General features: G+C 55.5%; 57 protein-coding genes and 1 riboswitch (2 of these 58 running past the window's edge). Of the genes, 31 read left to right on the top strand and 26 right to left on the bottom strand.

Going from position 1 to position 56,609, the window contains the following annotated elements; all coding sequences use genetic code 11:
- The 3 genes from Yoon_RS13360 to Yoon_RS13350 form a co-directional block, all read right to left on the bottom strand.
- Positions 1 to 54, bottom strand: the start of a protein-coding gene (locus tag Yoon_RS13360; protein ID WP_238112811.1) for a DUF6732 family protein. It extends 162 nt beyond the left edge of the window; 54 of the gene's 216 nt are visible here — the first part of the coding sequence; its start codon is at positions 52 to 54; its stop codon lies off the left edge, out of view.
- Positions 55 to 257: 203 nt separating this feature from the next.
- Positions 258 to 1,478, bottom strand: a complete 1,221-nt coding sequence (locus tag Yoon_RS13355) for a glycosyl transferase (RefSeq protein ID WP_238112810.1) — start codon at positions 1,476 to 1,478, stop codon at positions 258 to 260.
- 16 nt (positions 1,479 to 1,494) lie between these two features.
- Entirely contained in the window at positions 1,495 to 2,268 is a 774-nt protein-coding gene (locus tag Yoon_RS13350) for a mannosyl-3-phosphoglycerate phosphatase (protein WP_238112809.1), read from the bottom strand.
- A gap of 169 nt (positions 2,269 to 2,437) precedes the next feature.
- On the opposite strand from Yoon_RS13350, the gene Yoon_RS13345 reads away from it, so the two are divergent.
- Complete coding sequence (locus Yoon_RS13345) at positions 2,438 to 3,412, top strand: glutathione S-transferase family protein (RefSeq protein WP_238112807.1); 975 nt, start codon at positions 2,438 to 2,440, stop codon at positions 3,410 to 3,412.
- On the opposite strand, the gene Yoon_RS13340 is transcribed toward Yoon_RS13345, so the two are convergent.
- The gene (locus Yoon_RS13340) at positions 3,387 to 3,680 is read right to left on the bottom strand and encodes a hypothetical protein (protein ID WP_370642175.1); all 294 of its coding nucleotides are present in this window, start codon (positions 3,678 to 3,680) and stop codon (positions 3,387 to 3,389) included. The genes Yoon_RS13345 and Yoon_RS13340 overlap by 26 nt on opposite strands.
- Positions 3,681 to 3,972: 292 nt before the next feature.
- Between Yoon_RS13340 and Yoon_RS13335 the strand changes: the two genes are divergently transcribed.
- From Yoon_RS13335 to Yoon_RS13305, 7 genes are read left to right on the top strand one after another with little or no spacing between them, the layout of a single operon-like run.
- Positions 3,973 to 4,347 (top strand): DUF1636 domain-containing protein, encoded by a 375-nt coding sequence (locus Yoon_RS13335; RefSeq protein ID WP_238112803.1) that lies wholly within the window; start codon positions 3,973 to 3,975, stop codon positions 4,345 to 4,347.
- Positions 4,344 to 5,276, top strand: coding sequence for a threonine-phosphate decarboxylase (locus tag Yoon_RS13330; RefSeq protein ID WP_238112801.1), 933 nt, complete (start codon positions 4,344 to 4,346; stop codon positions 5,274 to 5,276). Before Yoon_RS13335 ends, Yoon_RS13330 begins: the two co-directional genes overlap by 4 nt.
- 14 nt (positions 5,277 to 5,290) lie before the next feature.
- Positions 5,291 to 6,169, top strand: a complete 879-nt coding sequence (gene cbiB / locus Yoon_RS13325; RefSeq protein ID WP_238112800.1) for an adenosylcobinamide-phosphate synthase CbiB — start codon at positions 5,291 to 5,293, stop codon at positions 6,167 to 6,169.
- Between the two features lie 48 nt (positions 6,170 to 6,217).
- Positions 6,218 to 6,583, top strand: a complete 366-nt coding sequence (locus Yoon_RS13320) for a hypothetical protein (protein WP_238112799.1) — start codon at positions 6,218 to 6,220, stop codon at positions 6,581 to 6,583.
- Positions 6,576 to 7,166, top strand: a complete 591-nt coding sequence (locus Yoon_RS13315; protein WP_238112798.1) for a DedA family protein — start codon at positions 6,576 to 6,578, stop codon at positions 7,164 to 7,166. Before Yoon_RS13320 ends, Yoon_RS13315 begins: the two co-directional genes overlap by 8 nt.
- 56 nt (positions 7,167 to 7,222) lie before the next feature.
- Positions 7,223 to 8,386, top strand: a complete 1,164-nt coding sequence (locus tag Yoon_RS13310; RefSeq protein ID WP_238112797.1) for a lytic murein transglycosylase — start codon at positions 7,223 to 7,225, stop codon at positions 8,384 to 8,386.
- Between the two features lie 8 nt (positions 8,387 to 8,394).
- Positions 8,395 to 9,558, top strand: coding sequence for a dipeptidase (locus Yoon_RS13305; RefSeq protein ID WP_238112796.1), 1,164 nt, complete (start codon positions 8,395 to 8,397; stop codon positions 9,556 to 9,558).
- A gap of 53 nt (positions 9,559 to 9,611) precedes the next feature.
- On the opposite strand, the gene smc is transcribed toward Yoon_RS13305, so the two are convergent.
- On the bottom strand, positions 9,612 to 13,067 hold the full coding sequence (gene smc, locus Yoon_RS13300; RefSeq protein ID WP_238112795.1) for a chromosome segregation protein SMC: 3,456 nt from the start codon (positions 13,065 to 13,067) through the stop codon (positions 9,612 to 9,614).
- A 197-nt stretch (positions 13,068 to 13,264) separates the two neighbouring features.
- A riboswitch (cobalamin riboswitch) is annotated at positions 13,265 to 13,482 on the top strand.
- A 35-nt stretch (positions 13,483 to 13,517) separates the two neighbouring features.
- Here smc and Yoon_RS13295 point away from each other — a divergent pair.
- The 3 genes from Yoon_RS13295 to Yoon_RS13285 all read left to right on the top strand — a co-directional run bounded on the left by Yoon_RS13295 (position 13,518) and on the right by Yoon_RS13285 (position 15,780).
- Positions 13,518 to 14,192: an energy-coupling factor ABC transporter permease gene (locus Yoon_RS13295; RefSeq protein ID WP_238112793.1), complete on the top strand. Its 675-nt coding sequence runs from the start codon at positions 13,518 to 13,520 to the stop codon at positions 14,190 to 14,192.
- A gap of 80 nt (positions 14,193 to 14,272) precedes the next feature.
- Positions 14,273 to 15,334 carry a cobalamin biosynthesis protein CobW gene (cobW, locus tag Yoon_RS13290; RefSeq protein WP_238112792.1) on the top strand — a complete coding sequence of 354 codons (1,062 nt, stop codon included), beginning with the start codon at positions 14,273 to 14,275 and terminating at the stop codon, positions 15,332 to 15,334.
- Positions 15,331 to 15,780: a GNAT family N-acetyltransferase gene (locus tag Yoon_RS13285; RefSeq protein ID WP_238112791.1), complete on the top strand. Its 450-nt coding sequence runs from the start codon at positions 15,331 to 15,333 to the stop codon at positions 15,778 to 15,780. Before cobW ends, Yoon_RS13285 begins: the two co-directional genes overlap by 4 nt.
- Before the next feature lie 2 nt (positions 15,781 to 15,782).
- Here the strand turns inward: Yoon_RS13285 and Yoon_RS13280 are convergent, their stop codons facing one another.
- Positions 15,783 to 15,938 carry a hypothetical protein gene (locus Yoon_RS13280; RefSeq protein WP_238112790.1) on the bottom strand — a complete coding sequence of 52 codons (156 nt, stop codon included), beginning with the start codon at positions 15,936 to 15,938 and terminating at the stop codon, positions 15,783 to 15,785.
- Between the two features lie 47 nt (positions 15,939 to 15,985).
- Here Yoon_RS13280 and cobN point away from each other — a divergent pair, with 47 nt between their 5' ends.
- From cobN to Yoon_RS13240, 8 genes are all read left to right on the top strand, one after another.
- Positions 15,986 to 19,696, top strand: a complete 3,711-nt coding sequence (gene cobN / locus Yoon_RS13275) for a cobaltochelatase subunit CobN (protein WP_238112789.1) — start codon at positions 15,986 to 15,988, stop codon at positions 19,694 to 19,696.
- An 83-nt stretch (positions 19,697 to 19,779) separates the two neighbouring features.
- Complete coding sequence (locus Yoon_RS13270) at positions 19,780 to 20,994, top strand: hypothetical protein (RefSeq protein WP_238112788.1); 1,215 nt, start codon at positions 19,780 to 19,782, stop codon at positions 20,992 to 20,994.
- Between the two features lie 74 nt (positions 20,995 to 21,068).
- Positions 21,069 to 21,677: a cob(I)yrinic acid a,c-diamide adenosyltransferase gene (gene cobO / locus Yoon_RS13265; RefSeq protein WP_238112787.1), complete on the top strand. Its 609-nt coding sequence runs from the start codon at positions 21,069 to 21,071 to the stop codon at positions 21,675 to 21,677.
- A gap of 76 nt (positions 21,678 to 21,753) precedes the next feature.
- Positions 21,754 to 22,422, top strand: a complete 669-nt coding sequence (locus tag Yoon_RS13260) for a YrbL family protein (protein ID WP_238112786.1) — start codon at positions 21,754 to 21,756, stop codon at positions 22,420 to 22,422.
- 49 nt (positions 22,423 to 22,471) lie between these two features.
- On the top strand, positions 22,472 to 22,816 hold the full coding sequence (locus Yoon_RS13255) for a Lin0512 family protein (protein WP_238112785.1): 345 nt from the start codon (positions 22,472 to 22,474) through the stop codon (positions 22,814 to 22,816).
- Complete coding sequence (locus Yoon_RS13250; RefSeq protein WP_238112784.1) at positions 22,813 to 23,175, top strand: Lin0512 family protein; 363 nt, start codon at positions 22,813 to 22,815, stop codon at positions 23,173 to 23,175. The genes Yoon_RS13255 and Yoon_RS13250 overlap by 4 nt, the downstream gene beginning before the upstream one ends.
- Positions 23,175 to 23,798 (top strand): 5,6-dimethylbenzimidazole synthase, encoded by a 624-nt coding sequence (gene bluB, locus Yoon_RS13245; RefSeq protein WP_238112782.1) that lies wholly within the window; start codon positions 23,175 to 23,177, stop codon positions 23,796 to 23,798. Before Yoon_RS13250 ends, bluB begins: the two co-directional genes overlap by 1 nt.
- Positions 23,799 to 23,871: 73 nt before the next feature.
- Entirely contained in the window at positions 23,872 to 24,267 is a 396-nt protein-coding gene (locus Yoon_RS13240) for a hypothetical protein (RefSeq protein WP_238112780.1), read from the top strand.
- Here Yoon_RS13240 and Yoon_RS13235 read toward each other — a convergent pair.
- Together Yoon_RS13235 and Yoon_RS13230 are read right to left on the bottom strand one after the other, a co-directional pair.
- Positions 24,264 to 25,163: a hypothetical protein gene (locus tag Yoon_RS13235; protein WP_238112778.1), complete on the bottom strand. Its 900-nt coding sequence runs from the start codon at positions 25,161 to 25,163 to the stop codon at positions 24,264 to 24,266. The genes Yoon_RS13240 and Yoon_RS13235 overlap by 4 nt on opposite strands.
- A gap of 110 nt (positions 25,164 to 25,273) precedes the next feature.
- A complete protein-coding gene (locus Yoon_RS13230) occupies positions 25,274 to 26,848 on the bottom strand; it encodes a gamma-glutamyltransferase family protein (protein ID WP_238112777.1) in 1,575 nt (524 codons plus the stop codon).
- 120 nt (positions 26,849 to 26,968) lie between these two features.
- Between Yoon_RS13230 and Yoon_RS13225 the strand changes: the two genes are divergently transcribed.
- The 3 genes from Yoon_RS13225 (at position 26,969) to Yoon_RS13215 (ending at position 30,580) form a co-directional block, all read left to right on the top strand.
- Positions 26,969 to 27,424, top strand: coding sequence for a GAF domain-containing protein (locus tag Yoon_RS13225; protein WP_238112775.1), 456 nt, complete (start codon positions 26,969 to 26,971; stop codon positions 27,422 to 27,424).
- A gap of 60 nt (positions 27,425 to 27,484) precedes the next feature.
- Complete coding sequence (locus Yoon_RS13220; protein WP_238112774.1) at positions 27,485 to 28,042, top strand: helix-turn-helix domain-containing protein; 558 nt, start codon at positions 27,485 to 27,487, stop codon at positions 28,040 to 28,042.
- 93 nt (positions 28,043 to 28,135) lie between these two features.
- Positions 28,136 to 30,580, top strand: coding sequence for an FAD-dependent oxidoreductase (locus Yoon_RS13215; protein ID WP_238112764.1), 2,445 nt, complete (start codon positions 28,136 to 28,138; stop codon positions 30,578 to 30,580).
- Here the strand turns inward: Yoon_RS13215 and Yoon_RS13210 are convergent.
- The 6 genes from Yoon_RS13210 to rsfS form a co-directional block, all read right to left on the bottom strand.
- The gene (locus Yoon_RS13210) at positions 30,577 to 31,779 is read right to left on the bottom strand and encodes a PLP-dependent aminotransferase family protein (protein WP_238112762.1); all 1,203 of its coding nucleotides are present in this window, start codon (positions 31,777 to 31,779) and stop codon (positions 30,577 to 30,579) included. The two genes, Yoon_RS13215 and Yoon_RS13210, sit on opposite strands and share 4 nt — an antisense overlap.
- Positions 31,780 to 31,882: 103 nt before the next feature.
- Positions 31,883 to 33,223, bottom strand: coding sequence for a S41 family peptidase (locus Yoon_RS13205; protein ID WP_238112760.1), 1,341 nt, complete (start codon positions 33,221 to 33,223; stop codon positions 31,883 to 31,885).
- Between the two features lie 14 nt (positions 33,224 to 33,237).
- The gene (locus Yoon_RS13200) at positions 33,238 to 34,314 is read right to left on the bottom strand and encodes a murein hydrolase activator EnvC (RefSeq protein ID WP_238112758.1); all 1,077 of its coding nucleotides are present in this window, start codon (positions 34,312 to 34,314) and stop codon (positions 33,238 to 33,240) included.
- Complete coding sequence (gene gpmI / locus Yoon_RS13195) at positions 34,311 to 35,825, bottom strand: 2,3-bisphosphoglycerate-independent phosphoglycerate mutase (protein ID WP_238112756.1); 1,515 nt, start codon at positions 35,823 to 35,825, stop codon at positions 34,311 to 34,313. The genes Yoon_RS13200 and gpmI overlap by 4 nt, the downstream gene beginning before the upstream one ends.
- A gap of 621 nt (positions 35,826 to 36,446) precedes the next feature.
- Positions 36,447 to 36,917 carry a 23S rRNA (pseudouridine(1915)-N(3))-methyltransferase RlmH gene (rlmH, locus tag Yoon_RS13190; RefSeq protein ID WP_238112754.1) on the bottom strand — a complete coding sequence of 157 codons (471 nt, stop codon included), beginning with the start codon at positions 36,915 to 36,917 and terminating at the stop codon, positions 36,447 to 36,449.
- A gap of 4 nt (positions 36,918 to 36,921) precedes the next feature.
- Positions 36,922 to 37,278, bottom strand: a complete 357-nt coding sequence (gene rsfS, locus Yoon_RS13185; protein ID WP_370642174.1) for a ribosome silencing factor — start codon at positions 37,276 to 37,278, stop codon at positions 36,922 to 36,924.
- A gap of 390 nt (positions 37,279 to 37,668) precedes the next feature.
- On the opposite strand from rsfS, the gene Yoon_RS13180 reads away from it, so the two are divergent.
- Both Yoon_RS13180 and Yoon_RS13175 read left to right on the top strand, forming a co-directional pair.
- On the top strand, positions 37,669 to 38,598 hold the full coding sequence (locus Yoon_RS13180; protein ID WP_238112750.1) for a type IV pili methyl-accepting chemotaxis transducer N-terminal domain-containing protein: 930 nt from the start codon (positions 37,669 to 37,671) through the stop codon (positions 38,596 to 38,598).
- Between the two features lie 60 nt (positions 38,599 to 38,658).
- Entirely contained in the window at positions 38,659 to 39,588 is a 930-nt protein-coding gene (locus Yoon_RS13175; RefSeq protein WP_238112749.1) for a type IV pili methyl-accepting chemotaxis transducer N-terminal domain-containing protein, read from the top strand.
- Between the two features lie 44 nt (positions 39,589 to 39,632).
- Here the strand turns inward: Yoon_RS13175 and Yoon_RS13170 are convergent, their stop codons facing one another.
- Positions 39,633 to 40,421 (bottom strand): exodeoxyribonuclease III, encoded by a 789-nt coding sequence (locus tag Yoon_RS13170; protein WP_238112748.1) that lies wholly within the window; start codon positions 40,419 to 40,421, stop codon positions 39,633 to 39,635.
- 72 nt (positions 40,422 to 40,493) lie between these two features.
- Positions 40,494 to 41,486 carry an asparaginase gene (locus tag Yoon_RS13165; RefSeq protein ID WP_238112747.1) on the bottom strand — a complete coding sequence of 331 codons (993 nt, stop codon included), beginning with the start codon at positions 41,484 to 41,486 and terminating at the stop codon, positions 40,494 to 40,496.
- A 197-nt stretch (positions 41,487 to 41,683) separates the two neighbouring features.
- Here Yoon_RS13165 and Yoon_RS13160 point away from each other — a divergent pair, with 197 nt between their 5' ends.
- The 3 genes from Yoon_RS13160 to Yoon_RS13150 all read left to right on the top strand — a co-directional run bounded on the left by Yoon_RS13160 (position 41,684) and on the right by Yoon_RS13150 (position 43,712).
- The gene (locus Yoon_RS13160) at positions 41,684 to 42,214 is read left to right on the top strand and encodes an invasion associated locus B family protein (protein ID WP_238112746.1); all 531 of its coding nucleotides are present in this window, start codon (positions 41,684 to 41,686) and stop codon (positions 42,212 to 42,214) included.
- 108 nt (positions 42,215 to 42,322) lie between these two features.
- The gene (gene rlmN / locus Yoon_RS13155) at positions 42,323 to 43,501 is read left to right on the top strand and encodes a 23S rRNA (adenine(2503)-C(2))-methyltransferase RlmN (protein ID WP_238112745.1); all 1,179 of its coding nucleotides are present in this window, start codon (positions 42,323 to 42,325) and stop codon (positions 43,499 to 43,501) included.
- Between the two features lie 34 nt (positions 43,502 to 43,535).
- Positions 43,536 to 43,712 (top strand): hypothetical protein, encoded by a 177-nt coding sequence (locus tag Yoon_RS13150; RefSeq protein WP_238112744.1) that lies wholly within the window; start codon positions 43,536 to 43,538, stop codon positions 43,710 to 43,712.
- 42 nt (positions 43,713 to 43,754) lie between these two features.
- On the opposite strand, the gene Yoon_RS13145 is transcribed toward Yoon_RS13150, so the two are convergent.
- The 7 genes from Yoon_RS13145 to Yoon_RS13115 form a co-directional block, all read right to left on the bottom strand.
- Positions 43,755 to 44,876, bottom strand: coding sequence for a Gfo/Idh/MocA family protein (locus Yoon_RS13145; RefSeq protein ID WP_238112743.1), 1,122 nt, complete (start codon positions 44,874 to 44,876; stop codon positions 43,755 to 43,757).
- 11 nt (positions 44,877 to 44,887) lie between these two features.
- Positions 44,888 to 45,634: a sugar phosphate isomerase/epimerase gene (locus Yoon_RS13140; protein WP_238112742.1), complete on the bottom strand. Its 747-nt coding sequence runs from the start codon at positions 45,632 to 45,634 to the stop codon at positions 44,888 to 44,890.
- A gap of 15 nt (positions 45,635 to 45,649) precedes the next feature.
- Positions 45,650 to 48,022: a glycoside hydrolase family 2 protein gene (locus Yoon_RS13135; protein ID WP_238112740.1), complete on the bottom strand. Its 2,373-nt coding sequence runs from the start codon at positions 48,020 to 48,022 to the stop codon at positions 45,650 to 45,652.
- Positions 48,019 to 49,098, bottom strand: a complete 1,080-nt coding sequence (locus Yoon_RS13130) for an ABC transporter ATP-binding protein (protein WP_238112738.1) — start codon at positions 49,096 to 49,098, stop codon at positions 48,019 to 48,021. Before Yoon_RS13130 ends, Yoon_RS13135 begins: the two co-directional genes overlap by 4 nt.
- A gap of 6 nt (positions 49,099 to 49,104) precedes the next feature.
- The gene (locus Yoon_RS13125; RefSeq protein ID WP_238112950.1) at positions 49,105 to 50,007 is read right to left on the bottom strand and encodes a carbohydrate ABC transporter permease; all 903 of its coding nucleotides are present in this window, start codon (positions 50,005 to 50,007) and stop codon (positions 49,105 to 49,107) included.
- A 10-nt stretch (positions 50,008 to 50,017) separates the two neighbouring features.
- Positions 50,018 to 50,944: a carbohydrate ABC transporter permease gene (locus Yoon_RS13120; RefSeq protein ID WP_238112737.1), complete on the bottom strand. Its 927-nt coding sequence runs from the start codon at positions 50,942 to 50,944 to the stop codon at positions 50,018 to 50,020.
- Positions 50,945 to 51,027: 83 nt separating this feature from the next.
- The gene (locus Yoon_RS13115) at positions 51,028 to 52,257 is read right to left on the bottom strand and encodes an ABC transporter substrate-binding protein (RefSeq protein WP_238112735.1); all 1,230 of its coding nucleotides are present in this window, start codon (positions 52,255 to 52,257) and stop codon (positions 51,028 to 51,030) included.
- A 208-nt stretch (positions 52,258 to 52,465) separates the two neighbouring features.
- On the opposite strand from Yoon_RS13115, the gene Yoon_RS13110 reads away from it, so the two are divergent.
- Entirely contained in the window at positions 52,466 to 53,509 is a 1,044-nt protein-coding gene (locus tag Yoon_RS13110) for a LacI family transcriptional regulator (RefSeq protein ID WP_238112733.1), read from the top strand.
- On the opposite strand, the gene Yoon_RS13105 is transcribed toward Yoon_RS13110, so the two are convergent.
- On the bottom strand, positions 53,492 to 53,977 hold the full coding sequence (locus Yoon_RS13105; RefSeq protein WP_238112731.1) for a gluconokinase: 486 nt from the start codon (positions 53,975 to 53,977) through the stop codon (positions 53,492 to 53,494). The genes Yoon_RS13110 and Yoon_RS13105 overlap by 18 nt on opposite strands.
- A gap of 3 nt (positions 53,978 to 53,980) precedes the next feature.
- A complete protein-coding gene (locus Yoon_RS13100; protein WP_238112729.1) occupies positions 53,981 to 54,826 on the bottom strand; it encodes a TIGR00730 family Rossman fold protein in 846 nt (281 codons plus the stop codon).
- An 84-nt stretch (positions 54,827 to 54,910) separates the two neighbouring features.
- Between Yoon_RS13100 and dapD the strand changes: the two genes are divergently transcribed.
- From dapD to Yoon_RS13085, 3 genes are read left to right on the top strand one after another with little or no spacing between them, the layout of a single operon-like run.
- Positions 54,911 to 55,738 (top strand): 2,3,4,5-tetrahydropyridine-2,6-dicarboxylate N-succinyltransferase, encoded by an 828-nt coding sequence (gene dapD, locus Yoon_RS13095; protein WP_238112727.1) that lies wholly within the window; start codon positions 54,911 to 54,913, stop codon positions 55,736 to 55,738.
- Entirely contained in the window at positions 55,739 to 56,020 is a 282-nt protein-coding gene (locus tag Yoon_RS13090) for a hypothetical protein (RefSeq protein ID WP_113777955.1), read from the top strand.
- Positions 56,017 to 56,346: a hypothetical protein gene (locus Yoon_RS13085; RefSeq protein ID WP_238112725.1), complete on the top strand. Its 330-nt coding sequence runs from the start codon at positions 56,017 to 56,019 to the stop codon at positions 56,344 to 56,346. Before Yoon_RS13090 ends, Yoon_RS13085 begins: the two co-directional genes overlap by 4 nt.
- 14 nt (positions 56,347 to 56,360) lie before the next feature.
- On the opposite strand, the gene Yoon_RS13080 is transcribed toward Yoon_RS13085, so the two are convergent.
- Positions 56,361 to 56,609, bottom strand: the 3' end of a protein-coding gene (locus tag Yoon_RS13080; RefSeq protein WP_238112723.1) for a hypothetical protein. The gene runs 354 nt beyond the window's last position; 249 of the gene's 603 nt are visible here — the last part of the coding sequence; the start codon falls outside the window, past its right edge; it ends in the stop codon at positions 56,361 to 56,363.

The raw sequence follows: 56,609 nt of genomic DNA, 5'->3' as shown, positions 1-56,609 counted from the left end.
AGCCGTCGCGGCAGAGCCGGTCATGACTAGGATTGAGGTTAGCAATAGGCGCATCTGATCTCTCCGTTGTGGGTTCATGACCAGAGGTCCCGCAAAAATGCAGGATGTGACGACGCGGTGCTTTGGTCCCCTTTTTGGGTCGACCGCCGCGCCTCCAACCGTTCTGGCCCTGAAAGGGCTTCGTCTAGCGAGTCGTATAAGGTGCGCGCGCGGTCTGAGCAATCAGATAAGCGGCGCTTAGACGCCTGTCCGCGGCGTCACGCAAACTCTGCCGTATCCGCGGCGACCGCATCTTGCATTTCCCGTAAAAAATCTGGATCGGCCGCGTGCACCCGGTTCCATGTCGGAATAAACGGCGTTTCATGCGGGTTTTCTAAGAAAAACTGCCCTGCACGCATGATATTTTCGGCGAATAGCTCAATTGACCGTTCTTCGGCATGGCGGTCAATCGTCAACCCGTTCATTTCAGCATCGTTATAATAGGCTTCAAGCAGATCAAGCGCGCTGCGATAGTATGTCGCTTTAAGCGTACGGAACACATTGGCGGTAAAGACTGTGCCATCTGCCGCCAGTTTGCGGAAAATGGCTTTGCAAATATCAATCGACATCCGGTTCAACCCGGCGGCGGCATCTTCGGGGCTAAGATCTTGGTGCTTGTGGTCATAAGCATCGGCGATTTCGACCTGACACACGGCTTTCGGCGCTAGGTTTCGCCACGCCTCTGACAAGACCCCGATTTCCAGCCCCCAATCAGACGGGATGCGCAAATCCGGTAAGATATTCGTGCGCATTGCAAATTCGCCCGACAGCGGATAGCGGAAGCTACGCAGGTAATCGATATAATCACGGTCCCCGATCACCCGCTTCAGCGCGATCAACAAAGGACTGACCAAAAGCCGAGTCACCCGACCGTTCAATTTGTCATTGCCGATCCGGGCGTAATATCCTTTGGCCACCTGATAAGGGAACGTGGGGTTCGCGACCGGGTACACCAACCGCGCAAGCATGTCGTTGGTATAGGTCAAAATATCGCAGTCGTGGATCGCCATTACTGCACTATCCTGACACCCAATCAAATAACCCAACGAGGCCCAAACGTTCTTGCCTTTGCCCTGTTCGGTCGGCGCAAGGCCCAAATCGGCGAGCCGCGTTTCAAGCGCTTTCATGCGCGGGCTGTCGTTCCAAATCACCACGTGATTTTGGTTCAGTCCTTCAAAGAATTTCTTTGCATGGCGAAACTGGTCTTCGGTCGCGCGGTCTAGACCGATGATGATGCGGTGCAGATAGGTGACCTTTGACAGTTCCTCTAAGATGTTTGGCATCGCGTCGGTTTCAAGCTCGGAATAGAGGCAGGGCAAAATCAAAGACATCTTGCGCGTCTGCGCAAATGTTTCGAGCGCATGGGTCATATCCGCATTGGAGCGTGTCCGCAGGTTGTGCAGCGTTGCGATGTTTCCGTTTTGATGAAAATCAACCATGCGGGAGTTCTCTTTCTTAGTCTAAGTTAAGCCGTTGAAGAAGGGTCAGCACAGCGGCGTTCCAACCTTCGGGGCCAGGCTGCGTTGTGCGGATGATGTGGGGTGATGGCTCGCCGGGCAATGGCGGCAACGGCGCGCGCGACGGGTTGGCGATCACAACGCCATATTCGGCGGCACCCAGCATTTCGATATCATTGGGTGCGTCGCCCAGTGCGATTGTATGCTGCGGTCTATAGGTGTCTATAATCTGCGCCATGCCGTCGGCCTTTGTCGCGCCGAATGACAGGGTTAAGAAACGGCCACCTTCGCGGGCGAAAACACCGTGATCTGCGAGCGCGGTGACAAATGCGGTGCGGCTTTCGCTATCACCAGACCAAAGGCCCGGTTCCGAATAGGCGCGCGATTTTGCGTCCGCGGCCCCGGCAGGGCTCAGCCCCGTGATCTGCGCAATACGCGCGGCATCCATATCGCCGAACCCTTCGAATGGGCTGCGCAATTGGGCGGGGAGCGTGTTCAGGATATCGCGCAGACGTGCGTAGTCATCGGCGGTGCGGTCCATTCCCAACAAGCCTGCGCCATTTTCAACAATTGCTGGCGTCCCAATAATATCCAAATCGGATTGAATTTTTGCAATCTCAACCGCCGTCTTACTGCTTGATAGAATTAGCGGCGCATTAACCCGGCAAAGCGCGGCCAATGCTGGTGTAGCCGCAGACCATGCATAGGTATCATGATCCAACAATGTCCCGTCGAGATCGGAAAAAACGACCAGTGAAGTAGCTGCCTTCATGCGTTTAGCTTCATCGTTGCAGCGCCGGGATGCAACCCCACGCAGGAAGATATTTTGCAGATGCAGCATTTGACCTGTGCAGCTACGCACGCATCCTGCGCCCAAAGCGGGATAGGTTTGCGCGCAGACTTCGGCTACCAACGCTGCACGTAAAGATAAGGACGGAACAATGGGCCAATTGGTTGACGGCGTTTGGCAAGACACTTGGTATGATACCAAAACATCGGGCGGCGCATTTGTGCGCTCAACCACGGCGTTTCGCAATTGGATCACACCCGACGGCAGCGCTGGCCCATCTGGGTCTGAAGGGTTCACTGCGCAAAGCGGGCGCTATCATCTGTATGTTTCTCATGCTTGCCCTTGGGCGCACCGCACAATGATCTTTCGCGCGATCAAAGGGTTGAGCGACCATATATCCGTGTCAGTCGTACATCCCGATATGCTGTCAGATGGTTGGACCTTCGCAAGCGATTTCGACGGGGCAACAGGCGACACCTTGTTCGATTTGCCCTTCGCCCGCGACATTTACCTGAAGGCGGACCCAACCATTTCAGGGCGCGTCACCGTTCCGATCTTGTGGGACAAGCAACGCGGTACAATCGTGTCGAACGAATCCGAAGAAATCATCCGCATGTTCAACAGTGCCTTTGACGGCATTACCGGCAACACGGATGATTATTGGCCTAGCGACCTGCGCGATGCCATCCAACAGGTGAATGCCCGAATCTATAACACTGTGAATAACGGAGTATATAAAGCCGGGTTTGCGACCACCCAGTCTGCCTATGATGCAGCGGTTGGGCCGCTTTTCGACAGTTTAGAGTGGTTGGAGCAACGCCTTTCAACGCAGCGCTATCTGATGGGGGATCGTCTCACAGAGGCCGATTGGCGGCTGTGGACGACACTTATTCGTTTTGACGCGGTTTACCATTTGCACTTCAAATGTAACCGCAAGCGTATCATCGACTACCCAAATCTGATGGGATTCACTCGCGAATTATTTCAATGGGACGGTGTCGCAGCGACCGTCAATATGGACCACATCGTACGGCATTATCATTATAGCCACGACACGATTAACCCTAGCCGCATTATCCCGATCAACCCTGTGATCGACTTTAATGCGCCGCATTTTCGGGGCTAGGCTGGCCATAATGTTCAACAATCGCGGCAAGGTCAGTGGGCGATGTCGTACTTTCGATAAACGCACGCGCGTTCGGGCTATGGTTAAAGATCGAGCCATCCGAAAAGAACGAGGTATTGGTCACGAAGACGACATTTGCCTTTGGCTGGCGGTAGCTCGCGACATCTGCAACGGCCAACGCGCCGCCCTCTTGCAACACGAGATCAAGCACGATCACATCGAACACTTGGTCTTCTAACGCGGAAATCGCAAGTTCTCCTGTTTGCACTAATGTTACCTGCGCGCGCAAACGCTCAAGATGCTGTTTCCACAGCCTCCCTAAATTGATATCACTTTGCGCTATGAGGACGTGCATGAAGTCTCCGGTCGTCAATTAATCTAATTTTTATAGCGCATTCAAATTAAGTTTGAATCTCGCTGGACGAGAAGTCGTCTGAATTCCCTAACGAATGGTTAACGGCCATTGAGAACCTATACCAAAAGACAGTCATTTTTACAAAACCTTGTGCTGCAAGCGAATTTCCGCTTGAAGTGCAGTCAGCAACAAACGGGCAATATGAATGACAACTTGGATCACAATCTGCGACACCTGTAAGCGCGAAGGCTGGGACGCCAGTGCACAAGAACATACCGACGGCGAACTGCTTGCGACATTGGTCGAAGCGACAGCAACAGGGCTAACTGACGTAAAAACCCGCCGGGTTTCGTGTTTGATGGGATGCAAGCGCGGGTGCAACATCGCGATCCAGGCAAACGGAAAGTTGAATTACACCCTTGGCGAATTCGAGCCTAACGCTGAAGCGGCCTCCGGGATTGTCGCCTACGCGCTATCGCATAGCGCAAGCGAAACCGGACAAGTACCTTACCGCGACTGGCCGCAATCCATCAAAGGGCATTTTGTGACCCGTCACCCACCGCTTCCGGATACAGAATGAACGAAAAACGCGACCACGGCGGGGGCATTGATGCAGCGATCGCGACCTATGGCGGGACGCGTGCCGAATGGCTTGACCTGTCAACCGGGATAAATCCCGTGCCCTATCCGCTACCGCAGCTTCCAGATGACGCTTGGACTGCATTGCCGGATCAGGCCGCGTTTGCGCGGCTGTATGCCCTTGCGCGCAGCTATTGGAACATCCCAAAGAATGCCGCGATGATCGGCGCGACAGGCGCATCGGCGATTATTGCAGCCCTGCCCCACGCGCTTAGCGGTCAGAACGTACATATCCCCGGCCCCACCTACAACGAACACGGCGCGGCATTTCAAGCCGCTGGTTGGACGATGGATCCGCCGCATGACGCGATGGTCGCGGTGCATCCGAACAATCCCGATGGCCACGAATGGCCCGAAACCGACTTGAACGCCCCCATCACAATCATCGACGAAAGCTTCGGTGATGTCGCGCCCGGCAAAACGCTCGTCCATCTGGCAACCCGCCCCGGCACTGTCGTGCTAAAAAGCTTTGGCAAGTTTTGGGGCCTAGCTGGATTGCGGCTAGGCTTTGCGATTGGGGACCCGGCGATTATTGCGAAACTGACCGATCTCTTGGGTCCTTGGCAAATATCTGGCCCTGCATTGGCCATTGGTGCCGAAGCACTGGCAGACCCTGCTTGGGCAGATGAAACGCGCACACGGCTTGCAGGGGATGCAGATCGGCTTGATCACTTACTGACCGGAAACGGCGCAGAGATTTTAGGTGGCACCACGCTGTTTCGGCTCTACAAAGTCAAAGACGCCAGCGCCGCGCAACATCAGCTTGCGCAGCATCATGTCTGGTCACGCACATTCCCCTATGCGCCCGATTGGCTGCGCCTTGGGTTACCTGCACCCAATCGCTGGGCGCAATTGGAAGCCGCGTTTTGATCCTTGTTGGCGGCATGATCCTGGACGTCATTTTGGGCGAACCACGCGTGATTTGGTCACGCGTCACGCACCCCGCAATCGTGATGGGCCAGATGATTGGTTGGTGTGACAAGACGTTTAATGCGGGCGACAACCGCCGCGCTAAAGGCGCCATCGTCATGGCCGTTCTTTGTATTGCCGCCTATCTTTTTGGAAAAGGGATCGCGGCGGTTCCAACCGCGATCCTTGACGTGCTGATCATCGCCGCGCTTTTGGCGCAAAAATCACTGGTCCAACATGTACGCGCAGTGGCCGACGCGCTTCGGCTTTCCGTCGGTGATGGGCGCATGGCTGTCGCAATGATTGTCGGGCGCGACACGGCGCAAATGGATCAAAGTGCCGTTGCGCGATCCGCGATTGAAAGCGCATCCGAAAACTTGTCAGACGGGGTCATCGCGCCCGCCTTTTGGTTCGCAGTTGGCGGGTTACCCGGCCTGTTGATCTACAAAATCACCAATACAGCGGATAGTATGATCGGCTACCGCACCCCGCGCCATGCTGACTTTGGCTGGGCTGCGGCCCGGTTTGACGATTTGTTAAACCTCATCCCCGCGCGGCTTACAGCCCTGATGATCTGGGCCGTCACCAGCCGACCGCGCGCGCACGCAATTGTTCAAGAAGCACCCCGGCACCGATCCCCCAACGCCGGTTGGCCAGAAGCCGCGATGGCGCATGGATTGGACATCGCGCTAAGCGGGCCGCGCAGCTATGAGGGGCAGATGCACAATTTCCCATATGTAAACCGCGACGGGGCACATGATCTAACACCCCGCGACATTGACCGCGCGATTACTGTACTGTGGAAAACATGGGGGCTTGCGCTCTTGTGCGCGACAATAACAACGATATTCTAACGCCGTAGGGTGGATCTTGATCCACCCCGTTTCTCGGGACCACCACAGATGCCAGACCGCAAACCCAAAATTTCCGATCGCCATAAACAGCTGTTACGGCGTGTGCTGCTTGGGCTCATCGTGATCGCGGTTGTTGGCATTTTGATCTTTGGTGTACGCGCTGCAAATTCGTCACGCGCTTGGCACAATGCGCCACCCGAAGACATCGCTGGCTGGATGACCCCGCGCTATGTCGTCATGTCACAACATGTGCCACGCCATGTGATCGAAGACGTCATCGCCTTGGACGGTGACGTGGCACGACACAAAATCACCCTTGAAGATATCGCGCTTAACCAAGGCTTAGATACCGCCCAGCTGATCGCCCTACTCGACGCTGCGATCCAAGATTTCAAGGACAGCCAAGGTGACTGATTTCTTCTTTGGGCTCGTGGCGACTTGGGGGCTCGTAGTCATTGGAGCATCGGCCTATTTTTCATGCCTCGCGGTTCCCGTACCAACCTTTGCAGTGATGTTGTCAGGCGGGGCCTTTGCGGCGGCGGGGGATTTGGTCTTATGGCAGGTTTTGGCGGTCGCCTATATCGCGGCTATCTGCGGCGATCAGACTGGTTTTCAACTGGGACGGCTCGGCGGTCGTTGGCTTGATGCGCGCCTGGCCTCACGACCAAACCGGGCTGCGCTTTTTGCGCGCGCGCAACAAATCGTTGACCGCTGGGGCAGTATCGGTGTTTTCTTCAGCACTTGGGCCGCAGCGCCACTTGGGCCGTGGGTCAATTTTGCCGCGGGGGCTGCACGGTTCAACCCATGGAAATTTCTCATCTGGGACACGCTCGGTGAGGCAATCTGGGTCACCGGATATGTCATGTTGGGCTACTACTTTGCGACAAACCTTGATGCATTGACCACTTTAGTTAACGATTGGGCATGGTTACTCACCGCGATAAGCCTTGTGCTCGCGGCAAGTTTCTTCCTATTGCGCCAATCCAAACAAGGATAGCGTTGCACCTCTTGCGCGCGCTGCTAACCTGCACGCAACACATAGGAGAACCAAGAATGCGCCTCGCAATTGCCCTGTCCCTCATGACCAGCACCGTCACCGCCCAAACCTGCGGCGGCCCTGTCGATGCCTTTATCGCCGACATAAAATCTGAAGCCATCGCCAACGGCGTCACCGCCGCCAATGCGGACAGCTTTTTCCAAGGGGCGCAGATCGAACAATCTGTTCTGAACGCGGATCGGTCTCAGGGTGTATTTCAAAAAGACTTCGTCAGTTTTTCACGTTCATTGATCTCACAAAACCGGATCGACAACGGCCGCGCCAATTCCGACCGATACGACGCCACATTCACCGAAATTGAATCGCGCTTTGGCGTCCCACGCGGCGTGCTTTTGGCGTTTTGGGCCTTTGAGACTGATTACGGTCAAGTTCAAGGGAACTTCAACACCCGCAACGCTTTGCTGACGCTCGCTCATGATTGCCGGCGCCCAGAACTGTTCCGCCCGCAACTGCTTGCCGCGCTTGAACTGTACCAACGTGGCGGGATGGATCCGGCCAACACCACCGGCGCATGGGCTGGTGAAATTGGGCAGGTGCAAATGCTGCCCCTCGATATCATTGAACGCGGCATGGACGGCGACGGTGACGGGGTGGTGACGCTCAAAACCTCGGCGCCTGATGCGCTCATGTCTGGCGCAAACGTGCTCTCGGCGCTTGGCTGGCGCGCAAATGAGCCGTGGCTGCAAGAAATCATCGTACCCGACGATCTTGATTGGTCGCTCACCGGTTTGAACCACAAATCACGGGTCAGCGACTGGGCTGCGGCCGGTATTACCGCGCGCGAGGGGACACTTGGTGCTTCAACGTTGCAAGCTTCGGTGCTTTTGCCGATGGGGCGCGACGGGCCCGCGTTCCTCGCCTATCCAAACTTTGATGTCTACTTTGAGTGGAACAAGAGCTTTGTCTATGTGACCACTGCAGCCTATTTCGCAACGCGGCTTTCAGGGGCTTCTGTTTATGACGTGGGCAACCCATCAAACCCATTGACGGGACCGCAAATGCAGCGCTTGCAAGAAAGACTATCCGCACGCGGCCACGATGTTGGCGGCATTGACGGAATCCTTGGCGCAATGACCCGCGCTGCGGTACAGTCAGAACAACAACGGCTTGGCCTCCCTGCGGACGCGTGGCCAACACTTGAGCTATTAAACCAACTCTAGGAAAACCCATGCGCCGATTTGTCAAATTCCTAACCCTGTTGATCATCATCGGGGTCGGGGCATTTTTGACCTTCGCGCCAGGGTACGTGGAAAAGGAGCGCAATGCGGTCACCGATCATGCGCCCTACCCGATTAGCGCGCGCGCCCAAGATCTTCACGACAGCCTGATCATCGGCGATTGGCATGCGGATAGCTTGCTGTGGAAACGCAGCTTGCTTGATCGTGCCGATCGCGGTCATGTCGATATCCCGCGTCTACTTGATGGGAATGTCACAATTCAAATGTTCACCGCTGTCACCAAAAGCCCGGCGGGCCAAAACATTCATTCCAATGAAACAGACGCGTTCGACAATATCACCCCGCTAGTCATCGGGCAGATGTGGCCGCCCCGTACATGGAACAGCCTGCTTGAACGGGCACTGTATCAGGCAGAACGTCTGCACCGCTATGCTGCGGCATCGGACGGACAACTCAGGGTCATCAAAACCCGCGCCGACCTTGATCAACTACTATTCGACCGCGCCAATGGACAACAGGTTGTCGGCGGTCTGTTGGGCATCGAAGGCGCGCATCCGCTGCTCGGCGATATCAACAACCTCGACAGGCTCGAGGCCGCCGGGCACCGCATGATCGCGTTGCAACACTTTTTTGATAACGCGCTTGGTGGGTCATTGCATGGGATTGGGAACCACGGGCTGACTGATTTTGGGCGACAGGTCGTCGCAGAAGTCGAAGCCGGCGATCTAATCCTAGACCTTGCGCATTCATCTCCGCAAGTTGTGCGCGACGTGATCGCAATGACCGATATGCCGCTGGTCGTCAGCCATACAGGTATCCATTCAGTCTGCGCAGTCAAACGCAACTATCCAGATGACCTCATGCAAGACATTGCCGCAACAGGTGGGGTGATCGCGATTGGATATTGGGCCAATGCCGTCTGCGACCCCAGCCCCGCAGGCATTGCCACAGCGATTACAGCGGCAATCGCCTTACTTGGCGAAGATCACGTATCCCTTGGATCTGATTTTGACGGCTCTGTTGCAACCGCGTTTGACGTCTCTGAGCTTGCTGTGCTGACCCAAGCTTTGATCGACGCTGGGCTTAGCGACGCACAAATTAGCAAAGTTATGGGCGGAAATATGGTGCGGATACTGCGTGAACGCTTACCCTAACGCAAATGGGATGGCGGGCGGGGCGCATTGCGCAGCAATAGCGCCGATTGTCATCAGGCAACCATCGCGGCGGCCTTCTTCAAATCAACGGACACCAGCTGCGACACACCCTGTTCGCCCATGGTGACGCCAAACAGCCGGTCCATCCGGCTCATGGTGACAGCGTGGTGCGTAATGATCAAAAACCGCGTATCCGTGCGGCGGCACATTTCATCCAGCAAATCACAAAACCGGGTCACGTTGGCATCGTCCAATGGGGCGTCAACCTCATCAAGCACACAAATCGGGGCCGGGTTCGCTAGAAACACCGCAAAAATCAACGCAAGCGCAGTCAGCGTTTGCTCGCCGCCGGACAACAGTGACAAAGTACTCAACTTCTTACCTGGCGGCTGGCACATGATCTCTAGCCCGGCTTCAAGCGGATCATCCGATTCCACCAGCACCAGCTTGGCCTCACCACCGCCGAACAAATGCGTAAACAGCAGCCCAAAGTTGTCGTTCACCTGTTCAAACGCCGTCAACAGCCTTTCGCGACCTTCTTTATTCAAACTCGCAATCCCAGACCGCAACGCCGCAATCGCCGCTTCAAGGTCCGCCTTTTCAGAGACCAATTCATCATGCTCAACTTGCACTTCTTTGGCGTCTTCTTCGGCACGTAAATTCACAGCCCCCAGACTATCGCGCTGGCGTTTCAACGCATTCACCTGCGCCTCGACCGCATCGGACGCGGGCATGTCTTCGACTGAAACTTCAAGGCTCTCAAGCAGCTTTTGGGGTGTGACGTCTTGCGCTTCCATGATCCGCTCGGCGGCATAAGCCACGGTTTCACGCGCCGCATCTGCCCGTGCCTCTGAGCGCGCGCGCGCTTCGCGGGCCTCAGACGCCAATCGCTCTGCATCGCGCTCAAGATGGCCCGCGTCTCGCAGGGCGGTATCCGCTGCCACCAGCTTATCCGCCGCCGCTTTGCGGCGCGTTTCAGCCTCGTCAATTGCATCGGCAAGTTCAGACCGCTTTGCGGCGATTTCTGCTGGTGCGGTTGTTGCTTCGGCAAGTTCGGCCTCGGATGTCGCCTTGCGTTCGGCCAATTCAGCGCTGCGTTTATTGGCGGTCTCCAGCCGATATTTCCAGCCGCTCACATCTTTGGTGATTTGCTGTGACCGTTTCAGACGTGCCTCGCCTTCGCGGCGCACCTCATCATGCGCCGAACGGTGCGACATCATCGTGATCCGCGCAGCTTCGACAGTCATTTTGACATCTTCGACCGCCCCGCGCGCATCATCCAAATTGCCCAGCGCCGCCGCCGCGGTTTCAGCTTCGGCCAGCGTTTTGCGCGCGTTCATCGCTTCTTCTTCATGCCGCGCAAGAGCAAGGCCAAGACTTTCCTGCTTGCCTTGGCTCAGGTTGCGGTCAGCCTCTGCACGGCTTGCAGCGCGGTTTGCATCGGCAACCAAACGGTCCGCATCGCGCCGCGCCGCGCGCGCGGTCTGATCAGCCTCGGTCTGTTTCTTCAACAGTGCGGTCAAGGTTTCATGCGCTTGCGCCGCGCCCATTGCCGTACCCGATGCTTCTTCCAGATCACGTTTCAAATCAGTGAGACGGTTCAATTGTTGCAACCGCAAAGCCGCCGCTGATGGCGCATCTTCGGCCCCTGCGCGGAACCCGTCCCAACGCCACAAGTCGCCTTCGACCGATACTAACCGCTGGCCGGGTTTGAGATCCGCCTGTAAACGCGGCCCATCTGCGGCATCAACCAGACCGACTTGCGCCATGCGACGTGCCAAGACTTCGGGAACACTGACATAGTTTGTCAGCGCACTGACCCCTTCGGGCAAAAGCTGCGGCACCGCATAGCTGGGCAAGAGCGCCCAACCAGATTTCGCCGCGGCGTCAATTTCTGGCGCGCGCAAATCATCCGCAAGCGCAGCACCAAGCGCCTTCTCGTAACCGCCCTGTACCTGCAAAAGATCCAGCACATGCCCGCCTTCGGCAGTGTCACGTTCTACCAGTTTTGCTAGCGCCCCAACCTCAGCACGCAGCGCGTTTGCTTCGCCTTCTGCCGCAGAGCGCATCGCGCGTGCTTCGCTTTCGCGGGTTTGGGTTGCAGCGCGGGCGGCTTCGGCCTCTGTTAGGGCGATGTCAGCCGCTTCAGCGGCGCGCACCGCGGTTTTTTCGGCGTCACCTGCCGCTGCGAAATCCGCCTCTGCCTTGATCAAAGCATCCGCCGCTTCTTGCATCGCAGCCTTTGCGCGCGCGGCTTCGGCTTCGTTCTTTTCCATCGTCGTGCGGTTATCTGCGACCAACCGTTGCGCCGACTGGTGCCGTGCCGCAAGCCGCGCGACATCTTCGGTCAATTGCGCCAAATCAGATTCGCGTTTTTCAAGTACATGTGCTGCATCGCTAGCCGCGGCTTGCGCCTCTTGCAGGCGCGCGTCATGGCCATCACCCGCCTTTGCGATTTCGCGCGCTTCCCATTCCAGCCGTTCAATGGTTTCGCCAGCGTCTTTGTTCAACCCGCCTTCGCGTTCCATGTCGCGGCCCAATTGATCAATCCGGGCGCGCAGTGTTTCGATCGTCTCAAGCGCGCGGTCTTCTTGCGCCTTAAGCGTGTCTCGTTGGACCTGTAAACGCTGCAACACAGCACCGGCGATGGCTTCTTCTTCGCGCAACGGCGGCAAGGCATCCTCGCAAGCGCCACGCGACTTGGCTGCTTCGCGGGCGGCTTTTTCAGCTTGGGCCGCCGCAGTTGTCCGTTCGCGCAATTGCGCGGATGCCGCCAGCATCGACTCATCCGCCTCTTTCCAACGGCGAAACAGCAGCATGCCTTCGGCGCGGCGCAAATTATCGCCAATTTCGCGGTACCGCGCAGCCTGTCGGGCCTGTCGGGCCAGTTGCCCCAATTGCGCCGCCAATTGTTCGATCACATCATCAACGCGGGTCAGGTTGGTTTCTGCCCCTTTCAACTTTAGCTCTGCCTCATGGCGGCGTTGATACAGGCCCGAAATTCCGGCAGCTTCCTCCAAAATCCGGCGGCGGGCCTTGGGCTTGGCGTTGATCAGTTCTGAAATCATACCCTGACGCACCAGCGCCGGGGAATGCGCCCCAGTGGAGGCGTCAGCAAAGAGCATCTGCACGTCGCGTGCCCGCACATCCTTTGCGCCCACCTTATAGGCAGAACCCGCGTCACGGGTGATCCGGCGGATAACTTCGAGCTGATCATTATCGTTAAACGACGCTGGCGCGAGCCGTTCGCCATTGTCGATGACCAAGGACACTTCGGCAAAATTACGGGCCGGTCGCGATGATGCCCCGGCAAAAATCACGTCTTCCATCCCTGCGCCGCGCATGGATTTCGCGCGGTTTTCGCCCATCACCCAGCGCAGCGCCTCAAGCAGGTTCGATTTGCCACAGCCGTTTGGCCCCACAACACCCGTCAAACCATCTGCGATGATCAAATCGGTGGGGTCTACAAAGCTTTTAAAGCCGTTCAGACGCAATTTACTAAAGCGCAAGGGGCAATCCCTGTGATTCCTTTATGTCAAAACCATGTGCGCCCAACACGCGACCTGTCAACGATGCAGACGCAGGATGTGCTAATAACTTGCGACTTATCCACAAGATATTGCGCCCACATAGGGGGCAACGCCGCCGAAGGCGCGCAACGACCGTGAAATGTCGCATTCCGCCTTGACGCAGCCGGTTCCCGCAGCGCACATACAAAAGGCACGGTTCCCCGCTGATGCCAAGCATCTGGGGATGAAATGGGAATGTGGAAAGGCCGATCCGAACCGGAGGCCCCATGCCACAGCCGCCCCCGCGACTGTATGCGGAGAGTGTCTTGTTACAACGCCACTGGGGAAACCCGGGAAGGCAGCAAGGCGCATCGACCCGCAAGCCAGGAGACCAGCCTTGCATCATATCGTAACGGCCGTCGGGGATGACGGCAAAACAAGGATAGAACTATGCATATCGAACCTGGAATTGTCACGGGCGCTAAACTCGCGCTTTCTTACGCCACTGCTGCGGGCGCCGCCGCTTATTCTGCCAAACTTGTGTGGGAAAGCCTGCGTGAACGCGGCGCGGTGTCCCTCATCGCGCGCGCAGCTATCGCAACCATTGCCGTCTTTATTTTCTTTGAACTCCTGCCACATATGGCCGTCGGCGTTTCCGAAGTACACCTGATTATGGGTTCAACATTACTCCTGATGCTCGGCACAGCCCCTGCGGCTGTCGGTCTCGCGGCGGGGTTGCTTATCCAAGGCCTGTTCTTTGCTCCGTTTGATCTGCCGCAATACGGCATGAACCTGACAACCTTGCTGGTGCCACTTCTTGGCCTGCATGCGCTGACCAAGCATGTGATCGCCAAAGGCACGGCATATGTTGACCTTACCTACAAACAAGCGCTTGCAATGTCCGCTACTTACCAAGGCGGGATCGTGGCTTGGGTCGCATTCTGGGCCTTTTACGGCCAAGGCTTCGGCGCAGATAATCTCGCCGCTGTCGGTACCTTTGGCGCCGCGTATATGACCGTTATCTTGCTGGAACCGCTTGTCGATCTGGCTGTTCTCGCCGGCGCAAAAGGCCTGCGCGGCTTTGAGAAAAGCGGCCTGGTCACGCCACGCCTTTACACAGCTTAGGCACGCCAATCAAAACATGTCATATGACGGTCCCTTGGGGCCGTCATTCCGTTTGGAAACACCCTAGCAGGAGCAACCCGATGCCCGCAAAAATCCCCGCCACAGTTGTCACCGGTTTTCTTGGCGCTGGTAAAACCACCCTGATCCGTCACATGCTGCAAAATGCCCAAGGTAAACGCATCGCGTTGATTATCAATGAATTTGGCGATTTGGGCGTCGATGGCGACATCCTCAAAGGATGCGGGATTGAGACCTGCACCGAAGATGACATCGTAGAACTCTCGAACGGCTGCATCTGCTGCACCGTCGCCGATGATTTCATCCCAACAATGGAAGCGCTGCTCGCGCGCGACGAAAAACCTGACCATATCGTAATTGAAACCTCTGGCCTCGCGCTGCCACAACCGCTGATCCGCGCCTTCAACTGGCCCGACATTTCCACCAAGGTCACCGTCGATGGGGTCGTCACCGTTGTCGATGGCCGCGCTGTCCATGATGGACAGTTTGCCCATAACGTCGCCGCCGTGGACGCGCTGCGTGCCCAAGATGAAAATCTGGACCACGAAACCCCATTGTCAGAGCTTTTTGAAGATCAAGTCGCCTGCGCGGATATGATCGTCGTCAACAAGGCTGACCTTTTGTCCGAAACAGAGGCCGAGACATTAACCAGCAAACTCAAATCCGAAAGCCGCGATGGCGTGCAGGTGATCAAAGCCTCCATGGGTGCTCTGCCCGTCGATGTTCTGTTGGGCCAAGGCATCGGCGCGGAATCTGATCTTTCTGCGCGTCATGAAATTCATCACCATGACGACGACCACCACGATGATCACCACCACGACCATGAACACAGCCACGGCCATGATGAATTCGAAAGCTTCATTGTCACGCGGGGCGAAATCGCAGATGCACCCGCATTCGCCGCCCAAGTTGCCGATGTCATCCGCGCCAATAACATCTTGCGTCTCAAAGGCTTTGTCGCAGTCACCGGCAAACCGATGCGCCAGACCTTGCAAGCGGTTGGCCCACGCGTCGACACCTATTTTGATCAACCTTTTGGGGATGCACCGCGCGAAACCCGGCTCGTTGTCATTGGCGAATCTGGTCTGGACCAAGTTGCCATCACGGCAGCCCTGCAAGCATGATCATCATCGCGCGAACAGATCCTCATCACCCACAGGCGACGGCTTTGCTCCGGCAAAGCCACGCCTTGATGGCATCCCTGTTTCCGCCCGAAGATAACTACTATCTCGAAATCGACGATCTGGTTGCGGATGATATTCACTTTTTCACCGCCCGGATCGGTGATCAGATTTTGGGCACAGGGGCGCTCAGGGCCTACCCGGATTATGGCGAGGTCAAATCCATGTTCGTGGCCCCAGACGCGCGCGGCAAAGGCATTGCTGACGCGTTGATGCGACAAATCGAAGACCAAGCGATTGAACTAAAACTACCCATGATTAAGCTTGAAACGGGCGACCTGCTGCACGCCGCACACAAGCTCTATGCGCGGCACGGCTTTGCCGTTTGCGGCTCGTTTGGAGACTATAAGACCGCTAACAGCTCAATCTTCATGGAAAAGCAGCTGTGACGCTACTTTTTCTCAGCGGCTTTTTTCATCCGGGCCAGCAAAGCGGCCTTATCATCGCGCGCGCCAAACGGCTTCTTACGCGATCCATGGGCGTTATGCTCTGTGTGTTTTGGGGCGTTTTTGCCCAGTTTTGGCGCGCCTGCGGCTTTGTAATCCATGGTTCTGACCTCTTGTTTGGGCAGGCACTAACACGAGGGTTTTGTAAATGCACCTGCTAGCTGCGACACCGGGCGCAATCTCTGACGGATCTGAACCTGTCGATCTTGGCCAAACCCCTGCTGATGTGGTGATCATCTCAGCCGCAGACACCGAACTGGCCGCACTATCCGAAGCGCGCGCACAGATGGACAATCCCCCGGGCTTGCGGTTGGCGAATATGATGCACCTGCAACACCCGATGTCTGTGGACCTGCATCTAGATGATTGCGCGACAAAATCACGGCTCGTGATCGCGCGCATCTTAGGTGGCGCGGGCTATTGGAAATACGGGCTGACACAATATGCAGCACGGTTGCACGCCGCTGGCATTCCCTTTGTCGCTCTCCCCGGCGATGATAAACCCGACCAAGAGCTACGCGAACTCTCGACGGTCTCAGGCAGCGATTACGACGCGCTGTGGTCGTATTTCGTCGAAGGTGGCCCAGAAAACGGCGGTAATTTGCTCGCCTATGCGCGTGCAATGTTAGATGGATCCGACAAGCCCGCCGCCGCCAGCCCATTGTTGCGTGCCGGCGTCTATTGGCCCGGTGCAGGGATAGCAGATAGCGCCGCTGCAACATCCGATTGGGCAGCACAGGCGCCCATTGTTCCCATCATCTTCTACCGTGCCTTGGTCCAAGGTGGTGGGCTGAACCCAATTAACAAATTGGTGCGGAGCCTCATGCGCGCGGGGCTTAATCCCTTGCCGGTCTTTGTCGCCTCGCTCAAAGATCCGATCAGCCGCGCAACACTAGAGCAGCTATTCAAGGCCCACCCGCCAGCGGTGATTTTGAACTGTACGGCCTTTGCAGTGGGTAGTCCTCATGATGGCGATGACAGCCCGACCAACCCGCTTTTGGCGAACAACGCGCCCATCTTTCAGGTGATCTTATCGGGTGCGGATGAAGCCTCATGGCGCGATGGGCTGCATGGGTTGACTGCGCGCGACATCGCAATGAATGTCGCGCTCCCCGAAGTCGATGGGCGCATCTTGTCGCGTGCTGTCAGCTTCAAAGGCGAAGCCTTTTTCGACACGGCAACCGAATGCCCTATCGCAACCTATCAAGCCGTTGGCGACCGTATTGATTTCACCTCCCAACTGGCCCGCAACTGGGCCAATCTGCGCCCCACCAAACCTGCAGACAAAAAAACGGCACTGATCCTCGCCAACTATCCCAACAAAGACGGGCGGTTGGCCAATGGTGTCGGACTCGACACGCCCGCAGCTACTGTGCATGTACTGAACCTACTCAAATCTGCCGGGCATCAAGTCACGCCACCGGCCGATAGCGCGGCAATGATGGAACAGCTGATGGCTGGACCGACCAATTGGCTAACCGACAGGGCCGATAAATCCGGCGGAGAGTTCCTCACTCTTGCGACTTACCAAGAGCATTTTGACGCGCTGCCGTGGGAAGTCAAAGAGCAAATCACATCGCGCTGGGGGCAACCTGCGGATGACCCATTCATCACATCGCGAAAAATACTCCCGCCGGAGGCGCAAAAGGGCTTTGCCCTTTCAATCCATCGCTATGGCAATGCCGTCGTTGGGCTACAACCGGCGCGGGGGTACAATATCGACCCAACCGAAACCTACCATTCTCCCGATCTGGTGCCGCCACATAACTACCTCGCCTTTTACTTCTGGCTACGCCACCATTGGGGTGCCGATGCCATCGTGCATATGGGTAAACACGGAAATCTCGAATGGCTTCCCGGCAAGGCGGTCGCACTGTCAGAAACCTGCTGGCCCGAAGCCGTCTTTGGCCCCACCCCACACATCTACCCGTTTATCGTCAACGATCCGGGCGAAGGCACACAGGCCAAGCGACGCAGCTCTGCCGTCATTATCGACCATCTGACCCCGCCACTGACACGCGCAGAAAGCTACGGGCCGATGCGCGACCTCGAAGCACTCGTCGATGAATACTACGAGGCTGCAGGCGTCGATCCGCGCCGCATCACCCATCTACGCAAAGAAATCCTGTCACTTTCCGAGGTCACAGGCCTGTCAAAAGATGCTGGGTTTACGGGTGACAGCGACGGTGATCTGGGCAAACTGGATGCCTACCTGTGCGAGCTCAAAGAAGCGCAAATCCGTGATGGGTTGCACATCTTTGGGCAATCCCCCGAGGGACAACAAGAACGCGATCTTGCGATTGCACTGGCACGGGTGCCACGCGACGATGGGGCGGGCAAAAACGCCTCACTCTTGCGCGCGCTTGCCGATGATCTTGGCCTCGGGATCGACCCACTTGATTGCGACTTAGGCGCTCCGGCGACGATCAAACCGACAGCGCTCGCCAATGATGACATCTGGCGGACACATGGCGACACGGTGGAACGGCTCGAAGCATTGTGCCAACGCGGACTGCGGGACGGCGGGTGGGGCAATGCGGGGTTCACCCCGCGAGCGGCACAGGCCGTTCTTGATGAAATCATCACTAAGATTTTGCCGACTATTCAGTCCTGTGGGCCCGCCGAAGGGGCGGGGCTCCTCAGCGCCCTCTCGGGGCACTTCGTCGCCCCGGGCCCGTCGGGTGCGCCAACCCGTGGCCGGTTGGATGTTCTGCCAACAGGGCGCAATTTCTACAGCGTCGATAGCCGGGCCGTGCCCACACCAACGGCCTGGGCACTGGGCTGGAAATCCGCAAGCCTGCTGATCGAAAAGCACCTCCAAGACCACGGCGATTGGCCACGCAGTCTATTGGTGACGGCATGGGGGACGGCCAATATGCGGACCGGCGGCGATGATATTGCGCAGGCCTTGGCGCTTATGGGGGTAAAACCCAAATGGGACAGTGCCAACCGCCGCGTTACAGGGTTTGAGATCCTGCCCCAATCCATCCTCGGGCGTCCCCGTGTCGATGTCACGTTGCGCATCTCTGGTTTTTTTCGCGACGCCTTCCCGCAATTGATCGCGCTTGTCGACAGCGCCGCGCGGGCCGTACAAAATCTTGATGAACCCGCCGACGTCAACCCCGCAGCTGCGCGCGCCAAAGCAGGCGACGCCCAAGCCCGCGTCTTTGGATCAAAGCCCGGTGCATATGGGGCCGGGCTACAGGCTTTGATTGACGAACGTATCTGGGCCGATAAATCCGACTTTGCCGAGGCCTATCTCGAATGGGGCAGCTATGCCTACGGCGCAGGCGAAGACGGGCGCAAAGACCGTGCCGCCTTTGAAACGCGGCTATCACAGGTCGAAGCCACCGTTCAAAACCAAGACAACCGCGAACATGATATCTTGGACAGCGACGATTATTATCAATTCGAAGGCGGGGCCGCCGCCGCGATCAGCACATTGCAAGGCCAAGACCGGCCTATCTACCACAACGACCATTCACGCCCCGAGCGCCCGATTATTCGCACCCTTGATGATGAAATCGGGCGGGTTGTGCGCAGCCGCGTGGTAAACCCCAAATGGATCGATGGGGTCAAACGCCACGGGTATAAAGGCGCGTTCGAGATCGCGGCCACCGTGGATTACCTATTTGCCTTTGCTGCGACCACAGGTGCGGTGCAAAACCACCATTTCGATCTGGTAGAGGACGCTTTCATCAAAGATGACGATACGCGTATGTTTATTGCAGATGCGAATGCCCCCGCCCTGCGTGAGATTGCGCAGCGGCTGCAAGAGGCAATCGACCGTGAACTTTGGCACCCCAAGTCCAATTCAGCGCGCGCGAGGATTGCTGCGGTTATTGATCAGCCCCTCTAATACATTTCATACTTGACATGTATTTCAACATGAGCCATTGCTAACACATTCCATATTTGAAATTTATGCTATGGAGACTCAAAATGGCACACCAAAATGCACGTCCGGCGGACAGCTATTCGCCACTTTACTTTCTAGCCTCGCTCGGCGCGGGAGGGCTAGCCGTCACGTTTTTTATGTACCTGATGTTCTGGGTGCCGCACCCGGGCCAACCAGTACCGGTCTTTGAAGACATCTTGCGCGCTTGGTCTGCTGGCGGCGCCGGCATGAAGGTCGCGATTGTCGTGGCCGTAACCGGGATCGCGGGTTTCGCATTCTTGAATATCAAATCGCTGATCTGGAACCTGTCCCAACTATCACAGTTCAAAAAGACCGAAAGCTACGCAAAGCTGCGCCAAACAAATGCCGAAACCCAGCTTCTCGCCATGCCGCTGGCCTTGGCGATGACCGTAAACGTTGGCTTCATTCTGGGCCTCGTCTTTGTTCCATCCCTTTGGGGTGCGGTTGAATATATGTTCCCTATGGCACTGCTGGCTTTTGCGGCTATCGGCGCCTTGGCGCTGGCGCAGATTGGTCGCTTCTTGGGACGTATCTTGTCCGAAGGCGGCATTTTTGACGTCACCGCGCATAACTCTTTTGCACAACTTTTGCCTGCCTTCGCGCTTGCGATGGTCGCCGTTGGCCTTTCTTCACCCGCCGCGATGAGCCAGGTTCCCCTGACCGTTGGGACAAGCCTTGTTCTTTCAACCGCCATGGGCACGATTGCCGCGCTTTATGCTGCAATCGCCGCAATCACCGCGTTCAATTCAATGCTGCACTTTGGCACAGCCAAAGAAAGCGGGCCAACATTGATGGTTGTCGTGCCGCTACTGACTGTGCTTGGCATTATGATGCTGCGCCAAAACCACGGGCTGCACACAACATTTGACGTGCATGTCACGAACGCCGAAACACTCGTACTGCTGACAAAAATCCTTGCCGTACAATTTGCCTTTGCTCTGATGGGTCTTATTGTCCTGCGCCGCCAAGGTTACGCTGATGCGTTCTTGCGTGGGGAAGGCAATTCACCCGGCTCTTACGCGCTTGTCTGCCCCGGCGTTGCGCTCTCTGTGATGATGCATTTTTGGATCAACAAAGGGCTTGTCGCTACTGGTTTGATAGTAAAATTTGGCGCTGCTTTCTGGGTACTGAGTGCGGCTGCACTGATGTTCCAATTCGCGATGGTCGGACTGGTGCTTTACCTGAACCGTCGCCACTTTGGACGGGTAGAAAACCAGCCAATGGTTCCGGCTGAATAAAAACAAAACCGGGCGGTACTCTCTGTACCGCCCGTCTTCATGCGGGTACTGTCTTTTCAAAAGAGGAGCCCGCAATGACCGAAGACACAGACCGCCACGCGATGAAAATGGCCAAGAAAAAAGTCGCGCGCGACAAGATTATGGCCACAAAAACCGACCAAAAAGGCTTGGTGATTGTGCACACGGGCAAGGGTAAAGGCAAATCCTCTGCCGCGTTTGGTATGATTTTCCGCTGCATTGCACATGAGTTGAAATGCGCGGTCGTGCAGTTCATCAAGGGCGGCATGTCCACCGGAGAACGCGATCTGATCTTAGCAAATTTTGCAGACACCTGCGCATTCCACACGATGGGCGAAGGGTTTACGTGGGAAACCCAAGACAAATCACGCGATACCGAAATGGCGCAGGCCGCTTGGGCCAAGGCCAAAGAGCTGATCTTGGACGAAACCAATCACATGGTGCTCTTGGATGAAATCAACATCGCAATCCGCTATGATTATGTCAGCGCCGAAGAGGTCGTGACATTCCTGCGCGACCACAAACCGCCAATGACCCATGTTGTCCTGACGGGCCGTAACGCCCACGAAGACCTGATCGCATTGGCGGATTTGGTCACCGAAATGGAACTGGTCAAACACCCGTTCCGGTCTGGCATCAAAGCGCAAATCGGGGTGGAGTTCTAAGCCAAACGACCATCAGCGGTGTGCAGCACATAAAATTGACTTGATCCAAAGGGTTTAGCGCTTATGTAACGATCATATGACAAGCGCACTTAACCTTTCACCAACGAACCTCGTCGCGAGCGGCGTGCAGCGTGCTGTCTATTTTCATCCCACGGATCGGACCAAACTGATCAAGGTGCTGAAGCCAAGCACGAAGATGCCGCGTCGCAACAATTTCAACGGAATCGTTGATCGTTGGTTTCCAAGCACGCGCTTGCGCCAGATTCGAAAAGAATACAGCGAATACCTGCGGATCATGCTGGGTCATCCTGAACCCGAATTTCGGGCACCTATGTCGCATATGTTTGGGTTTGTCAGCACGAATATCGGGCTTGGTTGCCTGACGGAAAGTGTGCTGAATGCAGATGGGACGCTTGGCCAGACATTGGGTGCGAAGGCCAAAGCGCAAACACTGAGCGATCATGACATTGACCTGCTGAACGACACAATCGCCCGCATCTTTGCAAATGACATCCGCGCCAGCGATATGAACCCAAATAACTTTGTCTTTGGCCACCGCGATAACGGCGACGGACCGGGACAGGAAGAATGCGTTCTTGTTGACGGATTTGGCGACATCCACGCCATTCCGGTCCGTTCAATGGGAAAATGGTCCAATCGGATCGGCCTAAACGATAGCTGCGAACGGCTTGCCCGCAATACCAAACTCACCTGGCATAAAAATACATTGCAGTTCTCGCGCTGATTGGCTGCTTGCGCTAGGTTGGGGCAACTGATCCAACGAGGCGCATAAAATGCCGATCCACCGTGTGTTAACTGAATTTGGCATGGGCACCAGCCTGCGCCGGCAAGATTATACCCAAGCGGCCCGGCGCGGTCTGCAAGACGCGCTTTGGCACAATTCAATCAATATGGCGGAACTCTTTGGCTTTCCCAAAGAGGCGATGCTGATAGACGTGCAAATCGCGGTGCAAGAACCTCACCGCGTAGATACGGATGCCCTGTTGGATATCTTTCCCTATGGGCAGCCGACGATCAATGTGAGCAAAGGCGGGCTTGATATTGCGCGCCCCGATGGCAAGCCAACTGTGATTGCCAATGTCGCCATCAACGTCAGTTTTGATATGGTGCCAGCATGACAGACCAACGCGTTATCATTGAAATGGGTATGGGCAATGACCTGCATGGGATGGATTACCAAAAGGCCGCCGCCCGCGCGATCGAAGACGCAATCCGCCATTCGACATTACCCATTTTCCAAAGCATCGGTCTAGAAACTGACGCCATGCGTGTGCAAGTCACCATCGGCGTACAGGAACCTGACAAGATAGACACCGTTGCACTGGTCGCAAAACTTCCGCGGGGGCGCGCGACCGTGTCGGCAGTCCTTGGCGGAATGAATGTCCCCAACCCCGAAACGGGTGATACGGCTGTGATCGCGACCGCTGCCGTCGAAGCATTTCTTCCCAGCCAAGCCAGCAAATGGGTGCAAGGCTAATGCAGTTAACCCAAGCCCATCGCGACGCCCTGAACGATGTCTTGCAATGGCGACGGGACGTTCGGCATTTTAGCACAGATCCAATCCCTGAGGATGTGCTGACGCGGCTTCGCGCCACAATGGATCTGGCCCCATCTGTGGGCAATGCGAGGCCGTGGCGGGTACTGCATGTTACTACCCCGGCACTACGCGAAAAGATCATCTCGAATTTTGAGAAATCCAACGCAGAAGCCGCCGAAATCTATGATGATGACACACGAGCATCCTACGCGGGCTTGAAACTAGCCGGGTTGCGCGACGCGCCCGTGCATTTGGCAGTATTCACCGAAAACCAACCCGCTGAGGGGCGCGGGCTTGGCCGCCAAACCATGCCCGAAATGTTGTGTTATTCCAGCGTCACCGCGATCTATACGCTTTGGCTGGCGGCGCGTGCAGAAAATCTTGGACTGGGCTGGGTGTCTATCCTTGATCCGGTGGCAGTTGCCCAAACCTTAAGCGTGCCAGATCATTGGCAATTGACAGGATACTTATGCCTTGGCAAAGCTGCATTTGATACAGATACGCCGCTGCTACATGATAAGAAATGGCAGGAAAACACACCGACGCAGTGGCAAGAGGTGTAGCAGCAGCCCTGCCCTAGCAATCAAGTCGGGCACGGCTTAGAACAAACTAACTTCGAAATAAGAAAGACACGCAATGGCACAACGCGGCGCAGGTGGATCAGACGGTGGAACCGGCAGTTTCTTGATCGGATTGATCATGATCATCGGGGGCGGCTATCTATTACTCAGCGGAATCGTCGTGCGGCCCAATTTCGGCTTTGGCTCGCGTGTTTTTGGCATTGGAGGCGTGCCAATCACGTCGGGCATGGTCTTCATTCCGTTTATGTTTGGCATCGGTATGGTGTTTTACAACGCCAAAAATTGGATCGGTTGGATTCTTGCAGGCGGGTCACTGATCGCGTTGATATTTGGTGTAATCGCGAACATGACCTTGCAGCTGGAACGTATGAGCGCCTTTGATCTGATCGTGATCCTCGTGCTTCTTGTCGGCGGCATCGGGTTGTTTTTGCGTTCACTCAGAGCAGGTTAACGGCGCCCCGGCGGCATCCGATCTTTCCACAAATCACGTGCCGCGGCGCGGTCATCCTCGCTATGAACAACAACATCTTCTGCGTTATGCGCGTCACGCTTGTCTAAATAGACCAAAACACCTGCAGCCGCCTGCCAACTAAAGGTCCAAAGCGACACGACGCATGTAGCAGCGATTACCCCAACCACCTCCCAAGAGAACCTTGTATGCGCAAAGCCAGAGCGGTCGTAGCTCTCAAAAAAGCGTGCAAGAACTTCATTGTCAGCCAAACCAGCGAAAATACCGATCGCGACCAATATCAGGGGGCCCAGAAGCATCGATAAAAGCGCGATCACCCAAAGTGACAAACCGCGTGCCCCGGCCTCAAAGAAGGGCGTGTGCGGTTGACCGTTGCTATCGCGCCCTAGTGCGGCGCCCGCCATCGGGACCAACATCACAGAGCGCAGACCTGAAATCACAAAAACCGTGCTCAAAGAGACAATGGCGCCAGCCGTCCCTTCAAAGAAGCTTTCTATGTCCGCTGCCATCGCGAAGTTGACGCCACTTGCATATACCCCGCCGATAGCGATACCCCCGATCATCATCACGACCAAGGCTTCACAAAACCCATATATCAAAGAAAACATAAACATACGCCCATAACCGTAACGCGCCGGCTCATACTTAGCTTGAAACCCCAAACGGGCGCCCACCATGATCGGGAAGCTCGACGAAATTGCAAAGCTTGCAGCGAGGATGACAGCAATGCCTACAAGTGGGAAAATTGACGTAATAATTGACAGAAACAACACGCCGATCAAACCGTAAACTGCAAGTATGATAACCAAAAACGGCGCGACGAGACAAAGACGCCATAAGATCGAAAACGAAAAGAAAAATGAGCGTACTGCTAGCATAATATCTCCGTGAAGTATAAAAATTTCAATATCTTATCCCGGCAAATATCCGGGTTAACAATTTACTAGCTAATTGCGGCACCACAAAATTTCAACCCAAGGGCGTACAATCAATAGCCTAACGCACAACCATCTTTACGCGGATCGCTACCTGCCTCAAGTACCCCATCGTCATGAATCATGATCGCTTGCGACCCTCCGATGGCAGTTTCAGGTGACTGCACGTTATGCCCTAAATCGCGCAGTTGATCTTTGACAGCATCGTCATATCCGTTCTCAACGTTCAGCGCGCCTCCATCCGCAAAACAGCGCGGTGCATCCATTGCCTCTTGGGGGGATAAACCAAAGTCGGTTAGGTTGCTGACAAACCGTGCATGTCCCGTCGATTGATAGGCCCCACCCATCACGCCAAACGGCATATAGGGTTTCCCGTCTTTTTTAAGCAGGCCCGGAATGATCGTGTGCATCGGGCGTTTGCCACCGCCCAGCTCGTTGGGGTGCCCCTGTTCGAGCGTGAACCCTGCACCGCGGTTTTGAAACAGCACGCCGTATTCATCCGACGCAATGCCAGACCCAAAGGAATGAAACACAGAATAGATCAAGGACACGCACATCCGGTCTTTGTCGACCACAGTGATATAGATCGTATCCTTATGCACCGATTCCGTCAGCGGGGCGGCGGCAGGCATCGCCTTAGTCGGATCGATCAATGCGGCAAGCGCAGCCGCGGTTTCAGGCGCCATCATGTAATCGGCCCGCGTAGTATGATCGGGATCCGCAATAAACCGATTGCGCGCGTCATAGGCAAGCTTGGTCGCTTCGGCCTCGATATGCGCGCGCTCTGCCCCCCATGGGTCCATCTGTGCAATGTCAAAGTGTTTCAGAATGTTTAGCAACAAAATCGCTGTCGCCCCCTGCCCGTTTGGCGGGTGTTCACACAATTCCAACCCACCGTAGCCCCCTGAAATTGGGTCGGTGTATTCACAAGCAACATTCGCGAAATCTTCCAACGTATGGGTTCCGCCTAGCGCGTTCAGGCTCTTGACCATATCTGCGGCAACCGCACCTTCGTAGAAACCAGCACGGCCTTCCATAGCGATTTCGCGCAAAACCTTGGCTTGGCCAGGTGCGCGGAACATCTGTCCGGGCTGTGGCACATCTCCGTCGAGCAAAAACAGATCGCGCGCGCGCCCAGATAGGTTCCCCGCCCCCTGCGCCCAGTCAGACGCGACACGCGGTGCGACGGGAACGCCAGCTTCTGCGTAATGAATTGCTGGAGCAAGCGCGGCCTTGATTCCCAGTTTGCCCCAATCCTTTGAAAGACGGCAAAACGCATCAACGGCACCGGGGATGGTGACGGCATCGACACTATAGGGCGCGACAACCGGCCCTTTGGCGCGCAAAGCTTTTGCATCAATCCTTGCTGGCGCACGGCCTGATCCGTTCAATGCGACAACGCGGTCTTCGCCCGGTGGGGTAAGCAGCACGAAGCAATCGCCGCCGATGCCTGTCATCTGCGGTTCACAGATTCCCAGCAACACGGCGCCTGCAATCGCAGCATCCACCGCATTTCCCCCGGCTTCAAGCATCTGGATCGCGACTTTCGCCGCCAATGGGTGCGATGTCGCAGCCATACCATTGGTTGCATAAACAGCCGACCGGCCGGGTAAGTGAAAATCGCGCATGAAGCCCCCTAAGTCTATCTGCACACGGTAAGCAAAATTGCGGCATGTGCAACGGGTCTTGCCCCAGAAAGCGCATCGCGCTAGGTCCGCGTGCAAGCCCGGGCCAAAGGAATGTCACCGATGCGCGTTGATTATGATGTACTTGCAAAAACAATTGCCGCTCTGACAGAAGGTGAAACAGATCACGTTGCATTGATGGCCACAATCGCCTGCGAAGTTCATCACAGCGACGCCCGTTTTGACTGGACCGGCTTCTACCGTGTCGTTGCCCCAGAGTTACTAAAAATCGGCCCCTACCAGGGCGGCCACGGCTGTTTGACAATTCCCTTTGCACGCGGCGTATGCGGCGCGGCAGCGCGCACCGGGCAAACGCAGCTTGTCGCCGATGTCGACGCCTTTGCAGATCATATTGCTTGCGCCAGCAGCACCCGGTCGGAATTGGTAATCCCGGTGTTTGACGGCGCGCAAAACCTCATTGCGGTATTCGACATCGACAGCAATCAACCCGATGCTTTTGATACAGAAGACGCGACAGCATTGACTGCGATCATAGAGCAAGCATTCGCCACCAGCTAGACATTGCCTTTTTCGTGTACCCGGCTAGCATGATGATCTGACTGCCGCCGAGGAAACCCCATGAAAACGACACCCAAAACGCTGGGCGCTGATCTGCGCGCATTACGCAAGGCGCGCGGCATAACGCTCATTGATCTTGCAACCGCGCTCGACCGCTCTGTCGGATGGTTGAGCCAAGTTGAGCGTGATATCTCGGTCCCCTCAATCGCCGATTTGAACGCGATGGCAACGATACTGGACACCTCGCTCGCAAGCTTGGTCCAAACCGAATCTGACCCCGCCGACGATGGAATTGTCGTGCGTGCAAACGCGCGGCGTCCCATGCGCAACGGCACCAAAGGGCTGACCGAAGGCCTACTGTCGCCGGACCTTACCGATAGTTTTGAAGTGATCCATTCCCGATTTGAACCCGGATCACAGCTAGCGACCCCTTTGCAGCGCGACACCCAAGAGATCGGCTATGTCATCAGAGGGCAGCTGAATATCTGGGTGGATAATGTGCATTACATATTGTCCGCAGGCGATAGCTTTCGACTTCGCGGTGAAATGTACCGCTGGGAAAACCAAGGTTCGTCCGCGTGCGAAATGATCTGGGTGATCTCACCTCCCGTTTATTGATCCGAAAATTTCCTGTGGCCCTGAACGATTTTGCGTGACCGAATCATCCGTTCGTGAAAATATTGAATAAAATTTCACATCAAGGTCACCGCAATGTCTCACCTTCCTAAATCAGCACGCGTTGTTATCGTCGGCGGCGGCGTTATCGGCTGTTCTGTCGCTTACCACTTGGCCAAACTTGGCTGGAAAGACATTGTGCTGCTCGAACGCAAGCAGCTTACGTCAGGCACCACATGGCACGCGGCTGGCCTGATCGCACAATTGCGCGCGACGGCGAATATGACCAAGCTCGCGAAATATTCCCAAGAGCTTTACGGCAACCTAGAGACCGAAACCGGGGTCGCGACAGGGTTCAAGCGCAATGGATCGATCACCGTTGCATTGACCGAAGAACGCCGTGAAGAGATTTTCCGTCAAGCGGCGATGGCACGTGCCTTTGGCGTCGAAGTTGAAGAAATCAGCCCCGAAGAGGTCAAAAACCGTTACGACCACCTAAATATCGACGATGTGAAAGCCGGGGTTTACCTGCCGCTTGATGGGCAAGGTGACCCGGGCAATATCGCGCTCGCATTGGCGAAAGGCGCGCGGATGAACGGCGCGACCATCGCGGAACACACCAAAGCCACCAAGGTCAACCGCACTGGTCGCAAGGTCACATCGGTGGAATGGGAAACGGTCGGCGCCAGCGGCACTATCGCCTGCGATATGGTGGTCAACTGTGCGGGCATGTGGGGGCACGAAGTTGGTAAGATGATGGGCAGCAACGTGCCTTTGCATGCGTGCGAACATTTCTACATCGTCACCGAAAACATTCCAAACCTCAGCCAGCTTCCTGTTCTACGCGTCCCTGATGAATGCGCCTACTATAAAGAAGACGCAGGGAAAATATTGTTGGGTGCGTTTGAGCCGAATGCGAAACCATGGGGCATGGGTGGGATCGCGGACGATTTCGAATTTGACCAATTGCCTGAAGATTTCGATCACTTTGAGCCGATCTTGGAATCCGCGGTAAACCGTCTTCCGCTCTTGGCAGAGGCGGGCATCCATACCTTCTTTAATGGTCCCGAAAGCTTTACCCCCGACGATGCTTATCACCTTGGCCAAGCCCCAGAGATGGACAATGTTTGGGTGGCCGCTGGGTTCAACTCGATCGGGATCCAATCCGCTGGCGGCGCCGGTATGGCGCTGGCGCAATGGATGGACACAGGCGCAAAACCATTTGATTTAGGCGACGTTGACATCGCGCGGATGCAGCCGTTTCAGGGCAATAAAACATACCTGTTTGAACGCTCCAAAGAAACGCTCGGATTGCTTTATGCAGATCACTACCCGTTCCGTCAAAAGGCAACAGCACGCGGGATTCGGCGCAGCCCGCTGCACCAACATCTGCTGGACCAAGGCGCGGTCATGGGCGAACTTGCCGGGTGGGAACGCGCAAATTGGTTCGCAAACCCCGGCCAAGAGCCCGCCTATGAATATTCATGGAAACGGCAGAACTTCTTTGGCAACGTCGCCGCGGAAGTCGCTGCAGTCCGTACAAATGTTGGCATGTACGATATGTCTTCATTCGGCAAAATCCGCGTCGAAGGTCCCGATGCCACCGCATTCCTGAACCATGTCTGCGGCGGGCAAATGGACGTCCCGGTCGGCAAAATTACCTATACGCAATTTCTAAACCATACCGGCGGGGTCGAGGCTGACGTCACCGTCACCCGCCTGTCGGAAACCGCCTATCTGGTCGTCACCCCAGCGGCGACGCGTCTGGCTGATCAGGTTTGGATGCAACGCAACTTGGGCGCATTTAACGCGGTAATCACCGATGTCACGGCATCAGAGGCCGTAATCGCAGTCATGGGGCCGAACGCACGCAAACTCTTGCAAACCGTTTCACCCAACGATTTCTCGAACGATACGAACCCATTTGGCACCGCCCAAGAGGTTGAGATCGGCATGGGCCTCGCACGGGTCCACCGGGTGACCTATGTCGGTGAACTGGGTTGGGAGGTCTATGTTTCATCCGAAATGGCAGCACATGTGTTTGAAACACTCCACGCCGCCGGACAGGATATTGGGGCAAAGCTTTGCGGTCTACATATGATGGACGCCGCGCGCCTTGAAAAAGGGTTTCGGCATTTTGGCCATGACATCACCTGCGAGGATCACGTGCTTGAGGCAGGCTTGGGCTTTGCAGTGAAGACAGACAAGCCGGATTTCATCGGCCGTGACGCGGTCCTGCAAAAGCGTGAAACAGGCCTGCTGACCCGTCTGGTCCAGTTCAAACTGACCGACCCTGAACCGCTGCTCTACCACAACGAACCCATCCTGCGCGACGGGGCCACAGTCGGTTACCTGTCATCAGGCGGTTACGGGCATCACTTGGGCGCTGCGATGGGCATGGGCTATGTGCCCTGCAAAGGCGAAACCGCCGCAGAAATGCTGGGCAGCACGTTTGAAATTGACGTCATGGGCACGCGGGTCAAAGCCGCGGCACAGTTGCGCCCATTCTACGACCCCAAAGGCGAGCGCACAAAGCTCTAACTGCGTAGCAGCGCACCCAGCCGTTTGATGCCTTCGTTTATCGTTGCCTCATTCGGCAGGGAAAAATTCAGCCGGATTGTGTTTCCCCCCGACCCATCGGCGTGGAATGCGCGGCCCGGCACGAAGGCGACACGGTGTGTTTCAAGCGATTTGGCAAGCAAGGCCGCGCCATCGATATGGTCTGGCAAGGTCAACCAAATGAACATACCGCCTTCGGGTTTGGTCCATTGCACGCCTTCGGGCATATTCTGCGCAAGTGCATTTAACATACAATCGCGACGTTCTTTATATGTATTTCGTAGTTTAACCACATGATCATCAAAAATCTGCCGCGCTACACCATTGATCGCGATCTGATTGATCGTCGGTGAATGCAAATCTGACGCCTGTTTCATCAGCACCAATTGCGCAATGACAGGCTGCGCAGCGCAAACCCACCCGACCCGCAAGCCCGGCGCCAACGTTTTCGAGAAACTGCCGCAGTAAATCGTCCGGCAATCATTGATATCGCCCTTGCGCGCGATCTCAAGCGCAAGCACAGGAGGGATCGGATCACCATCATAACGCAACGATTGATAGGCGGCATCTTCGATCAGGGCGATGTCCAGATCATCGCCCAGGTCCAGTAAGGTTTCGCGCCCAGCCCGGTCAATAGTTTCGCCGGTTGGGTTCGCAAAATCAACCGATGCATAGGCAAATTTGACCCGCCCTCCATGATCGGCTGCGCGTTGCGCGTAGTCAGTGGCAGGGCGATTGCTGTTCAGATTAAGCCGATCATATTGTGGTTCATAAGCATTGAACGCGCCCAAAGCGCCTAAATAGGTTGGCCAAGTCACCAGCGCCGTATCACCCGGCGACAAAAACAATTTGCCAAGATAGTCCAGCCCTTGCTGCGACCCCGATGTAATCAGAATATTGTCGCGTGTGCACGGCACGCCCAGTTTTTGCATTTGCTCTGCAATCCAGTCACGCAGCGGCGGATAACCTTCGCTGGCAGAATACTGTAGCGCCTCGGATTGCATGTCTGGACCAAGCGCATCTGCGAATGCGTCTTTGAACGCTATGGTGGGAAACAGCTTTGGGTCAGGGATACCCCCTGCAAAGGAAATGATGTCTGGTTGATCCAACAATTTAAGCAGCTCGCGTATTTCCGACGCCGTCATGCGTGCCATGCGCGATGCGAATATTTGGTCCCACATATATCGATTCTCCCTGTGACAGAACGGCATATTGGCACAAGAAAAATTTAAGTCAATAAGGCTGACCTAACTCCCGCGCGGTGTTCCGCGCGGGAGCCACAGTTTAGTCTGCCTGAACAACAGGGCCCAGCGCATTGAGCCCTTTTAGGATATCGATTGCGTAAGCCATTTGATAATCATCTTCACGCAATTGTGCCGCGGCTTCGGCGCGCGCGCGGTCCTCTTCAATCTGGCGAATTTCGTCTTCGGTCAGACTGTCGTTATCCAATGCGCCGCGCAAAGATGCCTCGGTACGTTGGTTGCCGTTGTCTTCCTCTTCTTCATCACCTGGCTGCACACGCGGCTGCTCTACGATGATGTCAGGCGAAATTCCTAACGCCTGAATAGAGCGTCCAGAGGGCGTATAATAGCGTGCCGTAGTCAGACGCATTGCACCATCGCTGCTAAGCGGAATCACGGTCTGCACAGATCCTTTCCCAAATGAATTGGTCCCGACCACGATGGCCCGACGGTGATCTTGCAACGCACCGGCCACAATTTCAGAGGCCGAAGCAGAGCCCCCGTTCACCAAGACCACAATCGGTTTTCCTTGGGCCAAATCGCCTTCTGTTGCGTTGAAACGATCGCCGTCTTCGGTTTCACGTCCGCGCGTTGAAACGATTTCGCCAGCGTTGAGAAACGCGTCTGAAACGTAGATCGCTTGGTTCAGCAACCCGCCGGGGTTGTTGCGCAAATCCAAGATAAACCCGTCAACATTGTCGATCCCTCCCGCTTCAGAAATCTGTTCTTCGATCCCTTCGCTGAGGTTCGGATAGGTTTGTTCGTTAAAGGTTGTGATCCGCAAAACAACGGCTTTGCCTTCAGTGCGGCTGCGCACGGCAGTCATCTTAATGGTGTCGCGAATGATCGACACGTCGAACGGTTCAACTTCGTCTTCGCGCACCACGGTGATAATGATTTCCGCACCAACAGGGCCGCGCATCAAATCAACGGCCTCGTCAAGCGTGAGGCCCATCACGCTTTCGCCGTCAACAGCAGTGATGAAATCGCCAGCTAACATCCCAGCTGCATCAGCAGGGGTGCCATCCATCGGCGACACGACTTTTACCCAGCCGTCTTCTTGGGTCACTTCGATCCCAAGCCCGCCAAATTCACCACGTGTGCTGATCCGCATGTCGGCAGCGTCTTCGGCGGACATATAGCTTGAATGTGGATCAAGCGATGTCAGCATCCCGTTAATCGCTGCTTCGATCAGTTCTTTATCGTCGACATCTTGAACATAATCGGTGCGAATCCGTTCAAAGATATCGCCAAATAGATCAAGCTGTTCGTAAACGCTGCCAGATGTTTGAGCATCTTGCGCGACAAGCGGCCCTGCGACTTGAACAGTCGTGACCAGACCAAGGGCAGCGCCCCCAAGGGCGGCTAATACTAGTTTTTTCATTCCACGTCCTATGTCTATTCCAGCGCGAACCATGCATCTGGGCTCACTGAACTCTGCCCGTCCCTGACCTCAAGATAAAGGGGGTGCGCGCCTGCTTCGCCGTCATCGCCCACATTTTCGGTCAAAATACCGTTAACTTCTGTCGCATTACGGCCCATCGTCCCAAGCGGCGTTCCCGCAGGCACGATTTGCCCAGCGCTGCCATAAAGCGTCTCAAGCCCCGCAAAGATGAATACAACATCAGGTGCGGGTTCTAAAATGATTACATTCAAATCCCCCAAAAGAGGTCCGACATAAAGGATCGTTGCATCAACAGGTGCCGTGACCAACGCCTGCGGTGCAGTCGCAATATAGATGCCTGCGTCGTCGCCACTTTGCGGTTGTACGATGCCCGAAACGGGTAAAGGCAAGTTTCCCTGCTTGGTCAGATCGGCCTCACTATCTGGCAGATGCGTCGCAAGCGCATCGGCAAATGCATCAAGCGTTTCAGACCCCGACATCAGTAATGCTGTTTGCACTGGGTCATCTTCGAACCGCAATGGCAGGTCCGTGCGCGCGGAAATCGCTTGGCCCAATGCGGACCGTGCCGATTGCGCGCCTTGCATCCCCGTCGTGAGCGTGTCCGTGGTTTCTTGCCGCAACGCACGCAGGTCATGTACCTGCCCGATCTGAGCCCGCAAATCATCTGCCGCACCCTTAAGTGATTGCGTCACATCTGCAGCCAACATCCCAGCGCGCACCGTATCAATGGGTGATTGCGGTTGGCTACGCGACACAGGCCGCGGCGTTTTCGACATAGTGGCAAGGGCCCCGATCAAGACACCCAATTCCGCACGGCGTGCGTCCAGATCAGCCGTCAGCGCGGTTTCTTGCGTCTGTAGCTGCCGCAGTCCAGAACGCGCGGCGGCCAGCCCGGCCTCATAGGCTTGCACGGTCTGGGTCAGGGCCGCAATCTGATCACGCGCATCGCCTGCAGTCTCTAGCCGCGTCTGCGCGGCCTGCAATTGTGCCATTGCGTCGCGCGCGGCCGTGTCCGCCGATTGGCCGAACACAGGTGCTGCCAGACAGATCAGGAATACCGCGAACCTCATTTTTGAATCAATGTGCATCCGGTCATTTCAGGCGGCAGGTCCAGCCCCATCAGGTCAAGGATCGTTGGCGCTAAATCGGCCAAACGACCATCACGCAATGTGGCCCCATCAGGCCCACCAACCAACGCGACAGGCACCGGGTTGAGCGTATGCGCGGTATGCGGACCGCCTGTTTCAGGGTCGATCATCGTTTCGCAATTGCCATGATCAGCGGTCACGATCATTGCACCACCCGCGGCCTTAAGTGCAGCCAACACCTGCCCCAAACCGCGATCCACAGATTCACATGCCTTGATCCCTGCATTCAGATCACCTGTATGGCCAACCATATCGGGGTTGGCATAGTTCGTAACGATCATGTCGTAGCCGTCGCCGATTGCCTTTACAAAGGCCGCAGTCACTTCGCCCGAGGACATTTCAGGTTGCAGATCATAGGTCGCAACCTTGGGTGATTTCGGCATAAAGCGGTCTTCGCCCGTCGCAGGTTCTTCGATCCCGCCATTCAAGAAAAACGTCACATGCGGGTATTTTTCGGTTTCGGCCAGCCGGAACTGACGCAGCCCGTGTTTGGCCACCCAAGCGCCCAGTGTGTTTTGAATATCGCGTTTCGGGAATACGGTTTCGAACCAATCATCATGGCGATCTGAATAGCTGACCATACCCAGTAACGCGCACAGATCAGGCTGTACCCGGTCAAAACCATCAAATGCCGGATCCGCAATAGCGGCCAAGATTTCGCGCGCCCGGTCGGATCGGAAGTTCAAACAAAACAGCCCGTCACCAGCCGCAAACCCGGCGTAATCGCCAATCACTGTTGCCGGGATAAACTCATCCGTTTTGCCATTCGCGTAAGCCGCATCGATTGCCGCTTGTGGTGTTTCCCCCTGGGCGCCCTGCCCGTTCACCATCGCGTCATAGGCCGTTTGCACCCGGTCCCAGCGATTGTCGCGGTCCATCGCAAAATAGCGGCCAATGACCGTGGCAATTTGCACGGCCTTCGGCAAAGCTGCTTGCAAAACCTGCATGAATTCTGTCGCCGAAGATGGCGCCACATCGCGCCCATCTGTAATCGCATGGATCACTGTCGGAACGCCTGCATCATCTAATGCTTTGGCGGCTGCGATAATATGGTCTACGTGGCCATGCACGCCGCCATCAGACACAACGCCCATCAAATGCGCCCGCCCGCCGGATGCTTTCATCTTGGCGATAAAGGCTTGCAAAGCCTCGGCCTGCGCGAATGTGCCGTCTTCAATCGCCAGTTCGATCTGGCCCAAATCCATCGCCACAACGCGGCCCGCGCCGATATTCGTGTGGCCGACCTCTGAATTGCCCATCTGCCCGCCGGGCAACCCAGCATCACGACCATGCGTCAACAGCTGCGCATGCGGCCCCCGCATGATCGCGTCGAAATTAGGGGTATTGGCCAACTTAGGCGCATTCCCAACCGGGTCATCACGCAGGCCCCAGCCATCAAGAATACACAAGACAACGGGTTTGGGTGCCGACATGGGGTAATCTCCGATTTGATGTTACGGCAGGTTTAGCGCAGGTAGCGGTCGAACGGAACATGTATTGAATGCAGGACTGCTTTGCCCCCATCAGATCATGAGATTTGAAACCCTCTTAGTTGGCGTCAAGCTATTATTACCTAGGATTATCTACGACCTCAAAAAACCAAACTTACTCAGTGAAGATATGATCCAGCACTTCATCTATGAATTCACAGCCGCTCTCATCATGCTGAGAAAAGCAAGTCACTTGCTGAATTTCTGCGTGAGGGATTGTCAATCCATTGAGCGAAACATGGTGTTCATCGTCTTCATTTCCGTCTTGATGAAATCTAACCCTGAAAAGCCAAGTGTCAGAACCAGAATCATAGCTTTGAGAAGTGTAGCGTATATTCCCGCAGGACCGAGACAACACTGCAGTTGCGCAATGGTCTGACAAACACAAACTCACTGCTCGACGGCTGCCGTCGAAAGCGGATACCCCATCGTCAACACAGGCAGCACTCCCTAGTGTAGCTTGCAATGAAAGCAAAACCGCCGCGCTAACTCTTATAGGCATTGCATAAGTCTTCATGGGCGCTCCCGTTTACCTAGTAATTACAAACCTAAGAGGCTGCCAAATCAAACCCGATGATACGGCCCGCCCGACAAGATCGACGCGGCGCGGTACAGTTGTTCGGCGAGCATCACGCGGACCAGCATATGTGGCCAGACCATTTTGCCAAAACTTAAGGATGCATCCGCTTGCGCGCGCAGGCTGGGGTCGATGCCGTCTGCGCCGCCGATGACAAAGGCGACGTCTTGGCGGCCTTGGTCGCGCCAATCGCCGAGCATCTTTGCGAAATCCGGGGAAGACATCACCTTGCCGCGTTCGTCCATCGTGCAGATTAATGCGCCTGACGGAATGGATTTTTGTAGCAATCCTGCCTCGGCAGGCATACCGCCGCCTTTTTTATCTTCGACCTCGATCAGTTGGGCAGGGCCAAGCGCAAGCGCGCGCCCCGTCCGGTCGAACCGGGTCAAATAATCGTCGTAAAGATCGCGCTCTGGGCCGCGCCTCAGCCGGCCCACTGCGCATATATGCACACGCATCAGATCAGGTCGCTGCTGCGGCCCCGGGCTGCCACATCTTTTCGATCTGGTAAAATTCGCGCACTTCGGGGCGGAAGATATGCACGATGATATCGCCCGTATCGATCAGTACCCAATCGCCGCTATCCTTGCCTTCAAGCTTTGAAAACACGTTGAAATCATGCTTAAGCCGTTCAGACAGCTTTTCAGCCATCGCAACAACCTGACGGGTCGAACGCCCAGAGGCGATCACCATGTGGTCACCCATTTCGGATTTACCACGTAGATTTATTTGCACGACGTCTTCGGCTTTATCATCATTAAGCGATTTTAGGACGGCCTCTAAAAGAGCGTCACTGGTCGCAGTTTGAGCACCCGTCATAGGCGGGGACCCGGCGTTGGCAGTACAATCTGCCGTTGGTGAAAGAGACAGAACATTGTCCTCCTTTATATGTGCCGTCATGGCCCCGGCACCGGGCATGCTTTAAAACTAGCAACGCCCAGCGTATTTTTCAACAAAACTCAGCAGGGCGAACGCCCATGTCGCGGATTTGTCCAAGACATGCAATGGCAGAACGCAATCTCTCGCAGACCAGAACATCTCCGCGCTCCTTAAAGCGGTAATCCCGAGGACACCTGCAACGCTAGCGCTACATTCGGTGCGTAACGCAAGAAATGGGATAGAAAATTCACTATTTTGCCCCACTTTATTCGCAATGTCTTGCAACAGAAATTAGGATGTAAACCCTATAGTATTAATTGGACATAATCTATGTTTCGTACTCCTCGCTGCGTGATCGTTCCACTCTCTATTGCCGCGCTCTCCTTTGCCGCCACTGCCAATGCTGAAGAAGCGACCGGACAGGCCGAAATTCTTGATGTGCAATATGACGTTGAATCAGATGGCGCTGACCGCATTCATATTGCTGGCCAGTTACGCACCCTCACGCAACAGGTTGCGGCTGCGTCCTGCGCACTCACATCCGATATCGCAGTCGAGGAAGCGCATGACGTCCTTGAACTGGCGACGGCTCAGTTTGACCGCTATATCGTCGCACTGAAAGAAGGCGACGAAGGGTTGCACATTTTGCACCCTGAAACCCGTCGCCTCACAATCGCAGATATCGATCATGTCCGCGAAGAATGGGACGCTATCCACGGGGCAATCGATTCCGTCCTTGAAGACGGTCACGATGTTGAAAGCGCGCATATCATCGACGATCACAACCTCAAACTTCTTGAGCTGACGACGATCTTGGCGTCCGACATCGCGAGCCAATATGCGCATCCGTTTGAGATCAGCGCCGCGGACGCGATGACGATTGAAATCGCAGGGCGTCAGCGCATGTTGACCCAAAAAATGGCGAAAGACGCCTGCGAAGTGTGGACCGGCTATCACAGCGAAGAAGCCAAAGAAGATTTAGCGCAAACGATGACCATTTTTGAAGCCTCGCTGAACGCGCTTAGATTTGGAATGCCTGAGGCCGGGATCCAAGCCGCACCAAACGACGCAATCCGTACCGATTTGGATCACCTCTTGGCGCGTTGGGACATCATCAAGGTCAATGCCCAAACGCTCGTTGATGGCGGAACGCTCAACGATGAACAAAAGACCGAAGTGTTCCACGACCTCGAGGTTGAGTTGGCTGATCTCGACCACCTTCTTCTTGACTACAAAGAATACGCTGAACGCGCCCACTAATCTACGCTCGGCCGTTCACGCGGATTGTGGGCGGCCAGCACCTCATTGAAAGGTACGACCATGTTACGACGACTATGCAGTGGAACAACGCTGACGGTTGCGATTTGCACAACTCCCCTTACCGTACACGCAGACGATGCTGCCGATGCCGCCCTCATCGAGGCACAATATGAAATTGAATCTGACGGCGCGGATCGCATTCGTGTTGCAGGCCAGTTACGGACGCTCACCCAACAAGTCGCCGCAGCGTCCTGTGCTTTGTCGACAGATATCAGCATCGACGAGGCGCATGACGTGCTTGAACACGCGACCCAACAGTTCGATCAATATATCGTTGCGCTGCGCGACGGCGACGACACCCTGCACATTCTGCATCCAGAAACCCGCCGCCGCACGTTAGAAGACATCGCACATGTCGCTGCGGAATGGGACACCATCCACGGCGCGGTAGATTCCATTTTGCTTGATGGGCATGATACGGAAAGCGCGCATCTCATTGATGACCACAACCTTGAACTTCTAGAGCTGACAACCGTTCTTGCGTCAGATATCACAGGCCAATACAGCCACCCCTATGAGATCACCGCCGCGGACGCGATGATGATTGAAATCGCTGGTCGCCAACGCATGCTAACCCAAAAAATGGCCAAAGATGCCTGCGAAATCTGGGCGGGCTACCATGCAGACGCTGCCCGCGAAGATCTTGCACAGACTGTTGAGGTTTTTGAAAACTCGTTGAACGCGCTGCGGTATGGGCTTCCTGCGGCGGGCCTCCAAGAAGCGCCAAATGACAAAATTCGTGATGATCTTGATCAACTGATCGCGCGTTGGGAAACGATTAAGATCAACGAACAGACGTTGATCGAAGGCGGCACACTGACCGACGATCAAAAGGCGGCCGTCTTTCATGACCTCGAAGTCGAACTGGCTGAGCTAGACCACCTTCTTGATGATTACAAAGCATACGCTGAGCGCACCCACAAACGTTAGTCGCGAAGAAAAATACGGCCCCGCCAATACGCGGGGCCGCTCATTTACAAATCAAACGTCGCAAGGACGGGGGCGTGGTCGCTTGGGCGGTCCCATCCGCGCGCATCGCGCATCACACGGCTGGAATGTGCCGCGTTTTGGATATCAGCCGTGGCCCAAATGTGATCGAGGCGCCGACCCTTGTCAGCCGCATCCCAATCCTTGGCGCGATAAGACCACCAACTATACAGCTTACCATCCGGGATATCGTTCCGGGTCACATCGGCCCAGTCACCTGCAGCCATCACGTCGGCGAAATGTTCGACCTCGATTGGTGTGTGGCTCACGACCTTCAATAGTTTTTTGTGATCCCAAACATCGTCTTCGCGCGGCGCGATGTTTAGATCACCCACGAGGATCGATTTTTCAGGCTTGGACGCTTGGAACGCGTCACGCATATCGGTCAGGTAATCTAGCTTCTGGCCAAATTTTTCATTCACCTCACGGTCCGCGACGTCGCCACCCGCAGGGACATAGTGGTTGTGGATCGTGACACCGTTTTCTAGCCGTCCTGCAATGTGGCGAGCATGGCCAAGCTGGGCAAAATCCTCTGCACCGGCCTCAACCATCGGAATTTTGGAAAAAATCGCGACACCGTTGTAACCCTTTTGGCCACGCGCAACCATATGCGTATATCCAAGCGCCTGAAACTGCGCCAAGGGGATCTTATCGACCGGGCTTTTGCATTCCTGCAAACAAAGCACATCCGGCGCTTCTTCCCCCATTAGCTTTGCAACGATGTCTTCGCGCAAACGCACCGAGTTGATGTTCCAAGTCGCCAAAGTAAAGGCCATGCTGTTTCGCTTTCAATAGAGTGTTGCGCACCATTTGTGGCGCGCATTCTTAAGGTGATCAACCAATTTGGCTTAAACACCAAGCGCGGCAACCGGCTGCACCCGCCCGACAGTCAGACCACGCCAGTTTTTGAGCGTCGGTGTCATGCGCGCGATTGCCGACGGGTGATTTGGGTCTAGCACACCAAGTGACACCAATATTGCAGCGATCACGCATTCGCTGGCACGTGTCGCCCCGTCGCGAATTTTCAACGCCACACCGATCCGTTTTTCGGGGATGATTGCCACAAACACACCGTCCGCCCCGGTTTTAATCGCAGCGCGCCCATTCATAGCGCGCATAAGATCGGTGCAGGCCCGCGTTTCACCGGCAACTAGTTCAGGATAGGCCATCATCGCTTCGCGCAATTTCACTGCGGCCGTGCTGCGCAAGTCTGACCGTTCATGAGCGCTCGCAAAAAACGCCATCGCGCGCGCGAGCCCGTGCACCGTGCAAGCATGATTCGGTGCCGAACATCCGTCGATGCCATAAGTTGGGCTGGTTTCTTCGGTTGTTTCTTCAAACGCAGCTTTACCTGCCTGCTGTACAGGGTGGTCAATTTTTTCATAATCAGCGCCTCCGCCAAGGTGCTTGTTCAGCGTCAGAAAACCGGCGTGTTTACCGGAACAATTATTGTGGATTTGGCAGGGCTCTGAATGGGCGCGGATCAGCGCATAGCGGGCATCCTTATCGGCTGGCGTCTGTGGCCCACAGCGAAAATCAGCATCGCTGAACCCCAAATCATCCAGCCACGCGCCAACGCGATCAGTGTGAATTGCGGCCCCTTGGTGCGATGCGCACGACAGGGCAAGCTGCTCTTGCGTCAGATGTGCACCTGCGCCGCTTTCCAGCAGAGGCAGGGCCTGGATCATCTTACACGACGATCTTGGAAAAATTTGCGCGCTTGGATCCCCCCAAGCGTTCACAATTTCGCCAGCTTCATCACAAATCACCGCATGCCCCTGATGCACACATTCCAGCAACTCACCGCGCCAAACTTCAACCAGATCAACAGGATTTGCCATTCTTTTGCCTTTTTGGATTGTAAATGTAGACGCGATTGCGCGCGCATTGCCGTTTTGGGGGCTTTCCCCTAGGCGGGTTTTTTTGTTAAAGCTAACGCTATCGGGTAAATACAGGTCCTACCAGCCAAAAAGATGTATCTTTGCGGCAAAGGAATCAGCGGACCGACAAGAGGCAAAGACAGCTTGGAGGCTGCGAAATGAATTTAAATATTGCACGCGTGTTTGGCGTTGTTGCGGCGTTGGCTTGCGCCACCACGGCGACCGCACAAGACTCAAGTGAAAATCGCGTTGCGGCCAATACAGATTGGGCCGTCTACGTTGAAGCTGACCCAAAAGAATGCTGGGCCGTTTCGGCACCCGTAAACACGAATAACACACGCGACGGCCAACCGGTTACAGTGCGCCGCGGCGAAATCCAGATGATCGTATTCTACCGCCCATCTGAGAGCGTGACCGGCCAAGTAATGTTTGCAGGCGGTTATCCATTTGCAAGCGGGTCAACCGTTTCGGTGCAAGTCGGCGACACCACCCTTGAGATGTTTACCGAAGGTGAATTTGCTTGGCCTGCCAGCGCCGAAGATGACGCGAAATTTGTTGCCGCAATGAAACGTGGCGCCGATGCTATTGTCACAGGCCGTTCTGGCCGCGGCACACAGACCCAAGACACCTTTAGCCTGCTCGGCTTTACCGCCGCCGTTGACGAAGCCGCATCGCAATGCGCTGGCTAACGATTTTGTTGCCTCTGTGGTAACGTTCTATTTCCCACGGGCTGCTTTTCTTGTGAAAGCGGCCCGTTTCTTTTATAGGCAGCGCTTACACCCTTTTCGGAGCACACAATGGACGCCAAGGCCCCCATCACCCAGGACGTTATGACGATCCCGCGCAAACTGCCTGATAGTCTACCGAACCTGATCGGCCTGACGCGCCCGGCCTTGCGTGATGCGTTGATCGCCGTCGGCACGAAAGAAAAGCAAGCCAAGATGCGTGCAGGACAGATTTGGCAATGGCTCTATCATTGGGGTGTGCGCGACTTTGATCAGATGACCAACCTGTCCAAAGACTACCGCGCGATGCTTGCCGAGAATTTCGTCATTCAATTGCCCGAGGTCGTAACCCGCCAAATATCTGAGGATGGCACCCGCAAGTACCTCGTGCGGATCGCAGGTGGCCACGAGGTTGAGGTCGTCTACATCCCCGAAACCGACCGCGGCACGCTGTGTATCTCAAGCCAAGTGGGCTGCACGTTAACTTGTTCTTTCTGCCACACAGGCACGCAAAAACTTGTCCGCAACCTGACCGCAGGCGAGATTATTGGCCAAGTCATGTTGGCGCGCGATGATCTCGGCGAATGGCCCGAACAAGGTGCCCGCAACGAGGCCGCGCCACGTCTTTTGTCGAACATCGTGCTGATGGGCATGGGTGAGCCGCTCTATAATTTTGAAAACGTACGCGACGCGATGAAGATCGCGCTTGATCCCGAAGGGATCGCCCTGTCACGCCGTCGTATTACCCTTTCAACATCCGGCGTCGTCCCCGAAATTGCCCGTACCGCCGAAGAGATCGGCTGTCAGCTTGCAGTGTCCTTCCATGCCACCACGGATGAAGTGCGCGACACATTGGTGCCCATCAACAAACGCTGGCCAATTGCAGATTTGCTCGATGCGCTGCGCGTTTATCCCAAAGCATCAAATTCAGAACGGATTACCTTCGAATATGTCATGCTAGACGGGGTGAATGATTCTGACGAAGACGCGCACCGGTTGGTAGAATTGATCAAAGGTATCCCAGCCAAGATCAACCTGATCCCCTTCAACGAATGGCCCGGCGCGCCCTACAAACGGTCGTCTAACAACCGTATCCGTGCGTTTTCTGATATCGTCTATAACGCGGGCTATTCTTCGCCAGTACGTAAACCGCGCGGCGAAGACATCATGGCTGCTTGTGGTCAGTTAAAATCAGCCACCGAGCGGGCGCGAAAAAGCCGTGCAGAAATCGCAAAAGATGCTGGCGTTTAACGAACTCTTCATCCTGTTTCGTTAAGCATAACGCATGAAACATCTTGTTATCGATTTACCGCCGGAACTTCATGACGCGCTCGAACATATGGCCGGGCGCAATGAAATTGTCATTGGAAATATTATTCGTGATGCACTACGCAATGACTTACGCCAACGCGCCGCGATATTGACGGAACGGGCGCACCAAACAGCGCAATTATCAAGCTAGTCGACGCGCCAGCGCCAAGCAAATCGGCGCAGGCGCATTCTTTTAAGCCAGCAGCGCGCGTGCCTCGTCAGGTGACAAGGCCGCGGGGCGTTCACAGGTGGTCGTCATATCGACGAACCGACGTTCTTCGCCCGCCTTCAAGATGCTCGTCATCACGTCAACCGCATGCAGTGCCACATCGATATTGCAGCGATGCGGGCGATCTTCGGCGATGGCTGTCGCCATATCTGCAAGCCCTGCACAACGATAGTTAGCGCGGGTTTCTTCATAGTTCGCCACGCTAAACGGGTGGTCCCACGGTGCAACCGTGACGATGTCTTTGTCTTCGCCGCTGATTTCCACGTCGCCGCCAAAAAAGTTCGGATCCGGGAGGAAGATGGACCCGTTTTCGCCGTACAACTCCATATGGTCGTGACGATGCGACCAGACATCCCAGCTTGCGCCTAAGGTCACGACAGCGCCGTTTTCGAATTCAAGCAAAGCTTGAATATCTGTCGGTGTTTCCACCTTCAGCACTTCACCATTGCGGTCCCCGTTGCTGATGGTGCGCGTCGCGAATGTTGATTTCGCGAGCGCTGCGACCGATTTCACTGGCCCGATCAATTGGATCAGATTGGTGATGTAATAAGGGCCCATATCCAACACCGGACCACCGCCGGGTTTGAAGAAAAAGTCAGGGTTCGGGTGCCAGGCTTCCATACCATGGCCCATCACATGGCAGGTGCCGCCAATGATGCGCCCAACCTTGCCTGCGTCAATTTGTGCGCGCGCCAGTTGATGCGAGCCGCCAAGAAACGTATCCGGCGCGGAGCCAATACGCAGGCCCTTTGAGGCCGCCAAATCGCGTAGCTCTTTACCTTCCTCCAAGGTCAGCACCAATGGTTTTTCGGAATAGGCGTGCTTGCCCGCTTCTATGATCTGTTTGGTTACAGCGAAATGTACATCTGGGATCGTGAGGTTCACGATCACATCGATATCCCCCGCCAAAAGCAGATCAGCAACAGTTTCAGCGCGCACGCCAAATTCTGCGGCCCGTGCTTTGGCCGCGTCCATGTTGATATCCGCGACCGCCCTTACATCAAGCGATTTAAACAGCGGGGCCAGTTTAAGATAAGAGGTCGAAATATTACCGCATCCAATGATGCCAACGCCAAGCTTAGTCATGAAAGAACCTCCTAGAATTTCTGGATCGCAGCCAAGCTGCGGCTTGCAAACCGTGCATGGTCTTTAGGGTTATCGTGTTCGACAACATAGTGATCTACGCCCGTTTCTTGCAGCGCGGCATGAATCGCCGCCCAATCTTGAACACCGTGGCCGACATCGGCCCAGCCGTCTTCGTCAGCGTTTTCACCAGCCCGTGCAATATCTTTGATATGCGCCGCCGTGATGCGGCCCGCGTATTTCTGAATCCACGCGACCGGATCAAGCCCCGCGCGCGCGACCCAACCAAGGTCGAGTTCAAACATCAATTCGCTTGACGCCGCCGCGATAATATCAAGCGGTAGCTCACCCGTTTCTGTCGCCACAAATTCAAAGTCATGATTGTGCCAACCAAAGACAAGATCTGCGTCTTGAAACGGCTTACCAGCCTCGGCCAAACGTGTCCCAAACGCGGCCCAACCGGCGGCATCCACCGGGCGATCATCAGGCATCACAAAAGGGACGATAACCTTTTGAATCCCCAATTCCTTTGCGATGGCAATCGCTTTTGATGCGTCACCCTCGACCATATCCAGCCCAAAGTGACTGCTGGTCATTTTCAGGCCTGTCGCGTCAAGCCCCCCCTTTAGCCCATCGAGATCATCAAAAAGACCACCGAAACCTTCGACCTCTTTGAACCCCGTCGCAGAGAGCATTTGCAGCGTATCCCCCAACGGTGGAAAGTTCCGTGAGCAGTAGAGTTGGTAGGAAATCTGGGTCATTTTTTCTCTCCTTGATCAGGCGTATGTCGCGCTGTGCAAATCACGCAGCGTGAAGGTGGGTTTGTCTGCAGGATTGGTTGGCGTAAACTGCACAACCTTTGTTTGTCCGGGCAAAAGCGTAAACGCATTGTCGTCAAATCGCCCGGGTACGTCGGCCTCGACCGCGACGAACAATGCCAGCGTCTGCGCAGTAAGTGTGAGCGTATTGCCAGAGACATGGTGGGTCAGGTTTGGTGCCTGCAGATCGTAGTCTTTGTATGGTTTGGGTGCGAATGTATCGCTTCCTGCCGTGCCATCCGCAGTTTCCCATGCATAATGCAGCATTTCATCGGGCTTCAGGTCTGCGCCCGCGATTGTCAGCACGTCTACTGCCGATGTTTCGACAGATGCACCACCCGCGCCCAATGCGCGCAGATTGCCCGCCATATCAACTGCCGAAACGGTGACAGACACATCGCAGGCGTCGGGCGCATCGTTGACCGCGCGGATCACATAATCCGCGTCAACAGGCACAGCCGTGACCAAGACAGGAGCGTAGAATGCGCGCGCCATATGGTGCATAAGCTTCCAGTCACCGCCATGATCCAGTGATGCCCACGAACAGACAGGCCATGTATCATTGAGCTGCCAAATCAACGTGCCCATGCAGCGCGGTTTCAGGCTACGCCAATGTGTGACGGCTGTCTTGATCGCAAGGCCCTGTTGGACTTGGGACATATAGACGAAGTCGTCAAAATGCTTGGGCCAACGGAAATAGCGGAACATGGTTTCCGCGATCCGCGCGTTGCCGCCTGCGTTCTTTTGGTGGCTTTCAAGCACGGGTGCCGCGATATTCTGGTCGGCCTCGCCTGCGAATTTGCGCACGGCATTCATCGACGGATAGCTTTGAAATCCGAACTCGGAACAGAACCGTGGGCCGACATCGCGGTAGTGGTCAAAGTCGCGGCCTTCGTGCCAGACCGACCAGAAATGCATATCGCCCGATCCGTCATAATGCCAAGCATCGCCGAAATTCATTGGCCCGGGAGACGGCGATGACGGCCACCAGATCGCGGTCGGATCGACCTCAAGCAGTTGCGTTTCGATTGCCCGGTTCAGCCGGTCATAATTCACCAGATAGCGATCGCGGTCGTTGATGCTACAGTCGTACCATCCCAGCGCGCCAATCAGTTCATTGTCGCCGCACCAGATCGCGATGCTCGCATGATGATGCATCCGCGCGACGTTATCCGTGACTTCGGCCCGGACCTCGGCCAGATAGGCATTGTCAGATGGGTAAAGGTTGCAAGCGAACATAAAGTCCTGCCAAACCAATAGGCCCATTTCATCGCAAGCCTCATAGAACGACGTAGGCTCATACCGCCCGCCGCCCCAAATGCGGACCATGTTCATATTGGCGTCGACGGCCGATTGCAGCAGGTCGCGTGTTTTTTCATCGGTGATTTGACCGGGCAGCGCGTCTGCGGGAATCCAATTGGCCCCTTTGCAGAATACATCGCGGCCGTTGATCCGGAATTTGAACCCAAGGCCAATATCATCGGTCTCGGTGATCAGCTGCAAGTCACGTAAACCTATGCGGCGCTGCGTCTTTGCCGCGCCCGCCGTGACGGTCAAATCATAAAGCGGCTGGTCACCTTGACCGACGGGCCACCAAAGGTCTGGATTCTCAATCAAGATGCTTAACGCGCAGACGCCATTGACCGCCTGCCCCGTCACGGTTTGCCCCGCAATGGTCGCCACGACCTCGCCATTGTGATTGGCGGTATAGGCGGTCACGCCTAGGGTCACCGCACCATCCGTGTGGGCTTGCGTGATCGCGAGCCGATCAATCCGTGCCGCCGGTGACGGTTCTATCGCCAACTGGCCATAGATACCAAATGGCGCGAGCGCGATGTTCCAATCCCAGCCAAAATCACAGGCGGGTTTGCGCAGGAAGTTCCCGTTCGGGATCGGGCAGTTTGCACTGATCGGCAGCTCAAACGGATGCGCGGCCTGTTTTTGACCACCTGCCACCACGGGCGAATGAAAGGTGATGCTGATTGTGTTTGCCCCGATGCGTGCAACATGTGACAGCGGCACCCGGAAAGTCCGAAACGCATTTTCAGCGGTCAGGATGACTTGATCATTGACGCGCACGGTTACGACCGTGTCGACCTCTGACAGCACCAAATCTATATCGATTTCGGTGGCATCGAAATTGCGCGTGACCGTCCAGTCGCGTTCGCAGATCCATCGCAAATCATATTCGTTGCGGCCCCAATAAGGGTCAGCAATCAATCCAGCCTCTCGCAGGGCTGTAATACCGTCAGTCGGCAGATGCATTGCGCAGGTATAGGTGCCACTGTAATCAGACAGCGCCCATTCACCCGCCAAACTTAGCTGTGTCACAGGCGATCCTCGGTTGCCTTGTCAAACAAAGACGCGCGCGCGGGATCGATCCCAATTGCCAATGCCTCGCCCGCGTGAACACGCGCTTGACCATCCATCCGGATACGGAAACTGTGCTGGCCAAGTTTGGCGTAAACCAACGTGTCAGAGCCCATCGGTTCAACCAGATCGACATCTGCTTCAAATTGCAGCGGCGCATTGCGCACCAGCTCACCGGTCACAACATGTTCAGGACGGATCCCGATAATGGCCGGGCGATCGGCAGTCTGCGGCGCTGCAAAATCATATCCAGTCATCGGCAAGGTCATGTCGTCAACCATGAACGCGCCACCTTCCAAATTTCCCTCTAGAAAATTCATGGACGGGCTACCAATAAAATCCGCAACATAAAGATTACGCGGTTGGTTATAGATTTCATCTGGGGTGCCAAGCTGCATAATCTTACCGCCCTTCATCACAGCGATCCGGTCAGCCAAAGTCATCGCCTCAACCTGATCGTGGGTCACGTAAACCATCGTGTTTTGTAGCTGGTTGTGCAGGCGCTTTAACTCCACCCGCAGATCAACACGCAACTTGGCGTCAAGGTTCGACAAAGGTTCATCGAACAAAAAGACATCCACATCGCGCACCAGCGCGCGGCCAATCGCAACACGCTGACGTTGCCCACCCGACAGGGCACCGGGCTTACGATCAAGCAGTGCTTCGATTTGCAGGATTTCGGCGGCCCGTGCGACACGTTTTTCGATCTCGGCTTTTGGAACACGCGCGTTTTTCAATCCAAACGACAGGTTCCCTTTGACGGTCATCTGTGGGTATAGCGCGTAAGACTGGAACACCATGCCGATGCCGCGCTCGGATGGTTCTGCCCAGGTGACGTTCTTGCCTTTGATAAAAATCTGGCCATCTGTGACCTCAAGAAGGCCAGCGATGCAGTTCAACAGTGTTGATTTCCCGCACCCCGAAGAGCCCAGCAGCACAAGGAATTCGCCGGTCCCAATATTTAGGTTTAGGTCTTGCAGCACCTTAACGGCGCCAAAGGACAGGTCGAGGTTCTTGATTTCGATTGAGTTAGTCATAATTTATCAGCCTTTGACAGCGCCGGCAGCGATGCCGCGTACGAAAAGTTTTCCAGACACAAAGTAGATGGTCAGCGGAACAAGCCCGGTCAGCAATGTCGCCGCCATGTTCACATTGTACTCTTTGACGCCTTGTACGGAGTTCACGATGTTATTGAGTTGTACCGTCATCGGATAAAGGTCCGGCCCAGTGAAGCTTGCACCAAACAAGAAGTCATTCCAAATGCCGGTCACCTGAATGATCAATGAAACAACGAAAATGGGCAGCGACATCGGCAGCATAATCTTAAAGAAGATTGCCCAGAAACCTGCGCCATCAACACGTGCCGCTTTGAACAATTCTTCGGGAATAGAGGCAAAGTAGTTGCGGAATAGAAGTGTATTGATCGGCATGCCAAAGGCGACGTGCACCAAAACCAACCCCGTAAGAGACCCGTAAAGCCCTGCCTCGCGCAGCAAGATCACAATGGGGTAAAGCATGACTTGGTATGGAATGAACGCGCCGATCATCAAGATGCCAAAGAAAACTTCGGACCCTTTGAATTTCCACATCGACAGCGCGTAACCGTTCACACTGGCCACCGCGACCGAGAGAATGAGTGACGGGATCAAGATACGCACAGAGTTCCAGAACCCGCGTGATAGCCCATCACAGTTGATCCCGGTACAGGCCTGCGACCACGCCTTGACCCAAGGTTCAAATGTGACTTCCATCGGCGGCGCAAAAATATTGCCCATCCGGATTTCAGGCATCCCCTTCAGCGAGGTTACGACCATCACATAAAGCGGGAGCGCGTAATACAGCGCAAAAATGAACAGCGTGCCGTAGACCATGATATTGCCACGGGTCATGCGACGTTTTGGTTTGGGCCCGCGTGGACCAGCGGCAAGGGCGGCAGGTGCAGCCATCGTGTCGGAATTAGCCACGCTTCTTCCCTCCGAATTCAAGAATTGCCCAAGGGACAAGAATAATCACCACACTGACAAGCATCATGGTGGATGCCGCAAAGCCTTGGCCAAGGTTTTGACCGCCGAACATCGCGGTCATCACATACATCGCAGGCACCTGAGAGCTGAGCCCCGGACCGCCAGATGTCTGTGCGACAACAAGGTCATAAAGCTTCACAATTCCCGACCCGATCAACACCAGCGATGTCACGAATACCGGGCGCATCATGGGAATAATCACTCGGATATAGGTCTTAACGGTGCCGATGCCGTCAACACGGGCGGCTTTCCAGATATCTTCATCAATGCCACGCAACCCAGCGAGCATAATACACATGATCAGCCCGGTGCCTTGCCAAAGGCCCGCAATCAACAGACCGAACATCACCAATGAAGAGTTGTTAAGCGGATCGAACGTAAAGGCTTCCCAGCCCATCCCACGGACCACGCTTTGCAGACCCAGATCGGGGTTCAAAATCCACTGCCAGATTAGGCCCGTCACAATGAAAGACAGGGCGAAAGGGTAGAGGAAGATTGTGCGCAAGGCGCCCTCGCCACGGACTTTGCGGTCAAGCAAAGCGGCAAGCGTGAACCCGATAACAAGCGTTAAAATCAGCGAACAAATACCATAAATGGCAAGGTTTTCGATTGAGACCAGCCATTTACGGCTGTTCCATAGGCGCTCATATTGATCGAGGCCAACCCATTTTAGACGGGGAAGAAGACCCGAACCAGTAAAGGAATAGACGATCGTCCAAACTGTGCCCCCAACAAAAATGACAAGTGCGGTAAAGACCATCGGCAGCGCCGCAATCTTGGACGCCATGTTCTTGAATAATCGTGTGGGTTTTTTGGTTGGGCCAGCCTGCCCGGCATCTGTGGCTTCGGAAAGCGCCATCTATTCCTCCCTAGAATCCTCTGGCTAGACTGTAACACAGGCCCCCCGAACGGAGGGCCTGTACACGTTTAGCAGTAGCGCGCTTAATCAGCGTCAGCGATGATGTCTGCGTAGGCAGATTGAACCTCAGCAGGCGTCATGGAAGGCGTGTTCCAGAACTCTGTCAGCAAATCGTTCAGCTGTGTCACTGTGTCTGGTGAAAGAACAGCGGCACCATCAGGAAGCAAGTTGCCAGCAGCCAAAAGATCAAGACCTTTTTGCGTACAATCGTTCACTGTTGTCAGGTCAACATCACCACGAATTGGCAAAGAACCTTTCGCAGAGTTAAAGGACACCTGAACAGGTGGTGACAGCAGCAATGCAGCCAGTTCTTTTTGTGCAGCGGTGATTTCTTCATCGTCTACAACAGGGAAGTAGAACGCATCGCCGCCAGTTGACAGAACGGCAACTTCACCCAAGCCCGGCAGGCATGTGTAGTCTTCACCAGCAACTTCGCCAGCAACAGCGAATTCGCCTTGCGCCCAGTCACCCATGATCTGCGCACCGGCAGTGTCATTGATCACAGCAGCCGTTGCTTGGTTCCAGTCCTGCACATTCAGGCCAACAGCCAATTCACGTGCAGCGCCAAATGCTTCGAATACGCGTGCGTAGTCTGCGCCAGCGGCAACTTCAGCGTCTTTGTCACGGTTTACAGCCAACCACGCGTCGGTGCCTGCAAGCGCAACTGACATCACGCCAAACGCACCGTTTTGCTGCCAAGACTGGCCGCCCATCGCAAGAGGAGTGATACCAGCGGCCTCAAGATCACCAGCAGTTGCCGCAAATTCTGTCCAGCTTTGTGGTACAGGAATGCCCGCTTTTTCATATGCGCCGTTCGACAACCACATCCACTGCCAAGAGTGAATATTTACTGGCGCACAATAAATGCGGCCATCAACGGTACAAGCATCCAACAAGTTCGATGGGTTTACGATTTCGGCCCAGCCTTCGGCTTCGGCAACATCTGTAAGATCCAAAAGAAGACCAGCTTCGATCAGTTCTTCAGCCTGGCGACCATGGTTAAACTGGAACGCTGCGGGCGGATCGCCACCGATGATACGGCTCACCATGATCGGGCGGGCTGTGTCGCCGCCGCCGGCGATTGCGCCGTCAACCCAAGTGTTGCCTGTCGCATCCCATGCTTCGGCAAATTTCGAAACAGCCGCAGCTTCGCCGCCGGATGTCCACCAGTGCATAACCTCCAATTCGACCGCTGACGCGGAAGATGCACTGACGATAGCGGAGAACGCCATCAATTTTGTTGTCAGTTTCACGATTCTCTCCTCCCTGGTTCTAAATCGTTGTAGGAAAGCCTATATCGTTTTAGATTGACCTAGCAAGCGAAAATAAGACATTGTCTATAGGAGGCGTGGTTAGTATTGGTAACGACCTGTGTTTAAACGGTTTTAGGACCAGTCCAGAAGTTTCATTGGGGATTTTTCAAAAACGGACTGCCTAAGAAATACGAGGAGGAGGCCCATCATGTCACCAAAAAAAGCGCCGACCACGACGGTCGCAGAGGCACGTTCCGCGACAGGAAAGCCGACGCTTAAGACAATCGCCCGGATCAGCGGGCTGGCCGTACCGACGGTCTCTCGCGCGCTCAATGATGCGCCTGATATTGGGGCTGAAACCAAAAAACTCATTCGCAAGATTGCCAAAGAAGTCGGCTACATCCCCAACCGTGCTGGCGTGCGTTTACGGACGGGCCGCACGAACGTCATTAGCCTTGTGATGTCGACAGAGCACGACATGATGAGCCACACTGCCCGGCTCATTTCATCCGTGGCCGGGGGATTGCGCGACACCCCTTTTCATTTGGTCGTGACCCCGTTTTTCCCCGACCAAGACCCGATGGAGCCTGTCCGCTATATTGTCGAAACCGGCTCTGCGGATGCTGTCATCATCAACCAAGTACAGCCGCAAGACCCGCGCATCGCCTATTTGATGGAAAAGCATTTTCCATTCGCGACACACGGACGTTCCGATTGGGCCGAACGCCACCCGTATTATGATTTCGACAACAGCGCATTTGGCGAACTGGCCGTGCATGAACTAGCGGGTCGCGGCCGCAAGAACGTGCTGTTGATCGCGCCGCCCGCCGCCCATGCTTATGCACAACACATGATATACGGCACCCGTAAAGGTGCCGCTGAATGTGGGATCAACGTTATGCTCGCGGACCCGGTTACCAGCGACACACAGATCGATGATATCGTCGACTATGTCGTCACAACGCTGCGCACACACCCCGAAATTGACGCGATCATGACGGCATCGACATCTTCGGCGATGGCCGCTGTTGCAGGGCTAGAAAAGACGGGCGCAAAGGTTGGTCGCGAGATTGACGTGTCAACGAAAGAGGCCGTTCCGTTCTTGAAACTGTTCCGCGCCGACATCCTGACGACCACTGAAAAAGTAGGGGCCGCAGGTGAATTTTTGGCGCGTGCCGCGATCCAAGCGATCAGATCGCCGCTCACCACGCCCATGCAGCACTTGGAAGTGCCGTCAGCCCAAGACAGCTAGCGCTGCGATAATATCGGGCACGGGTTGATCGATAGACACGCGCATCGCGGGCGTTTGCGGCACCTCAAGCGCAGCAAACTGACTGTCGAGCAGACTGGTCGGCATATAGTGATTTTCGCGCGCAGTCATACGGGCCGACACAACATCATAAGGTGCGTCCAGATAGGCGATCTGCAAACCCGGAATCGCAGCACGCAGATGATCGCGGTAACTGCGTTTAAGCGCAGAACATGCAAACACCGTGACATGATCCGCCCGCGACGCATTCACCGCCGCCCCCAAAATATCAAGCCACGGCCACCGCATGTCATCGGTCAACGGATGCCCTGCGGCCATATGGTCAACGTTGCTTTGCGGATGATAGTCATCACCATCCAGATACACACCGCCCAGCGCATCAGCTAAACCCTGCGCGATGGTGGATTTGCCAGCGCCCGACACGCCCATAACCATTATTGCTTTGTGCATATACTAGCGCCCGGGAATGACGCCGCGCTTTTCGCCTTTGCCTTCCCAACTATCAATGGCCGCAACGGCCTGTTCAGCCGTATCAACAAATTGGAACAGGTCCAAATCATCCGCAGAAATTGTGCCCGCATCTGACAGCGCGCCCCAATTGATGATCTTTTCCCAAAATTCTTTGCCAAACAGCAAAAATGGCACCCGCGCCATGCGGCCTGTTTGGATCAGGGTCAATGCCTCGAACATTTCGTCTAAGGTGCCAAAGCCGCCCGGAAATACGCAAACCGCCGACGCACGCATCAGGAAATGCATTTTACGGATCGCGAAATAGTGGAAGTTGAAACACAATTCGGGTGTCACATATTCGTTGGGCGCTTGCTCATGCGGTAGCACAATGTTCAGGCCGATAGATTTACCGCCAGCCTCCAATGCGCCGCGGTTGCCCGCTTCCATGACACCGGGGCCACCGCCCGTGACGATCACGTCTTCAGTGCCGCCTGTCTTCAACGATCGCTCAGTCATGATGCGCGCGAATTCTTGGGCTTGCGCGTAATACTCCGACAGGTCGGCCAGCGTTTGGGTGCGGGCGCTTTGTTTATTGGCGGGCGATGGTATCCGTGCACCACCAAACAAAACAATCGTCGAATCGATCCCTGCTTCGTCCATCAAGAGCTCGGGCTTCAGCAGCTCTAATTGCAGACGCACGGGCCGCAGTTCTTCGCGGCACAAAAAATCTTCGTCGGCAAAGGCCAGCGCATAAGATGGCGCGCGCGTTTGCGGCGTATCTGGAATATGTGTCGCCGCCTCGCGGTCTTGCGAACTGTGGCGGAGTGGGTGGCGGCGATCGTCGGTCATACTGCGTTTCCTCGCATTGCGCTTTTAGGCTTTTCCGGTCTATAGCCCATGGCAACACGTGACCACAAGAAACCGGAGACCCCGATGTCAAATGCCGCCCTTGAGACCGCAATCGAAGCCGCGTGGGATGCCCGCGATACGATTACACCCGCAACAACGGGTGAAACCCGCGAAGCTATCGAAGATACGCTGAATGCTTTGGATAGCGGCAGCCTGCGTGTTGCTGAAAAGCAAGACGATGGCAGCTGGCATGTCAACCAATGGGCCAAGAAAGCGGTTTTGCTTGGCTTCCGCATCAAAGATATGGAATTCCAATCTGGTGGCCCGCAAGGCTCCGGCTGGTGGGATAAGGTCGACAGCAAATTCGCAGGCTGGGGCGACGAAGAATTTGGCGCCGCTGGCTTTCGCGCTGTGCCAAATGCCATCGTCCGCAAATCCGCCTACGTCGCCCCAGGCGTTGTGCTGATGCCGTCATTTGTGAACCTCGGTGCCTATGTCGATTCTGGCACGATGGTTGATACATGGGCGACTGTTGGGTCATGCGCGCAAATCGGCAAGAACGTGCACCTGTCTGGCGGCGTTGGCATCGGCGGTGTTCTAGAGCCCATGCAGGCTGGTCCAACCATCATCGAAGACAACTGCTTCATCGGTGCACGTTCTGAGGTTGTCGAAGGCTGTATCGTCCGCGAAGGTGCCGTTCTGGGCATGGGCGTGTTTATCGGCCAATCCACCAAGATCGTTGACCGCGAAACAGGCGAAGTCATGTACGGCGAAGTACCGCCCTATTCCGTTGTTGTTGCGGGAACCATGCCCTCCAAGAATGGCGTGAACCTCTATTGTGCTGTGATCGTGAAACGCGTTGACGCAAAGACCCGGTCAAAGACTGGCATCAACGAATTGCTGCGCGACTAAATGCTGATCAGCCGCACAGTTGCACGTAAACGCATCGCCGCGGGGCATCGCCCCACGCGGCGGGCGGCATGGCTACTTGTGTTGGCGGACGCGGTCATTATCGGCCTGCTTCTGGCAGCGCTTTGGATGCCCGCAGTGACAGTGACCTACGTCATGCATATGTCCTTGATCTGGACCATTCTATTCTTGATGGTTGTGATCTATGTGCCCGCGCAAATCGTGTTGATCATATCAACACTTTGGGCAGTCAAATCCCGCTGGGAAGAGGAAGATCCCCAATGACCAAGAAAGAAAGCCGTCAAAAGGTATACACGCTTTTGGTCGAGGTCGGACGCAGCGGCAACGACGGGCTTCCTGAAGGGGCCTCTGGCGCGGCGCTGATGTGCTATGCCAGTGGCGTTGACGAGGCCGAAGCTGTGCGTGAAACGGTCGCGATCCTCAAGCAAGCTGACCTCGCCCCGCTGGATGTTTCCGGCTACGGCACGTTGGATGAACGGATCACAGAAGGCCATGACATCTCTGATGATGAAAAAGACCTGATGGCCCGTGCGCTGGCCGAAAACAGCGTGATCGTCGCGCAGATGACGCCGTTTTTTGACAAGGCCTAAAGCACGCGAATAGGTTACTGTTCCGCAGCGAACAGCCCATCGTCAAAGGTCGCCGTACCCACGTTTCCTTCGACCAGACCGGCGACCGCCGCGCCATCCGTACCATCGAAAGTCAGGAAATCGCCGTCAAGCAGCAGGGTGGTATCAAAAGGTACAGAACCGTTTGTCAGGCTACCGTCAAGCGTCGCAGTCAGCTGTGGTTTAGTACCGGTGGCACCGGCATCGACAATACCCGAACCCGAAAGCGATCCTTCGTATGCTCC

Source organism: Yoonia sp. I 8.24 (assembly GCF_022096995.1).
Classification (GTDB): domain Bacteria; phylum Pseudomonadota; class Alphaproteobacteria; order Rhodobacterales; family Rhodobacteraceae; genus Yoonia.
The sequence above is the reverse complement of the archived record's forward strand: the minus strand, read 5'-3'. Positions and strand labels throughout refer to the sequence as shown.

Excerpts from the sequence above, each read along its gene's own strand:
- Yoon_RS13090 (WP_113777955.1), top strand. The coding sequence starts at position 55,739 with ATGCTGATCAGCCGCACAGTTGCACGTAAACGCATCGCCGCGGGGCAT.
- Yoon_RS13330 (WP_238112801.1), top strand. The coding sequence starts at position 4,344 with ATGAACGAAAAACGCGACCACGGCGGGGGCATTGATGCAGCGATCGCG.
- Yoon_RS13310 (WP_238112797.1), top strand. The coding sequence starts at position 7,223 with ATGCGCCTCGCAATTGCCCTGTCCCTCATGACCAGCACCGTCACCGCC.
- Yoon_RS13250 (WP_238112784.1), top strand. The coding sequence starts at position 22,813 with ATGACAGACCAACGCGTTATCATTGAAATGGGTATGGGCAATGACCTG.
- Yoon_RS13295 (WP_238112793.1), top strand. The coding sequence starts at position 13,518 with ATGCATATCGAACCTGGAATTGTCACGGGCGCTAAACTCGCGCTTTCT.
- Yoon_RS13285 (WP_238112791.1), top strand. The coding sequence starts at position 15,331 with ATGATCATCATCGCGCGAACAGATCCTCATCACCCACAGGCGACGGCT.
- Yoon_RS13200 (WP_238112758.1), bottom strand. The coding sequence starts at position 34,314 with ATGAGGTTCGCGGTATTCCTGATCTGTCTGGCAGCACCTGTGTTCGGC.
- Yoon_RS13145 (WP_238112743.1), bottom strand. The coding sequence starts at position 44,876 with ATGACTAAGCTTGGCGTTGGCATCATTGGATGCGGTAATATTTCGACC.
- Yoon_RS13230 (WP_238112777.1), bottom strand. The coding sequence starts at position 26,848 with ATGCGCGATTTTCACTTACCCGGCCGGTCGGCTGTTTATGCAACCAAT.
- Yoon_RS13150 (WP_238112744.1), top strand. The coding sequence starts at position 43,536 with ATGAAACATCTTGTTATCGATTTACCGCCGGAACTTCATGACGCGCTC.
- Yoon_RS13100 (WP_238112729.1), bottom strand. The coding sequence starts at position 54,826 with ATGACCGACGATCGCCGCCACCCACTCCGCCACAGTTCGCAAGACCGC.
- Yoon_RS13355 (WP_238112810.1), bottom strand. The coding sequence starts at position 1,478 with ATGGTTGATTTTCATCAAAACGGAAACATCGCAACGCTGCACAACCTG.
- Yoon_RS13225 (WP_238112775.1), top strand. The coding sequence starts at position 26,969 with ATGCGCGTTGATTATGATGTACTTGCAAAAACAATTGCCGCTCTGACA.
- Yoon_RS13350 (WP_238112809.1), bottom strand. The coding sequence starts at position 2,268 with ATGAAGGCAGCTACTTCACTGGTCGTTTTTTCCGATCTCGACGGGACA.
- Yoon_RS13280 (WP_238112790.1), bottom strand. The coding sequence starts at position 15,938 with ATGGATTACAAAGCCGCAGGCGCGCCAAAACTGGGCAAAAACGCCCCA.
- Yoon_RS13270 (WP_238112788.1), top strand. The coding sequence starts at position 19,780 with ATGGCACACCAAAATGCACGTCCGGCGGACAGCTATTCGCCACTTTAC.
- Yoon_RS13160 (WP_238112746.1), top strand. The coding sequence starts at position 41,684 with ATGAATTTAAATATTGCACGCGTGTTTGGCGTTGTTGCGGCGTTGGCT.
- Yoon_RS13320 (WP_238112799.1), top strand. The coding sequence starts at position 6,218 with ATGCCAGACCGCAAACCCAAAATTTCCGATCGCCATAAACAGCTGTTA.
- Yoon_RS13140 (WP_238112742.1), bottom strand. The coding sequence starts at position 45,634 with ATGACCCAGATTTCCTACCAACTCTACTGCTCACGGAACTTTCCACCG.
- Yoon_RS13085 (WP_238112725.1), top strand. The coding sequence starts at position 56,017 with ATGACCAAGAAAGAAAGCCGTCAAAAGGTATACACGCTTTTGGTCGAG.
- Yoon_RS13255 (WP_238112785.1), top strand. The coding sequence starts at position 22,472 with ATGCCGATCCACCGTGTGTTAACTGAATTTGGCATGGGCACCAGCCTG.
- Yoon_RS13235 (WP_238112778.1), bottom strand. The coding sequence starts at position 25,163 with ATGCTAGCAGTACGCTCATTTTTCTTTTCGTTTTCGATCTTATGGCGT.
- rsfS (WP_370642174.1), bottom strand. The coding sequence starts at position 37,278 with ATGACGGGTGCTCAAACTGCGACCAGTGACGCTCTTTTAGAGGCCGTC.
- Yoon_RS13125 (WP_238112950.1), bottom strand. The coding sequence starts at position 50,007 with ATGGCTGCACCTGCCGCCCTTGCCGCTGGTCCACGCGGGCCCAAACCA.
- Yoon_RS13260 (WP_238112786.1), top strand. The coding sequence starts at position 21,754 with ATGACAAGCGCACTTAACCTTTCACCAACGAACCTCGTCGCGAGCGGC.
- Yoon_RS13335 (WP_238112803.1), top strand. The coding sequence starts at position 3,973 with ATGACAACTTGGATCACAATCTGCGACACCTGTAAGCGCGAAGGCTGG.
- Yoon_RS13205 (WP_238112760.1), bottom strand. The coding sequence starts at position 33,223 with ATGAAAAAACTAGTATTAGCCGCCCTTGGGGGCGCTGCCCTTGGTCTG.
- Yoon_RS13345 (WP_238112807.1), top strand. The coding sequence starts at position 2,438 with ATGGGCCAATTGGTTGACGGCGTTTGGCAAGACACTTGGTATGATACC.
- rlmH (WP_238112754.1), bottom strand. The coding sequence starts at position 36,917 with ATGCGTGTGCATATATGCGCAGTGGGCCGGCTGAGGCGCGGCCCAGAG.
- Yoon_RS13210 (WP_238112762.1), bottom strand. The coding sequence starts at position 31,779 with ATGTGGGACCAAATATTCGCATCGCGCATGGCACGCATGACGGCGTCG.
- Yoon_RS13175 (WP_238112749.1), top strand. The coding sequence starts at position 38,659 with ATGTTACGACGACTATGCAGTGGAACAACGCTGACGGTTGCGATTTGC.
- Yoon_RS13165 (WP_238112747.1), bottom strand. The coding sequence starts at position 41,486 with ATGGCAAATCCTGTTGATCTGGTTGAAGTTTGGCGCGGTGAGTTGCTG.
- Yoon_RS13170 (WP_238112748.1), bottom strand. The coding sequence starts at position 40,421 with ATGGCCTTTACTTTGGCGACTTGGAACATCAACTCGGTGCGTTTGCGC.
- Yoon_RS13220 (WP_238112774.1), top strand. The coding sequence starts at position 27,485 with ATGAAAACGACACCCAAAACGCTGGGCGCTGATCTGCGCGCATTACGC.
- Yoon_RS13180 (WP_238112750.1), top strand. The coding sequence starts at position 37,669 with ATGTTTCGTACTCCTCGCTGCGTGATCGTTCCACTCTCTATTGCCGCG.
- cobO (WP_238112787.1), top strand. The coding sequence starts at position 21,069 with ATGACCGAAGACACAGACCGCCACGCGATGAAAATGGCCAAGAAAAAA.
- Yoon_RS13105 (WP_238112731.1), bottom strand. The coding sequence starts at position 53,977 with ATGCACAAAGCAATAATGGTTATGGGCGTGTCGGGCGCTGGCAAATCC.
- cbiB (WP_238112800.1), top strand. The coding sequence starts at position 5,291 with ATGATCCTGGACGTCATTTTGGGCGAACCACGCGTGATTTGGTCACGC.
- Yoon_RS13110 (WP_238112733.1), top strand. The coding sequence starts at position 52,466 with ATGTCACCAAAAAAAGCGCCGACCACGACGGTCGCAGAGGCACGTTCC.
- bluB (WP_238112782.1), top strand. The coding sequence starts at position 23,175 with ATGCAGTTAACCCAAGCCCATCGCGACGCCCTGAACGATGTCTTGCAA.
- gpmI (WP_238112756.1), bottom strand. The coding sequence starts at position 35,825 with ATGTCGGCACCCAAACCCGTTGTCTTGTGTATTCTTGATGGCTGGGGC.
- dapD (WP_238112727.1), top strand. The coding sequence starts at position 54,911 with ATGTCAAATGCCGCCCTTGAGACCGCAATCGAAGCCGCGTGGGATGCC.
- Yoon_RS13305 (WP_238112796.1), top strand. The coding sequence starts at position 8,395 with ATGCGCCGATTTGTCAAATTCCTAACCCTGTTGATCATCATCGGGGTC.
- cobN (WP_238112789.1), top strand. The coding sequence starts at position 15,986 with ATGCACCTGCTAGCTGCGACACCGGGCGCAATCTCTGACGGATCTGAA.
- Yoon_RS13215 (WP_238112764.1), top strand. The coding sequence starts at position 28,136 with ATGTCTCACCTTCCTAAATCAGCACGCGTTGTTATCGTCGGCGGCGGC.
- Yoon_RS13120 (WP_238112737.1), bottom strand. The coding sequence starts at position 50,944 with ATGGCGCTTTCCGAAGCCACAGATGCCGGGCAGGCTGGCCCAACCAAA.
- rlmN (WP_238112745.1), top strand. The coding sequence starts at position 42,323 with ATGGACGCCAAGGCCCCCATCACCCAGGACGTTATGACGATCCCGCGC.
- Yoon_RS13130 (WP_238112738.1), bottom strand. The coding sequence starts at position 49,098 with ATGACTAACTCAATCGAAATCAAGAACCTCGACCTGTCCTTTGGCGCC.
- cobW (WP_238112792.1), top strand. The coding sequence starts at position 14,273 with ATGCCCGCAAAAATCCCCGCCACAGTTGTCACCGGTTTTCTTGGCGCT.
- Yoon_RS13240 (WP_238112780.1), top strand. The coding sequence starts at position 23,872 with ATGGCACAACGCGGCGCAGGTGGATCAGACGGTGGAACCGGCAGTTTC.